Origin of the sequence: Enorma shizhengliae (assembly GCF_009676995.1) — a bacterium.
Classification (GTDB): Bacteria; Actinomycetota; Coriobacteriia; order Coriobacteriales; family Coriobacteriaceae; genus Enorma; species Enorma massiliensis.
Window position 1 is genome coordinate 1 of record NZ_VTFZ01000005.1, and the last position, 57,671, is coordinate 57,671.

At 61.7% G+C, this 57,671-nt stretch carries 45 protein-coding genes, 1 tRNA gene and 1 other RNA gene (1 of these 47 running past the window's edge); 15 read left to right on the forward strand and 32 right to left on the reverse strand.

The window, feature by feature from the left end; all coding sequences use genetic code 11:
• The first annotated feature begins 425 nt into the window (after positions 1 to 425).
• Positions 426 to 611: a DUF362 domain-containing protein gene (locus GJE22_RS04690; protein ID WP_019128795.1), complete on the forward strand. Its 186-nt coding sequence runs from the start codon at positions 426 to 428 to the stop codon at positions 609 to 611.
• Positions 612 to 1,029: 418 nt separating this feature from the next.
• Here the strand turns inward: GJE22_RS04690 and GJE22_RS04695 are convergent, their stop codons facing one another.
• Entirely contained in the window at positions 1,030 to 1,617 is a 588-nt protein-coding gene (locus GJE22_RS04695) for a hypothetical protein (RefSeq protein WP_144688268.1), read from the reverse strand.
• A gap of 360 nt (positions 1,618 to 1,977) precedes the next feature.
• Between GJE22_RS04695 and trxA the strand changes: the two genes are divergently transcribed.
• From trxA to hypE, 9 genes are all read left to right on the forward strand, one after another.
• Positions 1,978 to 2,298 (forward strand): thioredoxin, encoded by a 321-nt coding sequence (gene trxA, locus GJE22_RS04700; protein WP_019128793.1) that lies wholly within the window; start codon positions 1,978 to 1,980, stop codon positions 2,296 to 2,298.
• Between the two features lie 178 nt (positions 2,299 to 2,476).
• Positions 2,477 to 2,725 carry a hypothetical protein gene (locus tag GJE22_RS04705; protein ID WP_144688267.1) on the forward strand — a complete coding sequence of 83 codons (249 nt, stop codon included), beginning with the start codon at positions 2,477 to 2,479 and terminating at the stop codon, positions 2,723 to 2,725.
• Between the two features lie 2 nt (positions 2,726 to 2,727).
• Positions 2,728 to 3,294, forward strand: a complete 567-nt coding sequence (gene nikR, locus GJE22_RS04710; protein WP_144688266.1) for a nickel-responsive transcriptional regulator NikR — start codon at positions 2,728 to 2,730, stop codon at positions 3,292 to 3,294.
• A gap of 12 nt (positions 3,295 to 3,306) precedes the next feature.
• Entirely contained in the window at positions 3,307 to 6,018 is a 2,712-nt protein-coding gene (locus GJE22_RS04715; RefSeq protein WP_144688265.1) for a carbamoyltransferase HypF, read from the forward strand.
• A 358-nt stretch (positions 6,019 to 6,376) separates the two neighbouring features.
• The gene (locus tag GJE22_RS04720; protein ID WP_144688264.1) at positions 6,377 to 6,871 is read left to right on the forward strand and encodes a helix-turn-helix domain-containing protein; all 495 of its coding nucleotides are present in this window, start codon (positions 6,377 to 6,379) and stop codon (positions 6,869 to 6,871) included.
• A 26-nt stretch (positions 6,872 to 6,897) separates the two neighbouring features.
• Positions 6,898 to 8,169: a HipA domain-containing protein gene (locus GJE22_RS04725; protein WP_144688263.1), complete on the forward strand. Its 1,272-nt coding sequence runs from the start codon at positions 6,898 to 6,900 to the stop codon at positions 8,167 to 8,169.
• A gap of 219 nt (positions 8,170 to 8,388) precedes the next feature.
• Positions 8,389 to 8,640 carry a HypC/HybG/HupF family hydrogenase formation chaperone gene (locus GJE22_RS04730; RefSeq protein WP_144688262.1) on the forward strand — a complete coding sequence of 84 codons (252 nt, stop codon included), beginning with the start codon at positions 8,389 to 8,391 and terminating at the stop codon, positions 8,638 to 8,640.
• Positions 8,637 to 9,833 carry a hydrogenase formation protein HypD gene (gene hypD, locus GJE22_RS04735; RefSeq protein ID WP_235895820.1) on the forward strand — a complete coding sequence of 399 codons (1,197 nt, stop codon included), beginning with the start codon at positions 8,637 to 8,639 and terminating at the stop codon, positions 9,831 to 9,833. Before GJE22_RS04730 ends, hypD begins: the two co-directional genes overlap by 4 nt.
• 159 nt (positions 9,834 to 9,992) lie before the next feature.
• A complete protein-coding gene (hypE, locus tag GJE22_RS04740) occupies positions 9,993 to 11,015 on the forward strand; it encodes a hydrogenase expression/formation protein HypE (protein WP_144688261.1) in 1,023 nt (340 codons plus the stop codon).
• A gap of 632 nt (positions 11,016 to 11,647) precedes the next feature.
• On the opposite strand, the gene GJE22_RS04745 is transcribed toward hypE, so the two are convergent.
• The 5 genes from GJE22_RS04745 to GJE22_RS04765 form a co-directional block, all read right to left on the reverse strand.
• On the reverse strand, positions 11,648 to 11,920 hold the full coding sequence (locus GJE22_RS04745) for an HPr family phosphocarrier protein (RefSeq protein ID WP_087186365.1): 273 nt from the start codon (positions 11,918 to 11,920) through the stop codon (positions 11,648 to 11,650).
• A gap of 9 nt (positions 11,921 to 11,929) precedes the next feature.
• Positions 11,930 to 13,459 carry a glycoside hydrolase family 1 protein gene (locus GJE22_RS04750; protein WP_144688260.1) on the reverse strand — a complete coding sequence of 510 codons (1,530 nt, stop codon included), beginning with the start codon at positions 13,457 to 13,459 and terminating at the stop codon, positions 11,930 to 11,932.
• Between the two features lie 13 nt (positions 13,460 to 13,472).
• The gene (locus GJE22_RS04755) at positions 13,473 to 13,793 is read right to left on the reverse strand and encodes a PTS lactose/cellobiose transporter subunit IIA (RefSeq protein WP_087186363.1); all 321 of its coding nucleotides are present in this window, start codon (positions 13,791 to 13,793) and stop codon (positions 13,473 to 13,475) included.
• 94 nt (positions 13,794 to 13,887) lie between these two features.
• The gene (locus GJE22_RS04760; protein ID WP_087186362.1) at positions 13,888 to 15,168 is read right to left on the reverse strand and encodes a PTS sugar transporter subunit IIC; all 1,281 of its coding nucleotides are present in this window, start codon (positions 15,166 to 15,168) and stop codon (positions 13,888 to 13,890) included.
• 21 nt (positions 15,169 to 15,189) lie between these two features.
• Positions 15,190 to 15,519 carry a PTS sugar transporter subunit IIB gene (locus tag GJE22_RS04765; protein WP_087186361.1) on the reverse strand — a complete coding sequence of 110 codons (330 nt, stop codon included), beginning with the start codon at positions 15,517 to 15,519 and terminating at the stop codon, positions 15,190 to 15,192.
• Positions 15,520 to 15,853: 334 nt separating this feature from the next.
• On the opposite strand from GJE22_RS04765, the gene GJE22_RS04770 reads away from it, so the two are divergent.
• Together GJE22_RS04770 and GJE22_RS04775 are read left to right on the forward strand one after the other, a co-directional pair.
• Positions 15,854 to 17,896, forward strand: a complete 2,043-nt coding sequence (locus tag GJE22_RS04770) for a BglG family transcription antiterminator (protein ID WP_144688259.1) — start codon at positions 15,854 to 15,856, stop codon at positions 17,894 to 17,896.
• Positions 17,897 to 18,258: 362 nt separating this feature from the next.
• Entirely contained in the window at positions 18,259 to 18,927 is a 669-nt protein-coding gene (locus tag GJE22_RS04775) for an HAD family hydrolase (RefSeq protein WP_144688258.1), read from the forward strand.
• 616 nt (positions 18,928 to 19,543) lie between these two features.
• On the opposite strand, the gene GJE22_RS04780 is transcribed toward GJE22_RS04775, so the two are convergent.
• From GJE22_RS04780 to pyrE, 3 genes are all read right to left on the reverse strand, one after another.
• The gene (locus tag GJE22_RS04780; RefSeq protein WP_144688257.1) at positions 19,544 to 21,238 is read right to left on the reverse strand and encodes a zinc-ribbon domain-containing protein; all 1,695 of its coding nucleotides are present in this window, start codon (positions 21,236 to 21,238) and stop codon (positions 19,544 to 19,546) included.
• An 80-nt stretch (positions 21,239 to 21,318) separates the two neighbouring features.
• A complete protein-coding gene (locus tag GJE22_RS04785; protein ID WP_019128781.1) occupies positions 21,319 to 21,873 on the reverse strand; it encodes a DUF5105 domain-containing protein in 555 nt (184 codons plus the stop codon).
• A gap of 212 nt (positions 21,874 to 22,085) precedes the next feature.
• Positions 22,086 to 22,769 carry an orotate phosphoribosyltransferase gene (gene pyrE / locus GJE22_RS04790; RefSeq protein WP_022348589.1) on the reverse strand — a complete coding sequence of 228 codons (684 nt, stop codon included), beginning with the start codon at positions 22,767 to 22,769 and terminating at the stop codon, positions 22,086 to 22,088.
• A 227-nt stretch (positions 22,770 to 22,996) separates the two neighbouring features.
• Between pyrE and GJE22_RS04795 the strand changes: the two genes are divergently transcribed.
• On the forward strand, positions 22,997 to 25,294 hold the full coding sequence (locus GJE22_RS04795; RefSeq protein WP_144688256.1) for an acyltransferase family protein: 2,298 nt from the start codon (positions 22,997 to 22,999) through the stop codon (positions 25,292 to 25,294).
• Between the two features lie 168 nt (positions 25,295 to 25,462).
• On the opposite strand, the gene GJE22_RS04800 is transcribed toward GJE22_RS04795, so the two are convergent.
• From GJE22_RS04800 to tadA, 21 genes are all read right to left on the reverse strand, one after another.
• Entirely contained in the window at positions 25,463 to 26,359 is an 897-nt protein-coding gene (locus GJE22_RS04800; RefSeq protein ID WP_144688255.1) for a DeoR/GlpR family DNA-binding transcription regulator, read from the reverse strand.
• Positions 26,360 to 26,634: 275 nt separating this feature from the next.
• A complete protein-coding gene (locus GJE22_RS09920; protein ID WP_144688254.1) occupies positions 26,635 to 28,338 on the reverse strand; it encodes a nucleoside/nucleotide kinase family protein in 1,704 nt (567 codons plus the stop codon).
• Between the two features lie 556 nt (positions 28,339 to 28,894).
• Complete coding sequence (locus GJE22_RS04810; RefSeq protein WP_144688253.1) at positions 28,895 to 30,139, reverse strand: Nramp family divalent metal transporter; 1,245 nt, start codon at positions 30,137 to 30,139, stop codon at positions 28,895 to 28,897.
• A 7-nt stretch (positions 30,140 to 30,146) separates the two neighbouring features.
• Positions 30,147 to 32,060: a magnesium transporter gene (locus GJE22_RS04815; RefSeq protein ID WP_144688252.1), complete on the reverse strand. Its 1,914-nt coding sequence runs from the start codon at positions 32,058 to 32,060 to the stop codon at positions 30,147 to 30,149.
• 311 nt (positions 32,061 to 32,371) lie between these two features.
• Positions 32,372 to 33,787, reverse strand: coding sequence for a polysaccharide deacetylase family protein (locus GJE22_RS04820; protein ID WP_144688251.1), 1,416 nt, complete (start codon positions 33,785 to 33,787; stop codon positions 32,372 to 32,374).
• A gap of 371 nt (positions 33,788 to 34,158) precedes the next feature.
• Positions 34,159 to 35,598, reverse strand: coding sequence for a polysaccharide deacetylase family protein (locus GJE22_RS04825; protein WP_144688250.1), 1,440 nt, complete (start codon positions 35,596 to 35,598; stop codon positions 34,159 to 34,161).
• Between the two features lie 57 nt (positions 35,599 to 35,655).
• Entirely contained in the window at positions 35,656 to 36,429 is a 774-nt protein-coding gene (locus GJE22_RS04830; RefSeq protein ID WP_144688249.1) for a PRC-barrel domain containing protein, read from the reverse strand.
• The gene (locus GJE22_RS04835) at positions 36,429 to 36,812 is read right to left on the reverse strand and encodes a YtxH domain-containing protein (RefSeq protein ID WP_144688248.1); all 384 of its coding nucleotides are present in this window, start codon (positions 36,810 to 36,812) and stop codon (positions 36,429 to 36,431) included. The genes GJE22_RS04830 and GJE22_RS04835 overlap by 1 nt, the downstream gene beginning before the upstream one ends.
• 94 nt (positions 36,813 to 36,906) lie before the next feature.
• On the reverse strand, positions 36,907 to 37,563 hold the full coding sequence (locus tag GJE22_RS04840; RefSeq protein ID WP_144688247.1) for a cyanophycin synthetase family protein: 657 nt from the start codon (positions 37,561 to 37,563) through the stop codon (positions 36,907 to 36,909).
• Between the two features lie 120 nt (positions 37,564 to 37,683).
• A complete protein-coding gene (locus GJE22_RS04845) occupies positions 37,684 to 39,042 on the reverse strand; it encodes a hemolysin family protein (RefSeq protein ID WP_144688246.1) in 1,359 nt (452 codons plus the stop codon).
• Between the two features lie 141 nt (positions 39,043 to 39,183).
• Positions 39,184 to 40,041 (reverse strand): PAQR family membrane homeostasis protein TrhA, encoded by an 858-nt coding sequence (gene trhA, locus GJE22_RS04850; RefSeq protein WP_154324104.1) that lies wholly within the window; start codon positions 40,039 to 40,041, stop codon positions 39,184 to 39,186.
• Between the two features lie 228 nt (positions 40,042 to 40,269).
• On the reverse strand, positions 40,270 to 41,298 hold the full coding sequence (locus GJE22_RS04855) for a hypothetical protein (protein WP_144688245.1): 1,029 nt from the start codon (positions 41,296 to 41,298) through the stop codon (positions 40,270 to 40,272).
• A 344-nt stretch (positions 41,299 to 41,642) separates the two neighbouring features.
• Entirely contained in the window at positions 41,643 to 42,836 is a 1,194-nt protein-coding gene (locus GJE22_RS04860) for a DUF362 domain-containing protein (protein ID WP_144688244.1), read from the reverse strand.
• Between the two features lie 243 nt (positions 42,837 to 43,079).
• Entirely contained in the window at positions 43,080 to 43,604 is a 525-nt protein-coding gene (gene bilS, locus GJE22_RS04865) for a flavodoxin family protein BilS (protein WP_144688243.1), read from the reverse strand.
• A gap of 144 nt (positions 43,605 to 43,748) precedes the next feature.
• Positions 43,749 to 44,474: an ABC-2 transporter permease gene (locus GJE22_RS04870; RefSeq protein WP_144688242.1), complete on the reverse strand. Its 726-nt coding sequence runs from the start codon at positions 44,472 to 44,474 to the stop codon at positions 43,749 to 43,751.
• The gene (locus GJE22_RS04875) at positions 44,475 to 45,407 is read right to left on the reverse strand and encodes an ABC transporter ATP-binding protein (protein WP_144688241.1); all 933 of its coding nucleotides are present in this window, start codon (positions 45,405 to 45,407) and stop codon (positions 44,475 to 44,477) included.
• A 111-nt stretch (positions 45,408 to 45,518) separates the two neighbouring features.
• Positions 45,519 to 45,896 carry a GntR family transcriptional regulator gene (locus GJE22_RS04880; protein WP_144688240.1) on the reverse strand — a complete coding sequence of 126 codons (378 nt, stop codon included), beginning with the start codon at positions 45,894 to 45,896 and terminating at the stop codon, positions 45,519 to 45,521.
• Between the two features lie 339 nt (positions 45,897 to 46,235).
• The gene (locus GJE22_RS04885) at positions 46,236 to 48,110 is read right to left on the reverse strand and encodes an ABC transporter ATP-binding protein (RefSeq protein ID WP_144688239.1); all 1,875 of its coding nucleotides are present in this window, start codon (positions 48,108 to 48,110) and stop codon (positions 46,236 to 46,238) included.
• Positions 48,103 to 50,019, reverse strand: a complete 1,917-nt coding sequence (locus GJE22_RS04890; protein WP_144688238.1) for an ABC transporter ATP-binding protein — start codon at positions 50,017 to 50,019, stop codon at positions 48,103 to 48,105. Before GJE22_RS04890 ends, GJE22_RS04885 begins: the two co-directional genes overlap by 8 nt.
• Before the next feature lie 312 nt (positions 50,020 to 50,331).
• An RNA gene (gene ffs, locus GJE22_RS04895) (signal recognition particle sRNA small type) lies at positions 50,332 to 50,427 on the reverse strand.
• 667 nt (positions 50,428 to 51,094) lie between these two features.
• On the reverse strand, positions 51,095 to 53,122 hold the full coding sequence (tadA, locus tag GJE22_RS04900) for a tRNA adenosine(34) deaminase TadA (RefSeq protein WP_235895819.1): 2,028 nt from the start codon (positions 53,120 to 53,122) through the stop codon (positions 51,095 to 51,097).
• 54 nt (positions 53,123 to 53,176) lie between these two features.
• Between tadA and GJE22_RS04905 the strand changes: the two genes are divergently transcribed.
• Positions 53,177 to 53,266, forward strand: a tRNA-Ser gene (locus GJE22_RS04905).
• Between the two features lie 632 nt (positions 53,267 to 53,898).
• Here GJE22_RS04905 and GJE22_RS04910 read toward each other — a convergent pair.
• Complete coding sequence (locus GJE22_RS04910; RefSeq protein ID WP_144688237.1) at positions 53,899 to 54,945, reverse strand: branched-chain amino acid aminotransferase; 1,047 nt, start codon at positions 54,943 to 54,945, stop codon at positions 53,899 to 53,901.
• 501 nt (positions 54,946 to 55,446) lie between these two features.
• Here GJE22_RS04910 and cysE point away from each other — a divergent pair.
• On the forward strand, positions 55,447 to 56,181 hold the full coding sequence (gene cysE / locus GJE22_RS04915; RefSeq protein ID WP_144688236.1) for a serine O-acetyltransferase: 735 nt from the start codon (positions 55,447 to 55,449) through the stop codon (positions 56,179 to 56,181).
• A 292-nt stretch (positions 56,182 to 56,473) separates the two neighbouring features.
• Here the strand turns inward: cysE and GJE22_RS04920 are convergent, their stop codons facing one another.
• A protein-coding gene (locus GJE22_RS04920) for a coiled-coil domain-containing protein (RefSeq protein WP_186297415.1) crosses the window boundary here: on the reverse strand, positions 56,474 to 57,671 show its 3' portion. It continues 107 nt past the right edge of the window; only the last 1,198 of its 1,305 coding nucleotides appear in the window; the start codon falls outside the window, past its right edge — the gene reads right to left on this strand; it ends in the stop codon at positions 56,474 to 56,476.

Below are 57,671 nucleotides of genomic sequence, written 5' to 3' on the forward strand. Positions count from 1 at the left end.
TCCGCCGCCTCTGCCAGGCTGAACCCCAGGCGGACGGCCTCCACGGCCTCCGCCCTCACTTCATCTGGGTACACTCGGACTCCAATCCGGACACCTATGGGTGTCCAACTTTTTGTCCGAGCCCCCCCTGAGCGTCCGAATGTCGCCCGAGAAAGCCTGCAATGTCGAATGTCGCCCGATAACGATTCCAATGTCCAGATTCAGCCCGTCAGCGCGTGGCGTGTCCGGACTCCGCCCGGCATCGCCAGGCCTTCGCAGGGCACCAAACGCGCACGCAAAAAGTTCCCCTCGCCTTACTCGGTGAACGGCAGAAAAAGACGGTCGGCGAGGGTTGCAATGAGACGGGCGCGCGGTATATTAACCCACAAGAGTCTCGATGAACTATCGCCAAACCACATCGAGCATCTATAAGAGGAGGAATCACTATGGCCCATCCCGTTATTGAAGCCGATGAGTGCATCGCTTGCGGCGTTTGCGTTGACGACTGCCCCCAGGGTGTTCTGGAGCTCCAGGACGTTGCTACCGTGACTGACGAGGACTCCTGCATCGCCTGTGGCGTGTGCGTGGAGAGCTGCCCCGCCGGTGCCATCACCGAGATCGCCGAGGACTAGCTTTTACCGCCTCACCGGCATACTCGAGCTATTCGCTCATGAAGACGGGCCCTTCGGGGGCCCGTTTTTTGTTTGGCGGAGGAGCTCAGCGCCCAACTTTTCACGCTTGCGGCAATCGAGACACGATTGGTGGTACATGAGCTCGGTTGAAACCGACCTCGCAACGCATCACACCACCCAGAAGGCAGTATTTCCTGCGAATATTAGAGTCATCCCGCTGTTCAGGTGCCCGTTTCCACCGATGCAACGGCTCCGAAACGCTCAACGAGCACCCTCTAGTACCACCATTCGTATGCATTTTGACACGAGGCCAAAAGTTACAGAGAGGGAAGGTTGCCATCCAGCTGACAGCCCGAGCTTAGTGGCGCGCAAGCCGACATCACTTACTTAAATCTCTTGCTTAACTTCATCCGCATGATTAGTACGGCGCACCCAGGGGCGGGAGCTGCTTGAGATAGGCCCACATGCGCTGCTTTGCCCGTCCATCGGCAAGCGCGGCCTCGAATCCATCAAGGGCAAGCACGCGCCTTCCAAGAACATGAGCGACGAGCCCCGGAGCGAGCATCGCCATGTCGAACTGCTCGATGCGAGCAAGCTCCTCGGCATATGCCTCGCGCATGATCGACGCAGCGGTGTCATCAAGCAGAACGACAGCTTCGGGATCAAGCGCCTCAAGCGCCTCGCGGAACAGGGTCGGGGCCAACGGCCGCCCCGAAGCTGCCTCAGGCGCAGCGCCCTCCCCTTCCGGCCCTGCGATGACAGATAGCACACAGAACTCCTCCGGCGCGTATCCAAGGCGATCGAGCGCAGCTGCCAACGCCGCGCCATCGGCGCCGGCAAGCAGCTCCCCACCCGAAAGCTCGTCAGCGTTGAGTTCGCCCTTCACCAGGACTATGGCCGAAAACGCGTTCCCCCGCATGCGAACACCGCGCGCGGTAAGCGCATCGAGCTCCTGCTGCGCCGCCGCAAGCAGCGCGTTCCTTCGATCGGCATTCGAGACAGCCATGGTTCCCCCTCGTTGGATGGGCGATACCTAAAAACGCGCGAAACAACGGCGTATCGTTGCCGCGCGGGCCCGCAAGCACACGAGCCCGTAAGCACACGGGCGCCCACTTCTCCGCGAGCGCGTGAACACGCGTGCCACGAACCACATCGCTCGCGGGCGCGGGGCACATGGGGCAAGCGCTCAGCATCGCGCATCCTTATTGTAGCGGTGACAGCATCAACGCGAACGAGCGCGCACTGCGCCCAGCGCGTGGGGGAGCAATAAAAGGCTGCACCATCTGCAACGAGAACGCTGAGGTGGGTATAACCGCACTGTCTCGATTTATCCGCGCCTTGAGCGCGCCTCACATAAGGAGGAACCATGGCAGCAATTACCGAGGTCAATGTCTCCAATTTTGACGCTCTGCTTGCTAACGACCTACCCGTTCTCATCGATTTCTGGGCACCGTGGTGCGGCCCGTGCCGCATGGTTTCGCCCATCGTCGACCAGCTTGCCGATGAGCTCGATGGCCGTCTCGTCATAGGCAAATGCAACGTGGACGAAAACCAGGACATCGCCATGAAATATGGCGTCATGTCCATCCCCACGCTCGTGATCCTCAAGGGCGGCCAGGAGGTCAACCGCATCGTGGGAGCTATGCCCAAGCCCGCCCTCACCGCTGAGATTGAGAAGAGCCTGTAACGACGCGACTCCACGGGCGAGCGGTGCGGACGCAACGATCCGGCTCCCTACGCGAGCGACACGGACGCAACGACAACGTAGTACACTGAAGCCCCGGGTTGCCGGGGCTTTTTCATACCGGGATTCGCACCTGACGCCAACGGCGAACTACGGTCGAACACGGCCTCAAGGAGGACCTATGCACGATGTGGGCATGAATATGAGCCAGCTCGCCATGAGCGTAAAGCAGGTTGACAATACGATCGAGCTCGCTCGGTCTTGGAGCCACGATTTGTTCCATGCAACCGAGGCGTACGACATGGAGCGCATCGGCTCCAAGCTGGCCCAAGCGATGCGGTCGCTCGATGAGGCGCGCGCCGCGCTCGAAGGCTACGAAGAGGCCATCGAAGCCGACCATAATTCGGTGGGCACCGTCCGGCTGGTGTAGCGATGGACGCCGCGCACCCCGAGGGCCATACCGAGCGCATTAACAACGCCGAACCTGCCGACCATACCCGCGCAAGCGCGTGTGATGATTTTGCAGGGCAGGCATGCTCATCAGATCAGGCGGGAGCAGCCGTGCACGCCAGCTCGGCCGATCTCGTTCGGTTCTCGGTTGCCGTGCCAGAAGACCTGCTCGCCGCTTTTGACGAGCAGACCGCGCGCCGCGGTACCGGGGCCAACCGCTCCGAGGCAATCCGCGACCTCATGCGTGCCGCGCTCGTCAAAGACGAGTTGAGGACACCAACGGCGCAGGTCATAGGATCGCTGACGATGATCTACGACCATCACACCGGCGACCTCACCCGCCAGCTGGACGAGATTCAGCACGATTACACGGCCGAAATCGTCTCAACCATGCATGTGCACCTGGACCACCACAACTGCCTGGAAATCCTTGCGGTGCGCGGCCGCGGCGAACGCGTCTACGAGCTTGCCGATAAGCTTTTGGGCCTGCGTGGCGTACACCACGGTGAGCTCACCTGTGCCGCCACCGGCGCGAGCCTGGAGCGGTAACTGGATACGGGAATGGCACTGGTTCACATCCACATAACCGGAATCGTTCAAGGCGTGGGTATGCGTCCGTTCGTATACCGAACGGCAATGGCGCACGGGATAAGCGGCTGGGTGCTCAACGCGGGCGACGGCGTGCACATCGAGGCATCGGCCGAGAACGCCTCCACGCTCGACGCGTTCGTACGCGCGCTGCGCGATGAGGCTCCGGCGGCAGCGCGGATTGACGGCATCGAGGTTGTCGAGCACGCGGGCAGCGCGGATGGCGCGAGGGCCGATACACCGCAGGGAGCGACGCCGGAAGACCCCTCGCCGACCTTCCGCATCGTCGCATCGGATGACGAGACGGAGCGCACCACGCTCGTCTCGCCAGATATCGCCACCTGCCCCGATTGCCTGCGCGAACTCTTTGATCCCGCCGACCGGCGCTATCACTACCCATTCATCAATTGCACCAACTGCGGCCCGCGGTTCACCATCATTCGCTCGCTCCCCTACGACCGGCCCGCCACATCAATGGATGCATTCCCCATGTGCCCCGCATGTGCGACGGAATACGCCGACCCCGCCGACCGGCGTTTCCATGCGCAGCCCAATGCGTGCTTCTCCTGCGGCCCGCACATCACCTGGCGTGAAAAGGTCCAAACAGGCACCGATGCGTGGGAACGGCGCGGCGGAATCACCCCTGCTGTTGGCACCACACGCCAGAAGAGCGATGCCATCATCGAGCGCTGCGCCGAGATGCTGGCAGCCGGCGGAATCGTCGCCATCAAGGGGCTCGGCGGCTTCCATCTTGCCTGCGACGCATCGAATGAGCATGCCGTGCGCGACCTGCGCCGGCGCAAGCGCCGGTCCAACAAACCGCTCGCCGTCATGGTTGGCAACATGGAAGGCGCCCGGGCGCTTTGCACGATCGACGAAGCCGAGGCGGAGCTGCTCACCGGATCCATCCGTCCCATCGTCCTGCTGCGCCGCCGCAAGCAAGACGAACGCAACGACGAATGGGGCGCTGGACAGGGCAAAGGCGGCAGCGACCACAACCCTAAAGGCGACGGAAGCAACCATCCCAAAGACGACGGGAGCAGCCACCCCAATAGCAACGGAAGCAATTACCCCTCGCTTGCGCCATCCGTCGCCTTCGATCTGCCCGAGCTCGGCATCATGCTCCCGTACACTCCGCTCCAGCACCTGCTGCTCGCCGCCTGTGATGCGCGTGGCGTGCACACACTTGTCATGACCAGCGGAAACGTAAGCGAGGAACCCATCGAAACCGATGACGAGCTTGCTTGGGCCCACTTGGTCGAAGGCGGCCTCGCCGACGCGCTGCTCGGCAATAATCGCGCCATTCTCACCCGGTACGACGACTCGGTCGTACGCGTGATCAACGGCAACGTCATGCCCGTGCGCCGCGCGCGCGGATACGCTCCGCAGCCGCTCGACCTCTCTCGCTGCGCACCCAGTCCAGAAACGCAACAGGGCGCTGCCCCACACGGCGACATCCCGTGTATCCTCGCCTGCGGCCCCGAGCAAAAAGCGACCATCGCCCTCACGCGCGAACAGCCCGACGGCAGCGCGCTGTGCTTCGTGTCCCAGCACATCGGCGATGTTGAAAATGGCGAGACGTTCGACGCCTGGCACGAGGCGCGCCATCGCATGTCGAGCCTTTTCGAGCTTGAACCCCATGCGCTCGCCTGCGATCTTCACCCAACCTACCTCTCGAGCCAATGGGCGCGTGCCGAAGCATCTGCGGATGGGCGCCCGCTCATCGAAGTGCAGCACCACCATGCACACATCGCGTCGGTAATAGCCGAAATGACTGCGCGCGGCATCATCGGCCCCGCGGAGCAAGTGCTTGGCATTGCGCTCGACGGCACGGGAGCGGGAACCGACGGCACCGTATGGGGCGGCGAGGTCATGGTTGCGAGCCTGAGCGGTTTCACGCTAATGGCGCACCTAAAACCCTGGCGGCTCCCGGCCGGGATGGCTTCCGTGCGCGACGCGCGGCGCAATGCGTTCTCGCTGCTGCAGTCCTGCGAGCTGCTCGACCATCCGGGAGCGCGCATGCTTGTCGAGGGCCTCAGTGAAGCCGAACGCGCGGTTACCGCCACCATGATCGAGCGAGGGCTCAACAGCCCGCTGACCTCCAGCATGGGCCGCCTGCTCGATGCCATGGCGGCCATGCTCGGCATCTGCCCGAACGCTACGTACGAGGGCGAGCCTGCCATCATGCTCGAAGCCGCGGCATGGCGAGCACTTGGTACAGATGGCGCGCGGCGCGCCTACGATAGGGCGGATAGCTCCAGCTATCGCTTTGACCTGCAAGAACAGCCGGTTCCCGCGCCGGACGAGCAGACTCGGCAACGCAGGAGTCGCGTTGGCGAACATGCCATCGACCAGGTTATTGAGCTTGACCCGACACCGATGGTGCGCGCCGCACTCGATGACCTCTCGGCAGGGCGTCCCGTCGAAGCCATCGCTGCTGACGTGCACTTCGCCGCTGCGCAAGCCGTTTGCGATGCCTCCATCCAGATTGCACGCCACACCGGCATTCGCAACATTGCGCTTTCGGGCGGTGCTTTCATGAACCGCCTGCTCTTGGGCGAGGTCCTGCAGCGGTTGCGGGCAGAAGGCCTGCGCCCGCTTGTCCCCAGCGCGGTGCCGGTAAACGATGGCTGCATCGCCTACGGACAGGCGGCCGTCGCCCGTGCGCGGCTCTGCGAACGGTAGCGTCGCGTTCGCGCTGCCCAGAAAGCCACAAAGCAGCACACGCGAACACTTTTGAAGGCGGCAACCCGGCCTTTCAGGCTCGCATCTCAGCATCTGGAAAAGTTCGAGGCTCGAGTCGGAAGGTTTTTCGGGACCCGCCATCTATACCGGTTCGCGCGGCCAGCAAAAGCCCAGTTGGCGCGTTCCGAAAAGGCCGGTCTGCTCGGCACTCCCGCAAAAACCTTCCGACTCGAGCCTCGAGCTAGCTGAAAGCCTACGAAGCTAAGATAATATGCAGACTTTTGCAGTTTCTACTATATGCAAACTTTTGCAGATATACTGAATGCACAACGTTTTACGTCTCTGGAGGCGAACGAGCATGGCGAACCACACTACAGAGCACAGGACCGAGGACGGCCGCATCATCAAACCGGTCAGCATCCCCCGGCAGGTGGGGCTGTACGCACGTCGCGAACGCGAGGCGCAGGGCCTCACGCGCAAACAGCTCGCAAAGGCCGCCGGCGTCTCCGAGCGCCTGCTCGCATCTCTCGAGCTCGGCGACGCCCCCGGCATCCGCCTCGACAAGCTGCTCGCCGTCTACGACGCGCTCGGGCTTGAGCTCTTCACCATCGGCGAGCACATCAGGGAAGAGCGCCCGTGGGAGCGCAACGAGAGCCCGGCTGTCTCCGATAGCACCGACACCGCACCAGCGACCCGCACCACCGCGCAACGCCACCGGCGCGGCACGCGTGTAACGGCTCGCACCAAACGGACCGAAAGCTCCCCAGAGCTCAGGCTATCTGATTTTCAGAGTGCATATGACAAGCTAATCGCCGACATCTTCCACGGCAACAGCGAAGTCACAGCAAGGTAATTCCGCCGTACCACGTAGGAGGTATCATGGCAGAACTCTCTCTGCGCACCATCATCTGCGGGACCCCCGCTGGGACGCTCTGGCAGGATGCACAGGGCCTCATCCATTTCAACTATGACGAGGGTTACCACGGCGCACCGCTCTCGCTTGCGTTGCCCATCTGCAACCGCACATACCACCAGCAAGCATTGCTGCCATTCCTGTTTGGCCTTCTCCCCGATAGCGAGCAGCAGCGCAAGGCCATTGCCCGCGACTTTGGCATCAGCCCCAACAATCCCGTCACCATGCTTGACTGCATCGGCCTTGATTGCCAAGGCGGCGTGCAATTCTGCCGGGAGGAGCGCGTTGATGACGTACTCGCCCGCTCAGGCGAATACCGCCCGCTGACCGACCATGAAATTGCGCTGCGCCTCAAAGCGATACGCTCGGATGACGAGGCGACATGGGTCGGCGAGGGGGAGAGCTGGTCACTCGGAGGGAACCAAGGTAAATTCGCCTTGGGGCTTCGTGATGGGGCATGGTGCTCTTGCATCGGATCGGCCCCCACAACGCATATTTTCAAAAACGGTGTCGTGGGCTTTAAGCTACAAGCGCTGAACGAATTCGTCTGTATGAAGACCGCCGAACGAGCGGGTGTGCCCACGGCACATGTCGACTACCGGCTCTTCGAAGACGAACCGGCGCTCATCGTCGAACGCTACGACCGCACCATCGGAGAAGACGGGACGATTCTGCGCGCACATCAAGAAGATCTTTGCCAGGCACTTGGGGTCATGCCGTTCCAGAAATACACCGCAGACGGCGGGCCCGCTGCTCGCGACGTTCTCACCCTTTTGGGAACTACCCCGGCCGCGCGTCTTAACATGCTGTTGTTCACGTTGATGTTGTTCTTTAATTATCTTATCGGGGGCACCGACGCTCACGCGAAGAACTATTCGCTACTACTTGGGACAGAGCATAACGTCGCGCTTGCCCGCATGTACGACGTGGCCTCGGGCTTCGCCTATGACCGGCTGCGGCGGCACAGGCGGCTCGCCATGGCGATTGGCGGGGAGAATCGCTTCGGGCGCGTGGGCTCCGGCGCGCTAGAGCGCTATGCGCAGTCAGGACCGTTCGAGCAGTTCGGCCTCGGAGCTGCCAGTTGCCGGGCCCTCATGATGGACCTCACCCAGGAGATACCTATCAGCCTCGCCGAGATCTTTGACGAGTATGCGGCCATTCCCGGCATGGACGAACTGCGCAAGCGCCTTGAGCCGCCCATCATCGAGAACTGCGAGCGCACGCTTGCCCTTCTGTAACGATGTGCGGCGAATGAAGCGCAGACACCCGGTGTCTACGTTTCACTCAAAGGCTCGAACACTAAGCACGGTCCATCGCGGGCCCCGTGTTGGGCCTCACGTAAGAAACTCCCACAGGCTCGCCGCACAAACCGGCCCCGCATTTGCCCGCGGGCGAGCGCGGCGGTACCATCTACCCGAACGAGCTCCCACCCACTATCTCGACCAAAGGGGCAGTCTATGTGCCTTGCCATTCCAGGATCCATCGTAGCCATCGAGGGAATCAACGCCACCATTGACATGCTCGGCGTGCAGCGCCGCATCTCCATCTCGCTCACGCCGCAGGCCCAGGTGGGCGACTATGTACTCGTGCACGCCGGCTTCGCTATCGAGGTTATCGACGCCGAAGAGGCTCGCCGCACCATCGAGCTCGTGCGCGAGCTTGACGAGCTCACCGAAGAGGATCTCGCCGGCGCCGAGGCATCCGCATGATGGGGCATGACCGCACGAACGTGCAGAGCGCCGGCGCTCCCATCGGCACCACGGCGCACCAGCACTCCGCCGCTGCTGCAGCCACCGCCGCCGCGAACAGCGCTCAGCACGACATGGACCTCTCATCCTTCCGCGATCCCAAGCTCGCACGTGAACTCATCGACCGCATACACCGGCTTGTGGGCAACCGCCGCATCAACCTCATGGAAGTATGCGGCACGCATACCGTGAGCATCGGGCGCTACGGATTTCGCTCGATTATGCCCGAGGGCCTGCGGTTGCTTTCTGGCCCCGGCTGCCCCGTCTGCGTGACCGCGAACCGCGATATCGACCATGCCATCGCGCTCGCCCGCACCGAGGGAATCACGGTAGCCACCTTCGGCGACATGATGCGCGTGCCCGGCAGCACCTCGTCGCTCGCCGCAGAGAAATCCGCCGGGCGCGACGTTCGCATTGTCTACTCCCCTCTCGACGCGCTCGAACTCGCAACCGAGCTGCCCGATCGCAACGTCGTCTTCATGGGCGTGGGCTTCGAAACCACGACTCCCGCCATCGCCGCTTGCATCCTCGAGGCAGCGTCCCGCGGGATTGAGAACTTTTCCGTGTCCTGCGTGCACAAAACCACGCCGCCCGCGCTTCGCGCCATCGCAAACGACCCCGAAACCACCATCGACGGCTTCATATTGCCGGGCCATGTCTGCACCATCACGGGGCTTGCGCCGTTCCAGTTCATAGCACGCGAGTTCAACATTCCCGGCGTAGTGACGGGGTTCGAGCCGGTCGATATCCTCACCGGCATCGACCGCCTCGTAGAGATGATCATTTCCGGCACGCCCGCCGTGGAAAACGCCTACCCCCGGAGCGTGCGCGACGCAGGAAACCCCGTAGCGCGAAGCATCGCGGAGAAGGTTTTCGAACCTTGCAGCGCAACATGGCGAGGTCTGGGAGAAATTGCACATTCAGGCCTGCGCATTCGCGAGGATTATGCGCGCTACGATGCGCGGCGCAGGTTCGCCGTCGAGGTCGAACCCACCCGGGAACCGCATGGGTGCCGCTGCGGCGACGTGCTTCGTGGCGTCATCGCGCCCACCCAGTGCCCGCTCTTCGGGCGCGCCTGCACGCCGGAACATCCCGTTGGGCCCTGCATGGTTTCGAGCGAAGGCAGCTGCGCGGCGTACTTCCGGTATCGCTAGCGCGGCGCGGTGCATAGCGCCCAAGCGGTTCGCCGGCACCGGACTTCTGCAAACCGTTTGAATCGTCAACACCGGGTGTTGGCAAACCACTGGCAAGCCGCGTTCGACTACACTCATCTCGAGAACGACCAAGCACCCTAGCCATCGAAAGAAGGCATCATGATTTCGGACTCCACCGTACAGCTCGGACACGGATCCGGCGGACAGATGATGAAGCGCCTCATCGATGAGGTCTTCCTCGACGCATTCGAGGCGCCCGAGCTTCACGCGGGCAACGACGCCGGCGTGGCCGCGCTGCCCGGCACGGGGCGCATCGCGCTCTCGACCGACACCTTCGTGGTGACACCGCATTTCTTCCCCGGCGGCGATATCGGCCGGCTCGCGGTGTGCGGCACGGTAAACGATGTGGCCACCTCGGGCGCGCGGGTGCGCTATCTCTCCTGCGGATTCATCCTGGAAGAGGGATTTCCTCTCGACGACTTGCGCCGCATTTGCCAGAGCATGGCCGAGACCGCGCGCGAGGCGGACGTGGCAATCATTACCGGCGACACCAAAGTCGTGAACCATGGAAGCGCAGACGGCGTCTACATCAACACGGCGGGCGTGGGCGAGGTTCCCGAGGGCAGTTCGCTTTCTGGCGCTGCGTGCCAGCCGGGCGATGTCGTTCTTGTCTCTGGCACGCTTGGCGACCACGGCATCGCCGTGATGAGCCAGCGCGAGGGCCTCGCCTTCTCTACCACCATGGAAAGCGACGCAGCGCCGCTTAATCACCTCATTGCCGCAGTGCTCGATGCCTCGCCCCATGTGCGCTGCTTCCGCGACCCCACGCGAGGGGGTCTTGCGAGCACGCTTAACGAGTTCGCCGCCGCAAGCAATGTCGAGATCGAGGTGGACGAAGAGGCTGTTCCGGTTAAGCCCGAAGTCCAGGCAGCGTGTGAGATGCTTGGATACGACCCGCTGCAGGTGGCAAACGAAGGTAAGATCGTTGCCGTCGTACCCGCTGACGAGGCTGCCGCGGCGCTCGAAGCCATGCGGGCGAATCGCTATGGCGCCGATGCCGCCATCATCGGCCGCGTGCGCGATGCCGGAGAGAGCGGCCCGTGCGTGCGCGTTCGTACCCCCTGGGGATCAACGCGGATTCTCGACATGCTCGTAGGAGAACAACTGCCGCGCATCTGCTAACGGCTGGAGCCTGGGCCGCCGTGGCCGCAGCGGGCGAGAATCTGACGCCGGCCCCTGCGCCACATTGGCGGGTGGCTTTTGGACACTTGTCTGGCATGCCATCCGCGTTTTCGGGCGATTTTTGGACATGCGCGGGGTGCCGCCGGCGTTGCCGGGCGAGATTCGTACGCTCGCGGTGTTCCGCCTGTGCTGCCGGACAACTTTCGGACACTCGTGGCATTGTCGGGCGGCTTTCGTACGCTCGCGGCGTTGTCGGGCTGCTTTCGGACGCTCAGGGGCCCTCCGATGGCGAAATGTCGCCCGAAAAGCCCGGCGGTGTCCAAATGTTGCCCGAGAATCAACGGCGTGTCCGGATTTCGCCCGGCAGCGCGTCGTTCCGCGCCATCGGCGCTTGAGAACATGGACACGCGAGTATGTCACGAACGTAGTCTCGCAAAAAACTCGATGGTCTAGCCTACTCCACGGATGCGCCTAGCTCAGCGCTGCGCATCATCTACCTCAAACGCCGTAAGGGTCGAGAAATGAGCGGGCTTGGCGAGCTCGCAATCAAGATGAAGCGGCACTGCGGGGCAAAAGCGTCGATTATCTTGCCCCACAGCGCCGCGATTAAGCGAGGTTATGTAATCTAGCTGCTACTCGCCGCAGCCGCTCTCCACCAGCTGAACAAGCGCAGAAACAGCTTCCTGCTCGTCAGTGCCGTCGGCGCAAATCTCAATCTCGTGGCCTTTCTTCATACCAAGGCCCATAACCGCAAGGATAGACTTGGCATCCTTCGCCTCGCTGTCGGTAGAGACATTGCGCGCGGTAACCTTGCTCTCAAAACTCATGGCGCACTTCACGAATACCGAAGCAGGACGCGCATGCAAGCCGCTTGGATTCACGACCCTTGTCGTTTGGCTGATCACGAAAGCCTCCTACTCAATCACAATGTTGTCGGTCGAAAGATCGGCGCCGTTCGAAGCAATAAGCTTCTTGTAGTAGTAGAAGCTCTTCTTACGCCCCAACTTATGCGTGCCATTACCAAAATCATCAAGATCAACCGACACGAATCCATATCGCTTCGACACCTCTGACGTCCCCGAGCTAACCAGATCGATGGGACCCCACCAAGCATATCCAAATACATCGACGCCGTCTTTGATGGCCTCTCCGAGTTGCTCCACATGGCGTTTCAGGTAGTCGATGCGATAATCATCCTCGACATACCCATTCTCATCGAGCTGGTCTACAGCGCCCAAACCGTTCTCGGATATAAAGATAGGCAGATGATATCGGTCGTAGATGTGGTTCAGCGTGATGCGGAACCCAAGCGGGTCGATAGGCCATCCCCACTCAGATGCTTCGAGATACGGGTTCTTTATTGCGCTAACCAAGGATCCAGATGGCTTTGGCACCGGCTCCCCCTTGTAACGCATAATGTAAGTCATGTAGTAACTAATCGTTACGAAATCAACTGTACCGGCCTTGAGCGTCTCCTCGTCGCCAGGCTCCATTTCGATATGAATATCATTCTCGTCAAAGAAGCGCTTCATGTAATAGGGATATTCGCCCTTTGCCTGGACATCGCTGTAAAACCAGTTGAAGTGATCCTCAAAGAGCACCTGAAGCTGGTCTTCTGGCTTAGGAGACTCGGCATAGTTCTCGAGGCGGCATACCATATTGCCAATCTTCGCCTCTGGATCAATTTCATGGCACTTAATTACCGCTTTAGCGCTTGCCACGAACTGATTGTGACTTACCTGATACTTCATCGCCCAATCGCCCTTATACGGATTGTGCGTGCCGTCATTAGGGTCGGGCAAAACCACACCGCTGCAGGTAAAGGGATTTGTGAGAACATTGTTAATCTCATTGAATGTAAGCCAGTATTTCACCTTGCCCTTATAGCGAGAAAAGACTGTCTCTGCATATCGCTCAAAGGCGTCTACGGTATGACGGCTCTTGAACCCGCCGTACTTGAGAGCCAAGTTCAGCGGAGTGTCAAAGTGGCAAAGGGTCACAAGAGGCTCCATGCCCAATCGATGGCACTCGTCAAATACCGCATCGTAGAAGTCCAAGCCTTCCTCGTTAGGCTCCGCATCATCGCCATTGGGGAAAATACGGGACCAAGAAATCGACATGCGAAATACCTTGAAGCCCATCGCCGCAAGCTCGGCAAGCTGCTCGCGATATCGATGATAGAAGTCGATTCCACGCCGCTTCGGGAGATTCCACTTCTCCGGATGTTCGAGCGCATCGTCTAGCATTTCGCGCGTCATGGCATTATGCGGCAGGGGATCGCCCTCATATCCGCGATTAGCCTCACGTGAAATGAACGGAGCAAAATCGGATGTAGCGAGGCCACGCCCCCCTTCATCATATGCACCCTCGATCTGATTTGCGGCGGTGGCACCACCCCAGAGAAAGCCATCGGGAAATACAGAGCCAGTAGAAGAGTTAACCATTCGAGGCTTCCTTTCACTTAGTTGCAAGTGCGCGCACAAGCGGCATCATCTTCTTTGCCATGTGCAACTCAGCACTGATAGTCATGAGCGTATCTTGCGCATGGGTAAAGAGCAGCGAGTAGGAAATCTCCTCGCCTGCAGCCTGACGCTGAATCGTATCGGTCTGCGCGCGGTGGGCGAGCAATAGCTTCGCCTCGGCATCGTTCAAGCACGCTTCCGCACCGTCAAAATCAAAGGAGGCGAGGTGCTCGAGCGCCTGATCGATGCACTGTCTGCCGTCCCCCGCGTTAAGGATGACCTCCATTGCAACGCGGCTCAGCTCATCGTCTTCCATATTCAACCTTCATTTCATTGAAACTATTCGGTAGCAAGCGGAGTATCCGGCCCGATCGGCCTCAAGCCGGATACCCGTCATAAAGCTTGTGCAACTAGGCTGCAACAACTTCAGATTTGCCTCCCGCGGCATCAAGTTCGACCTTCGCTTGATGGCGGTCATATGCCTTCCAGAACGGGTACCAGATGATGGTAGCGAGAACCAGATTGACCACAACAAGAAGCGCGTTTCGCCAATCGCCGTTGGAAAGGAAGAACGCGGAGACCGCATTGGGCAGGTTGTTCATGGCAAACATCACCGTATGCGGACTCGCCCAGCCAAGCGCAATCCACAGGAACGCATTAGCCGGCAAGATGATGGCCTGCAGGACCATGGGAACGAACATATATGGGTTGTTTACAACCGTCGAGAAGATAAGCGGCTCGTTGATGTTGAAGAGCGAAGGAACAATCGTGGCGCGGCCGAGCGTCTTGTTCTTACGTGATTTGGAGAAGAGCATCATGATAGCCAACGGGAGCGTGTTTCCCTCGCCACCGATCATGTAATAGCGCGAGAGGCCGTAGGCATTGATGTTGGGGATGGCGAGACCAGCGGCGGCTGCAGCCATATTCTCAGCCATAGCGCCCTGCGTAATGGGCAGGGTAACAGTGGTAAAGACCCAACCGGACACGCCAAAGAAGTAGAACACGTCCATGACCAGAGCAATGATCACGACGCCTGGGAGCGACTGGGCAAATCCGGTAACCGGGGAAAGAATGAAGCCGACGAGGGTGAAGATATCAACCTGCGCGATGAAGGAGACGAGCCATGCGACAACCAGGCACACCAATATGGCAATGATGTTATCGAACCAGCTCTTCACGAAATCAGGTACTAGCGAGTCCTCGGAGAAGAATGACTTCTTGGAAAACGCCTTGAATACCGCAGCGCAGATAAGGCCTACGACCATTGCCGTAAACATGCCGCCTGCACCGAACATGTTCATATTGAACAAGGTGCCTTCATCGGTCGTAACGGGCCTCATGCACATCATGTAGGCTCCTATTGAGGTGAAGCCCGCCATAAGACCCCGGTCGCGATGGTCCTCCTTGACCATACAGTTATAGGGGATTGCAAACACTACGAACAAGCCCACGAGGCCGAACGAGAATGTCGTGATTGGCGTGATATCGGGGAGAAACGTCAGGAAGTTCCGCGCAAAGCTCCATAAACTAGGAATAGCTGAAACCATCGAGAACGGTACGATGTAAAGAATCGCATCGGCCGCGAGGCTAAACCAATAATTCGAGGCAATCTTATTAAGAGGAGGAACGATACGGGTTTCGATGACGTTTTGGATCTTACCCGTGATGCCTCCCTTTACCGCTTCCGCCATTGTGCACACTCCTTAGTGCTGCTAGTCAGCGTTGTACAGGGCGATTGCGTCATCGAGAATGTTCTCGCCATCAAGCGCCGCATAGTAATCCGGATTAACAGAAGAAACCTTGACGTGATATCCGGCGAGCTTCTCTTGATATTCAGGAACTTCTCCTGCAAAGTGAGGCCCAAGGAACAAGACGTCAATTTTGTCAGCATGCTCCATAACCTCAGACTTGCTCACCGCTTTCACGGTAACGTTTAGCCCCTTTTTCTTGGCAGCCTTGCGCATGTTCGCAGCCATGAAACCCGTAGAGGCTCCGATGCCGCAGGCAAGCAAGATACGGATGACGCCGTTTTCATCTGCCATTGGTTCTCTCCTTCCAAATTGGGAACATTACCCTCAGCGCGCCCGCGCCCTTCGTAACATCCGACAGCGGCAGCCGCTAGTGCCAGTACGTGTGTCGACCCGCGCACATGACGTTAGCTTGACTATAGGGACGGAAACAAAACCCCGCGAACCGACTTCTTGCCGGATAGCGGCAAACCAACTAAGCTTCCGCCAACCGGAAAAACAGCAGCTTTTCCGGTTGGGCGGCAAATCCTAGGTAACCGTTCTTGGGGAACGCTACGGTACAATCGGTGGGCATTGTGTACGTGCCGGAGCATACATCCAAAACGGCTTCAAACAATGAGGAGGGCACATGGCGGCCAAGGACGAACGCGTTCGTCGTCTGATTTATATCCTGGAACACACCTCCTCATGGGTCTCCTCGACTGCCCTTGCCCGCGCACTTGGCACGAGTGAACGCACGGTGCGTAACTACATCGCGGAAATCAATCGCTCCGGCAGGCACCACGTCGAATCGTCCAAGGAGGGATATCGGCTCAAATCGACATCGAGCGCTACGCAGGACAGACCTGCCACGTTCGAGGCATTCCAAGATACGCCTTCAGCCGTATGCGAGCACAACGCAACATGCTCTACAGCGTTGCTGCCCAATCGGATTGAAGCGCACGCTGCACCAGCAGCCAAGAACACCTCCGACGCACGCCGCGATTATGTCATCTCGAAACTTATCAACGAACACGCACCCGTCTCGATCTTTGATGTGGCGAGCGCACTGCATGTGAGCGAAAGCACGCTATCAAACAGTGTCCTTCCTCAAGTCCGCAAGCTTATCGCACCATTCAACCTTGCCCTCGAATGCCATGATTTTCAGCTGCAGCTCACCGGTCGCGAGCACGACAAGCGCCGCCTACTTGGAAACCTCGCCATCAGAAACGCAAGCGGATACTTCACCTCGACCGACACGCTCAAAAGCCTCTTTCCCGCATTCGATGTTGAGGGGATACTGAATAAGCTTGTCGAGATCTGCCAGCGTTCAGAGCTTATCATCAACAACTACGCCCTCAATAACCTGCTCATTCACATCCTGGTCATCATCATCCGGCTGCAATCGAATAACGAGCTGTCCGAACGAGAAGACTCCACCGATGTCGATGCGCTCGTGGCAAGTTTTAGCCAAGGCGAAGCGATATTAAAATGCGCAAATGATGTTGCCCATTACTTTGAAACTGAATTTGGGTGTCCCATTCCCGCAAATGACTTTCAGCAAATCGTGCTGCTCATCGCGCTTTCGGTCGAACGCTATTCTTACGACGAGCTCACCTTCGACAAGCTCGCCAACCTTACCGGCTATCCCTTTATGGACCATATCATCAACATTGCGCATGAAACAGCTGACCGCTACGGCATCGCTCGGTTTGACGACGCGTTCATGCTGCAGCTCGTCCTACACATGTACAACGTCTACCAGCGTGCCATCTACCGCGTAAGCTACCCAAACCCGCTCGCCCTGCAAATCAAGACCGATTACGCGCCCGTATATGATATGGCAGTTTACTTCGCGCACCGCTTTTCCGGTGCGTTCGATGCGTCAATCAGTGAAGACGAAATCGCGTTCATAGCATTTCACATCGGCGCATACCTCGAACGTACGGCAACGCCAGATGGCAAAGCAACTGCCGTAGTCATTGTGGAACAGTATCACGACTTTGCTCAACAGCTTGTCACCGATCTTGAGGAGGCACTTTCCGATGAACTGAGCGTTATCGCGGTTATGAGCTGCGATGCGTTTCTTTCGAGCCCGCCTGGTGCCGATCTTGTAATCACCACCATAGATGTGCCCGTGCGATGCGGCATCAAGGTACTTATCGGCCCCATCCTCAACAAACAGAACCTGAGGAAGATTCGCGACAAATTGGCTCTCGTGTTAGAGTCGAAACGCCGTGGGCGCGCCCATCGGTTCCTGAAACAGGTGCTCAGGCGCGAACTATATGTGCGCAACATGCAACTTTCCGGCGGACCCGATGCCTACATCGATTACCTAGGATCGCTCTGCAAGGCCCGCGGGTTCGTTGACGACGCTTTCGTTCGAGATGTGCACCTTCGCGAACGGGTATCTTCGACAGCGTTCACCGACTGTCTTGCAATCCCTCACTCTATCGACTCGTTTGCCGGCAATTCGTTTATCGCTGTGCTCCATAACGACGCCGCCATCCCATGGGGCCGTCATAACGTGAACTTCGTGCTGCTCATAGGCATCGCAGAAGGCGACATGGGCTATTTTCGCGACACGCTGGACATCATCATCGAACTCTTCTCGTCTGTTGATGCAACCATCCGTTTGCTTCAAACGGATTCCTTCGACGAATTCCTTGAAGCATTCACCGGAGATTTATAGACGCTGAGGGAACGTTGGGCGCAGCGGGCATGCAGCGTTGTCGGGCGTCTTTTGGACATGCGCGGGGGCGCCGCCGGGCGACTTTCGGACGCTCGCGGCGTTCCACCTGTGCTGCCGGGCAACTTTCGGACACTCGTGGCATTGTCGGGCGGCTTTCGTACGCTCAGGGGCCCTCCGATGGCGATATGTCGCCCGAAAAGCCCAGTGGCGTCCAGATATCGCCCGGAGAACGAGCGGCGTGTCCGGATCTTGCCCGGCAGCGCGCAAAGTGTCCGGATCTTGCCCGTGAATGAAACTGCGCAACGCGCCCATTGCCCCGTGGTAGGATGGTCGCGGCTTATTCGCGCAACCTGGGGAGCACCATGGCCTTTTCCCATGTCATCTTCGACCTAGACGGAACGATCCTCAACACCATCGAAGACCTCGCCCGCGCATGCAATCACGTATGCGAGCAGCATGGATGGCCCACGTTCTCCATCGACTCCTACCGCTATAAGGTTGGCAACGGCATGCTCAAGCTGGTCGAACGCTTCATGCCGGCAGAATATGCAGGAGATGAGCGCATGTTCAGCCAGGCGTTCGCCGAATTCCGCTCGTACTATGACAAGCACAAGGAAGACCACACCGCTCCCTACCCCGGCATCTCCACCATGCTCGATGCCTTGCGTGAGGAAGGCATCGCGCTCGCCGTGCTCACCAATAAAGACCATGCCGCCGCGGCGCCGCTCGTGCAGCGATACTTCGGAGACCGGTTCTCCCTCGTTCAAGGTTGCACCGCAGTGTTTCCTCCCAAACCCGCGGCACCCGTCACCTTGCATGTTCTGGCTCAGCTTGGCGTAAAGCCCTCCAACGTGCTCTATGTGGGTGACAGCAACGTCGATGTTCAGACCGGGCACAATGCGGGGCTCGCCGTGGCGGGGGTAACCTGGGGCTTTCGCGGACGTGCCGAACTTGAAGCCGAGGGAGCCGATTTCATTGCCGAACAGCCCGAAGACATCGTGAACATCGTTCGCAGTGCCTGCGTTCACTAGCGAAAAGCTGATTATTAGGCATCAGAGCCAACCGTCCGATCGAGGTTTCAACTTTTGGGCACTTCATCGTGCGGCGGTCCTGTAAAGACAAGAGAGGGGAAGGGAAAGGCGCAGCTCAGGCGGCCGGCGGCCTCCCGACCACGACGCGACTACTCGGGCCCTCCGTCCCCAAGTGCCCAAAAGTTGAAATCCCGATGGGCGAGATGTCTCCGGTGCCCAATAATCGGCGCTTCCCGAGAGAAACACCCGCCGCCATCTCCACGCGAAGGCAAACCCGGCTTTTCGGCTTTGACTCGATGCCGCGCAATCACGCCGAGCAAACGGAAACCGGCCGGGCTTCCACTTGCGACTTCGCTCGCGCCCCTACCTGAGAGGGCGGCCCGAAACCGAGCCAAAGCGGCATGCTTCGGTCGCAATACGGCAAGGGGCCGGGAATAGCCTCGGCCCCTATCGTGTTTTATGTCGGCATACTATCGGGCGCCAGCGCGTTTCCATGCATCGACACGTTATAGATCATCATCGCGTTGCCATGCATAGGCACGATATCGCGCGCCGTCGCGTTGCCGTGTACAAGCGCTTCGTCGCACATCGGCACCTCGCCAGCACCGCCTTCAGGCTACACGCCCATGGTGCCCATCAAATCGTCCTCGGACGCCGTGTCCATCCACCAAACACCAGAGCTATCCTGCGTAAACGTGAGCTCGACCTGGTGGTCTGCAGCCTCAGCCTCACGCGTCACCTCAAGGAAGATCTGGCCGCCCTGCTTGTAGAGGTCGTCCTCGCTGGTGATGGTCGACGGGTCAACCGTGCTCGCCCACTCGGTAAACCTATTCTGGAACTCGGTGCTAATCTCGTCCATCGACTTCGACGTGATGGTCACATCCACCGTGGCAACGTCGCCGTCCACCGTAACGTCACCGACCTCGTAGCTGAAGCCATCAAGGAACGCCTCTGCGAACTCCTCGGCCGTGATGCCCAGCTGGTCGAGGTCGCTGCCCGCGCCCGCCTCGAGGCCCAAGATGAACTCGTCGTTGATGGAGTCAACGTCACCGAAGTACCAGTACACATCCGAGAGGATGAGCTCCTCGTCGGTGGGGAGGTACGCGTCGAAGACGGCCTGCTGGAGATCGATGCTATCGACCGACCACTCCGAGCCGCTGCGCTGATAGGTCACCGAGAGCTCAGATTCCTGCTCTTCGCCGGCGTCGTCGGTCTCACCCATGTACTCCTCGACATACGAGATGAGCGGCATGTGGGTGATGGTCGCGGTTGCCGTCGCGGTCTCGCCATCTTCGGCGATGGTAACGTCGCCGACCTCGAAGGACGTTTCGTCGAGCCACGAGGTATATGCCTCGTCATCCGGATAGCAGTAAGCGCCCAAACCGGAAAGGACGCTATCGGCCTCGGAGAGCAGGCGATCGCCCTCGCCTGCCTCGGGATCCTCATAGAAGCTCAGATGCTCCTCAAGATCCGCGGCGATGATTTCTTCCGGGCTCGTCGAGAAGAACGTCGTGTAGACGAAGTACCCCGCCACGCAGAGCACCGCGACAACAGCGAGCACGGCAACCGCGATCCCCACCGTCTTGCCCGTAGAGCGCTTCTTCTTCGGCTGCTCGTTGAACAGATCGGGCGCGGGGGCAGCTTCTGCCGCAGGAGCGCCGGCCTGAGCATCTGCTGGCCCCGGCACAGGACCGGGCATGGCGCCCGAAGCAGGAGCCGGCCCCGGTGCAGCCTGCGTCCCACCGGCGGAAACTCCCGGCATCGTTGCATCCGGCTGCTGCGCCGACCACGGAACGGGCTGTGGCTGAACATCCGAGGCCCCCTGCTGCCACGCTGGAACCTGCTGGGTCGCAGCCGTATCCGGCGAAAAGGCCGGTTCCACCTGCGGTGAATTGTCAACGGGAGGCGCTGCCGGGGGCTCGGCCTGGAATGGCGCCGGCTCAGAGGGAGCGGGCTCAGGCATGGGCGAAGGAGCAGCGGGCTCAGCGGCGGGAGTCTCGCCAGCGCCATCATCGGCCGCCAAGCAAGTCGTCGGCGCATCGTCTACCGCCGGGCCATCCTGCGGGGCAACTACCGCAGGCTCGGAGGGCTCTGGGGCGGGCATCTCAGCTTGAGGCGCGGGTGGCTCATCAGGCGAAACGGGCGGGATGGACGACTCAGCCGGAGGCACCACCGGCTCGGGCTGCTTGGAAACCGAAGGCTCAGCAGGAGCCGGGGCTGGCGCCGGGGATCCCTGAGCGACCGGCTTTCCGCAATTCGTGCAGAAGGCCGAGCCTTCCGCGATTTCGTGGCCGCAGTTCGTGCAAAACATAGGCTCTCGTCTCCCTACCTTCTCTTTTCAAGTACGCCCCGCATACACGGGGCGTACAGACATCCATATGTGCGAAGCGGCTACGAGATAACGGCGTTCGTGAGCTCGCTCTCGGACGCCGCGTCCATCTCCCAATCGCCATCGGAATTGCGCGTATACGTGACCTCGTAGGTGTTCTCCTTGGCCTCGGCGTTGCGCGTGGCGTCGAGCAGCATCTGGCCACCCTGCTTGTAGAGGTCGTCCTCGCTGGTGATGGTCGAAGGATCGAGGCTATATGCCCAATCGGTGAAGTCGCTCTGGAACGTGGTCATGATGTCGCCGAACGACTTGATGGTCAGCGTGACCTCTGCCGTCGCGGTGTCGCCATCAACGGTAATCTCGCCGATCTCGTACGCAAACCCCTCGAGATACGCCTCGGTAAACTCGTCCTCGGTGATGCCGAGCATGTCGAGCTCATCGCCGGCAGATTCCTCAAGACCCGATGCGAATTCCTCCGCAGCGTTCTCCGGATCGCCGAAGTAGCTCTCCAGGTCCGCACGGATAAGATCCTCAGCGGAGGCGCCGCCGCAGGCACTGAGCGCGAGCGCGAACACGAACGCAACAAGCATCGGGATGAAAGCGAATCTCTTTTTCATGTGAGCCCCCTAGCAGTTCGGAATCCCGTGCGGCCCTCCGGCGGGATTCGGTCGTCAGTAGTCGCAACATACCACGAAACAACGCTGCTACGGGTAATACAATGGCGAACAATCGGTAAGCGTTCCGAAGATTGACGCTTATGGCGTGCCTTCGAATGCAAATTGTTGCACGCCCGCCACAAGCGTGCTCGCATTATTCCCAAAGCCTCCTGTTACGCCTTCACGCCATACTGCTCGTAATACGCGTCGAGCGCGGCCTTGATCTTGTCGTCGATCACCACGCGCCCCTCGACCTCGTGGTTATAGAGCACCTCGCTGACCTCGGCCATATTCACGATGCTCGCCACCGGGAAGCCGTACTTCTCCTGAATCTCCTGCTGAGCGGTCACGACTCCGCCCTTGCCGACCTCCATGCGGTTGAGGCTCACGATGAGTCCCTTGACCTCAACATCGGCTGCTGCCATGAGCTTGGGGTAGGTCTCGTCGATCGATTTGCCCGAAGTGGTAACGTCCTCGACCATGACCACGCGGTCTCCGTCTTTGAGCTCGTAGCCGAGCATGCCGCCCTTGTCCGCGCCGTGGTCCTTGACCTCCTTGCGGTCGGAGCAGTACTTGACCTCCTTGCCATAGAGGTCGTTGAGCGCGATGGCCGTCACCACCGAAAGCGGAATGCCCTTATAGGCAGGGCCGAAGACCACGTCGAAGTCCAGGCCGAAGTTATCGTGAATCGCACGCGCGTAGTACTCGCCCAAACGTTTGAGCTGCTCGCCCGTCACATAGGCGCCTGCATTCATGAAGAAAGGCGACTTGCGGCCGCTCTTGAGCGTGAACTCGCCGAATTTGAGCACGTTGGACTCGACCATGAATTTGATGAACTCTTGCTTGTAGGCCTCCATAGGGCGTTCCTTTCTCACGTTGCCCGCCTCGTACCCGAGCTCCGGGGCAAACGGCCCGCGGGACCCAACAGCAGGTGCTATGCGCATAAGCTTAGCAGAGCGCCATCCTCAACGTTCGTTCTATGGGCTCGAAGACCATTGCCCCATGGGTGTGCAACAGGCTATACAATATGAGCCTCTTCGAACGCACGCCATCATCGGCTTTGAATATATGACGAGGTTACCTTATGAGTAAGCAGCAGCAGACGAGCCTCCCCGTGCGCGGCACCGAGCAGCGGACCGCAGGCCGCCCCACGCCGAACACTGAGCAGCGGACCGCGGGCCGCCCCGCGCCGAGCGCCGAGCAAGCGCCCGCGGGCCGCCTTGTGCCCGGCACGGAACGCCGCTCGCGCTATATCCCCGCCCTCGACGGCATCCGCACACTCGCCGTCATCGCCGTCGTGCTCTACCACCTTAACCTCACCTGGGCGCAGGGTGGCTTCCTGGGCGTCACGATCTTCTTCGTGCTTTCGGGATACCTCATCACCCGCCTGCTTCTTGCGGAATTCGAACAGACCGACCGAATCGACCTCAAGCGGTTCTGGGTGCGGCGCGTTCGGCGCCTTGTGCCCGCAACGATCACGCTTGTTATCGTCGTTGCCGTTCTGTGCACGATCTTCAACCACGTGATGCTCACCAAGATGCGGCCCGATATCTTGCCGTCGCTTCTCTTCTTCAATAACTGGTGGCAGATCGCGCAGAACGTCTCGTATTTCGACGCACTCGGCGATCCCTCGCCGCTCACGCACTTCTGGTCGCTCGCTATCGAGGAGCAATTCTACGTCGTGTGGCCGGTGCTCCTGCTCATCATGCTGAAGCTACGCGTCAAGCGCCCGTGGATGCGCCGAATTGTGGTGGCGCTCGCCGCGGTATCGGCCGTCGCCATGGCAGTGCTCTACGACCCCGCCGCCGACCCGAGCCGCGTCTATTACGGCACCGATACCCGCGCGTTCTCCATGCTGCTGGGCGCATGGTTGGCGTTCATCCCCGAGGGCTCCATGAGCCCGGCCAAGCTCTTGCAAACCATCGGCCTTGGCAAGCTGCTTCCCCAAAGGCCCGCGTCGAAAACGCAGGGGCAAGGTGCTGAGGATTCCGCTTCAGGCGCTGATGGAATAGCTAGCGGGGCGGGGCGCTCCGGCAATGAAAAGGCCGGCATACCTGCGGGCTCTACTGGCAAGCAAATCGGCGGGCAGGAGCGCCTCGCGAGCAACCAAGCCGATGTGCCGGCCCACCACGCGGTGCGCGCGATCGATGCGATCGGCATCCTCGCCTTGGCGGGCCTCGTGATCATGTCCGTTGCTTGCAACGGCTACACGCCCTTCATGTACCGGGGCGGCACCGTCCTGTGCTCCATCCTGGGCCTCGCGGTCATCGCGGCAAGCGTCCAGCCCAGCGGCATCCTTGCGCGCGCCCTCTCCGCCGGGCCGCTTGTCTGGCTGGGCAAGCGCTCGTATAGCATCTACCTGTGGCATTACCCGCTGCTTGCGCTCATGAACCCCGTTTCCAACATAGCCGCAGTGCCTTGGTGGATGCATCTTGTCCAGCTTGCCATCGTGCTCCTAGCAGCCGAGCTATCCTACCGATTCATCGAGACGCCCTTCCGCCATGGCGTGCTCGGGGCAACCGTACGCAAGATTCGCGACGGCAAGGCTACGATACCCGCCATCGCGAAGCGCCATCTTGTCCCCACCGCCATAGCAGGCGTGATCGTACTCGTAGCGGTGGGCGGCATCGCCTTCGTCCCGAACACGTCCGCGCTGAGCAAGGAGGGCGCAGAGCTCATCCAGCAGACCGGCGAAGACGGCACGGAAGAAGGAGCTGCGCAGCAGGGCGCGGGCAGCGATGCTCAACAAGCAGGAGACGCGACCGATGCCGACGAAGACGGCTTCCCCGACAACGCCTACGACATCCTTATGATCGGCGACTCAGTTTCGCTTCGCACCGTCGACACCTTCAACAACACCTTTACCCATGGGCACATCGACGCGGCGAAGAACCGCCAATTCGCCGCAGGCAAGGGCATCTTCTCGGACTATGCGCAGCAGAATCTTGCCGGTAGGATCGTCGTCTTCGCTCTGGGCACAAACGGCCCGGTGACCGACGACGCCATCGACAGCCTTATGGAGGTTGTCGGCCCCGACCGCATCTGCGTGTTCATCACCACGCGCAGCCCGCGCCAATGGGTGCAGTCGACCAACGACGCCCTCAAGCGCGCCGCCGAGCGCTACGAAAACGTTCGGGTGATCGACTGGTACGCCTATAGCGAGGGAAGAAACGATCTTTTCGACGGCGACGGCACGCATCTCTCGAGCACCGGGGCCCAGGAGTACATCGCGCTCGTGAACAACGAGGTCAAGAACGACCTTCCCTTCCATTTTGAGGGTGCGACGCGCGACACGACGGTACAAGCGGTGATTGCCCAAGCACAGAAGACGTGCGAGCAAGCCGGAGCCGTGGTGTTCGGCTCGCACAGCGACGCCTCGTAGCCGGGCGCCGCGCGGCTTAATCTCGCGTGCCTGCGCCGGGCGCCGCGCAGCTTAAACCCGCTTGCCCGCGCCGGACGCCATGCGCGTTCGATGTTCGACGTTGTTCGCGCTTGCCACCGGCAGCCGCGCGCGGCCCTATGTCGTGCGCCAGCATGCCGGCTGCGTCCACTACGCGAAGTGAGTCCCCGCCGGGCTCGCACCCCATGGCCCCGCCGACCTGCCAACGAGCTCGTTCTTCCCGTGGCCAACTTGGCGTGAAGACCGGCTCAAAATCAACCGCGTGGAGGCATGGGCTGCCTCGATGGCTGCGCCAACCGTGCCGCCCGGATCTTCGTCCATCACGATTGCGTCGAAATCGTCTAGCGATGCGAAGCTCATAAAGCTCGGCTGCCGCACCTTGCTGGCATCCATCAACATGATGTGCGTCTTTGAATGGCGCAGCATACCGCGCTTTATCTCTGCATTCCCCATAAACTCTGTCGAGAACCCCTGCCGCGCGTCGAACGACTCGGTACCCATGATGGCCTTGTCCAGCGAAAGGCTATCGAGAATTCCGCTTGCGATGGGCCCGGTGATGTACCGATGGCTTTTGCGAAGTGCCCCGCCCAGCACCATGATATCGGCATGCGGCAGGTTGGCATCGGCGAAGGACGCGATCGAGAGGTCGTTCGTCACAATGGTGATATGGGACGTGCCTTGCAGCGCGCGAACAAACTCCAGCGTCGTCGTCCCCGAATCGATGAACAGCGAATCCCCTTCGTCGATAAACCGTTGAGCCGCCGCAGCGATGGCGCGCTTCGCCTCCACGTTGAGGTTCATTCGCTGGTCGGGGTAGGAAACGGAAATGGATCGCGTGATGGAGACGGCGCCGCCATGTGTGCGGCGCAGCTTGCCCGCGCGCTCGAGCTGCGCCAGGTCCGCCCGAGCCGTAACCGCCGAGATGCCAAAGCGGTCGCAGATATCGGAAACCTGCAGCGAGCTTCGGTCGTTCACCTCTTCGACAATCATCGCGCGGCGCTCATCCGCCGAAATTCTCAACGCTTCCTTCGTGCTCGTCTTCCACATGGCCAACCTCCCATGCCGCGATGCAGCCGCCGCGCGACCCGCCGGCAGCGGTCGATGCGCTTGCCGCCGGCAGCGGCCGATGCACGATCCACTGACAGCGCCCATCGCCTCGTGCTCCGCTGGCAGCATCTTTGCCTCATTATGGCACGCGAAAGGCACGGTCCCGGCTTCGCCTAAGCACGAGCCGGGTGAACGGACCCTTTGCGGGTGGCTTTTGGACACGCCATGCATTGTTGGGCGAGATCCGGACGCCGCGGGGGCCTGCACTCCCGACCCTACACGAGGCCAAAGGCCTCCAACGCGGTGGCAACGCCGTCGTCCCACACGGGATCGGTCACGTAGTCCGCGCTCGCGCGGACGGCAGGCAGCGCGTTACCCATGGCCACGGCTACATCAACAGCGGAAAGCATGCTCCAATCGTTCTCCGAGTCGCCGAAGCCGTACACCGTGCCTATTCGCACGCCACGCTCGCGCAGCGTAGACCACACGGCGCGCATGCCGTCGAACTTGGTAATCCCCGGCACGGTCACCTCATACAGACCATCGCCGATGTTGCACACCGAACAACGCTCGCTGATAGCGGGCGCCATTGTGGTCAGAAGCTCAATATGCTCGCTGTCAAACACCACTTTGCCCACATCGATTCCGGCTAGCACACCCCGCAGTTCCTCGATGCCTACACGCTCAGAAAACTCCCCGAATGTATCGAACAGGGAGAACACGCCCGGCCAGGAAAGCACCACACCCCGGTTCGAGCTCTCAAAATACGCCGGAACGCGCGCTTGTTCGCAACACGAAACCAGCAGCTCAACGACATCGGAAGGCATTCCAACATCGCGAACGACCTCGCCGTCGAGCTCCACGTGCCCGCCCGCCAACGTGACCATGCCGGCAAACGGCAACGTCTTGAGTGCCGACGGCACGTTGCACAACGGCCGGCCCGTGCAGAGCACGGCGAGGTTGCCGCGCGCCACAAAGTTCTCGAGCGCGAGTCGTACAGCATCGGTGGGAGCAGCGTCGATATCCGCCTCGCCTTCCCTTGCCCACGTCAGCGTGCCGTCGATATCGAAGAAAGCAAGGGCTGGGGTCGCCTCGAGCCGCCGCATGCGCCCGGACGAATCGAGCGTTATCGTTATATCGGCTGGACAGCGGTGCGCAAGGACGCGCCGCACGTTCTTTCCGTCGCTTTGCTCGAAAAACCGCTCCGCCTCTGTGCGCGAGAGACCGCCGCGCACCTTGCGCGCAACAAGCCGCTCGCGAAGCATCGCCTCGTCCGCCTCGACGAATATCGAGAGATCGCACAGCTCGGCGAGATCTCGCCACGGGCCCTCATCGAGCAACAAATAGTTACCCTCAATAATCACAATCGGCGCGCTAACGATGGGGCCATCCGCCACCACGTCATGCGCCACGCGGCTATACGCCGGCCACTGCACCGGATCGCTCGAGACGCGCGTCTCATGCAACGCACGCGCAAGCCCCTCGACATCAAACGTCTCCGGAGCGCCCTTGATGCTCAGGAGAGACACCGGCTTACCGTCTGGGCAATCAAGCGTATGTCGATCGAGATACGCATTCGTGTGATGAAAGCCATCCATGCCGACCGCCTGCACGCGCGGCATGCCGGACTGGCTCTGCGCGAGCCGCTCAAGCACCGCCGCCAACGTCGACTTCCCCGCACCGGGAGGAGCGGCAAGGAAAACGATGGTCCGCGCAGCGGTTGGGGCAGGCCCCTTCGCGTTGGCAGAGAAACGCTGTTGCTGAAGGCCGGTAGCAGAGCGCGACGAGCCCTCTGCCTCGGACGCCGAGGTCGCTGGATGCGAAGCAACCATGCGCGCCGACCGCTCGCGCTCGAGGCGAGCCGCTTCATCAAGCAAGGAAAGGAGCACACGCTCGACATCTGCCGTGCGATAGCTCGCTGCCACCAGCTGGTCGTTAACCTCGACGTCAAATGTCTCTTGACTGACCTCTATCTGCACCCTCGCCTCCGACTTCTCGCAGCACGCCTTATATTGCGCTGCACGCAATAACGCTAACAATGCTACTGTACCGCCTCATGGTTATCGCGATACACCGACCCATCTCAGCAGATATCGTATGTCTGCGCGGTAGACATTGGGGGCTCGGCAGCGTTCTCAGGATAGATGCGGGTGCCGGTTTTATTCTTGGGAGAGATGCGACGATGTAGCGTTAACGGGCGGGTTTCGGACGGCTTCGGGGTTGCCGGGCGAGATTCGGACACCATGGTATTAACGGGCGGGTTTCGGACACGCCGCGTGTTGTCGGGCTGGATCCGGACACCGGCAGCGCTTCCGGGCGTAAATCGGACGCGCAGTGCATTATCGGGCGACATCTGGACGCTCAGGAGCCTCCGAGCGTCCAGATGTCGCCCGAAAACGTGTTGACTGTCTGAATGTCGCCCGACAACGTTAGCTGCCAAAGCCAATGTCCGAATCTCGCCCGAGAATCTCAGCGCCCGAAAGTCGCCGAGCAACATCCGCTAGAGCTCCGGCGCCCACCGGATGAATACGGCTGCTAAAACCCCAACGCCTGCAACACGAACATCACCACCGTGAGCACCGTAATGAGCGCGATGGTGGCCACAGTGAGGATGTTCCATATGCGCCCGTTCCGGTAATCGCCCATGATATGGGCGTCGCGCGCAATGAGCACCAAGAACACGAGAAGCACCGGCAGCAGCACGCCATTGATAACCTGGGCGCTCATCATGATGTCGAAGAGATCGACCCCGGGAAGGATTACCAGCAGCGCCGAAAGCATGATGATGCCCGTGATGATCCCTCGGTACGTCGGAGCCTCTTCCCACGTGCGATCGGCACCGCGCTCCCATCCAAATGCCTCGCAAATCGCGCTTGACGTCACGCCCGGCAGAACGCAAGCAGCCAGGAAACTCGCGGCCACAAGACCGGCGCCAAAGAGAATCGTCGACCACTGGCCGGCGATGGGCTCGAGCGCAAGCGCTGCATCGGCCGCATCGCCCACCTCGATGCCCGCGGGATGGAGCACCGTCGCGGTCGTCACGATGATGAACCACGCGATGGCGCACGCGATGACCGAGCCCGACACCGTATCGACGCGCTGCAGCACGATTCCATCTTCGCGCACGTTCTTATCGACCACGTTGTTCTGCGCAAGGAAAATCATCCACGGCGCAATGGTGGTACCAATGGTCGCCACGAGGAGCGACACATAATCTGGGTCCCCCATGACCTGCGGCGTCACCGTCGCACGCGCCACGGACGCCCAATCCGGCCCCACCATGAACGCCGCCACCACATACGTTAGGAACACGCAGCTCACCAAGAGCAAGATCTTCTCGATGCGATCGAAGCTCCCGCTCATGGTGATGAGCCAAATCACAAGCGCCGTGAGCGGCACCGAGATTGTCGTCGGAACGCCGAAGAGCGCAAGACCGCTCGCGATGCCCGCAAATTCAGATATCGTCACCGCGGTATTGGCAATCAGAAGCGCTCCCATCGCAAGGGCGGAAAGGCGCACGCCGAACTTTTCGCGGATGAGCGAGGCGAAGCCCTTGCCCGTCACGCATCCGCAGCGCGCCGCCGTCTCTTGCACCACGATGAGCAAGAGCGCCATAACCGGCAGTATCCAGAGCGTTCCGTACCCAAAGGATGCGCCCGCACTTGAATAGGTGGCGATACCTCCCGCATCGTTGCCCGCAAGCGCGGCGAGCAGCCCCGGCCCCATGGCCGCGAGCACCGCGGTGAGCGTGAGCTTGCTACCCGGTTCCCTCCCCTGCATGGCGCGCCTACCAGCACACCGCGAGCAGCATGAGAAGCGTCACCGCCACCGAATACGCCACGCAGGACGCAAGCACCGCAGAGACGCCGAGCGCGGTGCCCGAGGTGTTGAGGTCGCGCTCATCGCGCCAGAACAGCAGCTTGAGGTAGCCAACTGCGGCCAGGCAGCAGCAGAACACCACGGCTGCCGCGCAGGCGAAGCATATCGAGACCGCCTGCACCTGCAGCACCTCGGCAGGAACCTGGCCTGCGCTTCCCACTGCGGGAGCGAAGCTCGGGTCGCTCGCCATCGCGATGACCTCGTCCGGATACGCCGCACCGAGCACGAGCTGGCCGCAAAGGTAGATGAGTGCCGCCAGGACCACGCCGAGCCCCGCCGTCTGCAAGAAAAAGCCCAGATACGGCTTGCCGCCATCCTCCGGCTCGTCATACTCCAGGAAGTAGTTGCGCACGAACGACACCACACGGTCCGCCGCGAGCAGCACCACCGGCATCGCGCACATGGGGTAGATCACGTATGCGCTCGCACCGCCTGCCGCGTCGAGCACCGCAGCGATAACGCCCGAGGCAATCGCCCATACGAGCACCCAATATTGGCGCCGCGCGAACCACGTAAGCATGTGCGGCGCCTCGCCCGAGCCGCTTTCGCTCGCTCCCACGCCGGCAATCTGCAGGTCCTCTTCATGCTCCTCGGCGATGACGTCGAGCGCGTCATCGACGGTCACGATACCGAGCACATGGCGGTTCTCATCGCATACCGGAACGGCGACGAGGTCGTATTTGGCCATCTCGTCTGCAACGTCTTCCTGGTCGACATCGGGCGCGACCCACACCACGTCACGGTACGCGAGGTCCGAAAGCCGTGCGTCGCGATCGGCGACGATCAGAGTGCGCAGGGACAATACGCCGGTGAGCGCGCCCGCCGGGTCGAGCGTATACACGTAGTAGATGCTTTCGAAATCGTCATCGAGCTCGCGAATGGCGTCGATGGCGCACGCCGCGGTCTCGGTCGCCGGCAGCGCGACGAATTCACTCGTCATGATACGGCCCGCGGTGTGCTCTTCGTAACCCAGAAGATTGCGGATGGCGCGCTCTTCCTTCACGCCCATGAGCCGCAGGAGCTTCTCGGCCTTCTCGTAATCGAGCTCCTCGATGAGGTCGGCGGCGTCGTCGGGGTCCATGAGGGCGAGCATGGACGATGCGTCGCGGTCGCTCATGCCCTCGAGCACCTCGGCCACGAGCTCGTCATCGTCGAATTCGCTGATCGCCTCGGCCGCCTGCGCGGTATCGAGCTGCGCGAACACCTGGCCGCGCAAACGGGGATCGAGCTGCTCGATGATATCGGCGATATCGGCCGGATGCAGCTCGTCGAGCGTCTTATGGGACACGGAGAGCTTGATGGTCTGGGTGCTGCGTTCGAGCAGGTCCATGTACGACCACGCGATGATGTGCTCCTCGAGCGGCTTGCCGACCGCACGGGCGATGCGCGCCGCCACGTGCTCGAGGGCGGGGTGAACCGCGCGCAGCAGGCCCCGCATGCCCACCTCGGCACCGAGCAGACGCAGCTGATTCTCGCCCGAACTCGAAAGCTTCAGGTCGTTTACGCGCACGACCTTAAGGCCCTGCGTATCGACGATCTGTTTGTTGAGGATATCGCGCGCCAGCAGCAGCTCATCGGGCTGCAGGAAGGAGAAGCGAACGTCGGTATCGCACGCCTTGAGATGCACACCGGATTCGTCCACATGGTCCACGTACTTACGCCAGCTAATCATGAACGGCGTCTTGCCCGGCCCCTGGAACGCGAGCGACGTGACATGGGGGAAGACCTCGCCCGTAGCGATGCCGAGGTCGTTCACAACACCAAGCTTATTGCCGTTCACATCCAGAACGGGCAGCTTGAGCATCTCGGAGAGATAGTTCATGGTGCTCCTTCATCCCGACGGCCAGAGAGTTCCGGCCGCAGAGGCTATGCGTGCGCGGCTCGCCGCCATAGGCAGCACGCCGGGTTCTCACCCCTTGCGCGCGCTTAGAGCACCCGCAGGGGTCAGCAACTGTGAGGTCGAGGTTTCGATTTCACCTGACGCCTTTCTCGTAACCTATAATGCAGCCGCATCGCGCTCCCAGCCCATGCGGCAACGCCGAGCCGGCAACAAGATGCAGCTCACCTACTATAGCAGATGGATTCGCCATGCGACGATTAATCGCAGACACCCGGTGCCTACGATTCACGTCGTTATACCTCGGGCAGAGCGGCGTCCTCCGGCATGCTCACGGTACCGTTCACCACATCTTCGGGAATGCTGCCATCGAGCTTCATGAGCTCGCTCACCGTTACCAGCTCATAGCCCTGCGCCCGAAGGCTGTCGATGATGCCAGGCAAAGCCTCCACCGTCTGCTCGCGGTTACCGCCGCCATCGTGCATGAGGATGATCGAACCACTGCGCACGCCCTTCAATGCTGCAGCTTTGATGGCGCTCGCACCAGGACGCTCCCAGTCGAGCGTATCGATGTTCCAGAGCACGTTGCACGAGATAAGGTCGCCCGAGCGAGCCCACTCAACATCCGTGAAGGCGCCGTACGGAGCACGGATCATCTGCACGTCTTTGCCCGACGCATCCTTGAGCGCAGAAGCGGCGTTCGAGATTTCGGAACGCAGCGTCTCGCGGTCTGCCTTGGGCAGGTTCTGGTGCGCCATGGTATGGCTCGCTAGCTCTTGGCCTGCATCGACGATAGCCTTGGAGCCAGCCGGGTTGCCCTGCGCCTGCGCTCCCAAGTTGAAAAACGTTGCCTTCGCGTCCTTCTCCTCCAAGATTTCGAGAATCTGAGGCGTGTACTTGCTCGGACCGTCATCGAAGGTCAGCGCAACGTACTTGCCGCCCTCGGGGCTCAGGTTTACCGAAGACACCACCATGTCCTGGGGCTGCTCGAGCACCTCGACATCGACTGTCTCGCCCGAGGCCTCGCCCGTCTTGACGCGCTTTTCGCCAGCCTTCCCCCATTGAGTGACGTACTGCACCGCGCCGCCGGATTCCTTCTGGATGCCCGGGGCCATGGTGACCGTCTCCTCCTTCGACGGCTCCTCGGCGTCGGTGCCGTTGGAGACGGTGAATTCGTCACCTTCCTGCACGCGCGTTTGCTCGACCTCATCGGGCGTGAGTGTCTCGCCAGCCCGGCTTACCGTGCTCGGGTTGCCACCATCCTGGGAGAGCACGTTGCCGCCCACGGAAAGCAGCCGCCCCGGCACCGCGCCGAACTGGTCGTTATCTTCGAGCACGGTGCTGAGCGGCGTTCCCACCCGCACCGAAACCTCTGTCCCGTTGACCGTCACGGTCACGCTGCGCAGGCAGAAATACCACCCGCCCACCGCAGCAATCACAACCACACAAGCAAGCACCACGGCCAGCGCCTTCATATTCGGTGGGCGACGGGGGCGGTTCATACGCGCCTTGAGAGCCTCGGCACGGACAGCGCGCTCCGTTGCCGAGAACCGGCGGCTCGCGTTGTTCGCATAAACGATATGCCTCGCGCCCGAGGCCTGCCCGCTGCGATGCCCCGCGCCCGCATGCGAAGCATGCACATGATGCCCCTTGCCCGAGCCGTAATGTAGGTTGGTCGCTTTTCCCACCTGTACGTGATCGTGCTTGCTCATGGCCCCAAACTCCCACCGCCCGGAACCCCCGCACCGAACGGCATCAAACCTCGCTGCGCGGAAGGACCGTCTGCGCGATCGCGTATCCTGCCACGCATTGCATTACCTGCTTCAATCACACCAAGTCTAACGTGGAGCGCTCGCGGCGGCAGGCACATCGCGCGAACATTAACCATTGCTTAAGGGAACCATTAAAGAACGCTTATACAGTTCTATTAAGTATCTACAAGCTGTCTACGGCGCACCGCCCGCAAGCCCGCGGCGCAGGCAGCGCAACGCCTGCACGCGGAGTCATCACGGCGCGCCGCCTGCGCACTCACGGCGCAGCCACACGCCAGGCCCTCACGGCGCACCTCCCACGCACCCGTACGCTACGCGCTAGACCCTTCATCGTCGGCTGGCACCGTGGGCAGCACGGCATCTTCGGGCATCGAGACCTTGGAGATGTCGAGCTCCTCGGCGAGGTCCTCGTCCGTCGCCACGAGCTCGCTCAGCGTCACGATGGTGAAGCCATCCGCCTGCAAGCGATCGATAAGCGTGCCGAGCGCCTCGGCCGTCTGGGCCCCCGTGGCCTCGCTGTCGGTAAGAAGAACGATGTTGCCGTTGCGAACCGATCCGGTAACGTTGCTCACAACGGTGTCCGCACCGGGCAGCAGCCAGTCGCCGGAGTCGATGTTCCACGACACCACCGCACTCACAAGGTCCATGCTCTCGGCCCAGTTTTCAGTCGAAAATGCCGCATAGGGAGCGCGCAGCAGGCTCGTCGTTGTGCCCGTCGCGTCCTTGATGGCGGCGAAGCCGTTCGTAAGCTGCGACCTCAGGTCTTCGCCCGAAAGCGCGCTGAGGCGCGTGTCGGTGTAGGCATTCGAACCGAGCTCGTGGCCCGCCTCGGCTATGGCGCGTGCTGCCGACGGATTTTGCGCGACCGTCTCCCCTTGCAGGAAGAAGGTTGCATGCACGCCCTTCTCCTCAAGCACGTCGAGAATCTCCTGAGTATGCGAGCTTGGCCCCTCGTCAAAGGTGAGCGCAACGTATTTTCCATCGCCATCGGGCGACACGGAGCGGTACACGACCTCGCAGTTCTGAACCTCTTGCACCACGCCACGGTCCTGGACGATTCCCGACTGCTTGCCCGTCCAGACCTCAGAGCGCCCGGGGATGCCCCACGTGCGCACGAAGCCGATGGCACCCGTCCCCTCGACGGTGATCGTGGGGGCGATTTCGGTCGCCTCTACATCATGTTCCTCGTAGACGTCAGCGCCGTCGGCGACCTCGACCGTCTCTCCGCCGGCCAGGTGCACGGAATCGAGCTCATCCATCGCAACGTCCTCGCCGTCAAGCGTGACGGCGTAGCGGTCGCCGCCGCCTCGCTCGAGTACGCTATCGTCTACGGCAAGCAGGTCGCCCGCGTCGCACGACTCGTCGAGCCCCTCGTTTTCGATGAGCTGGGTTAGGGTAGCGTTGATGTGGATGCTGGTATCGGAGCCGTTGAGCGTTACCGTAACGCTGCGGTTGAGGTACCAGATAACACTCGCAACGAAGAAGAGCAGGGCACAGCCAACAATCATGAAGGCATAGGTGCGCCGCGTGCTGTTGCGCCTGTTGTTCTGGGAGCGGCGAGGACCGCGCGCAGAATTGCCACCGCGGCGCTTATGGCCGGCGTTACCGAAGCCTTGAGAATGGTTGAGGTACGTTGCCCCCGGCCTGCGCGCAGAACGCGCCCTGCCACGGGGCAGCTGATATCCCGTCGTTTTCTGATTGCGCCGCGGATGCGGTCGCTTGGGCGGGTAGGAAGTAGTGTGATTAAGCAATGGTTTCCTCCCCATGAGCACAGACGCGCGAGTTCTCGAGCGTCCACCGATTTGGTGTTACGAGGAGCGCTTTCCCTTGGCCGACGACGAGCTCGCAGAACCCGATGCCTTTTTGAACTCGTCCTTGAACGCCGAGAACATGCCGCGCGTCTTGCCGAGCTGCTTGCCCAGCGCGCGCGACCCCTTCTCGACTGCAACGGAGCCCTTCTCGTCAAAAACCTTGGCCCCCTGCTTGACCTTCACGCCGATCTTCGCGCTCGCCTCGCCTGCCTTCGCCGCAGCGCCACCCGAAAGCTCGAGAGTTGCCGCCTCGTCATCCACGATCATCGCGCCATCGCGATAGCCCTTGAGATAGCGCACAGGCATCTCGATCGTGCCGAGCAGCGCGGCGGCTGCCGCACCGCCCGTGAGCGTGAAACTCGTGACCGCGCCCGTCTTAGGGTTGAACGCGGCGTCCGAGCAATAGCCGAGCTTGGTTCCCTGAACGGTCACCACGTCCATGCCGGTCCAGATGATGCAGGTGTCGAGGTCGATGCCTAGACGCTTGGCAGCGGCGGCATCATAGGAACCCTTCGCGTCGTCCACCGCGATAACGCCTTCATATACGCGAACGGCATCGCGCGCAACGAACCGGTCGGGCTGTTTGATCATCCCCGCCACGTCGGGCGGAGAGACCATAAAGCCAACCACGCTCCTGCCATCGGCAGCGAACACGGGGAAGTGCACCTTTCCCAAGCGCTTAGGGTCACGCGGAGTACCGTCCTTGCGCGTACGCTTGGCCTCAGGCGGGATGCGGTAGATTTTTACGCCTTGGAAATCCTTGGTGCGCATTACGCCTCGGCGGAAGCCTCGTCAGCGTCGACGCCGGGAGCGACCTCAACCTCGACTTCGACCGTAGGCATCGAAGCGGCACCCGCGATGGCGTCGTTCAGGGTCTCGCGAAGCTGATCCATGCGCTCGCGGGCCAGATCGACCTTGGCACGCAGCTCGTCGGTCTTCGCGTCGACCATGGGACCGAAGTCGCTCACGGCCGCACGAGCCTGCTCGCTGCCCTGCTCGTACATATCACGAGCGCTATCCCAAGCGTCGTTGGCCATATCGGCGGCCATGGCACGGGTCTCGGCGCCAGAACGCGGGGCAACGAGAATGCCGATGATGGTACCGGCAGCGGCGCCAATCGTGGCGCCGACGATGAAGCTGAAGGCCTTACCCATACGTGTCTTCCCTTCTTATTGACTCCGTCACGTGGACTTCGTGTTCGCCTATTATACCCACCGAACGCGCGGCCCGGCAGAGCATCCGTAAACGTTACGCTTCGCTATCCTGCGCGGCATCGCTGGGCGCTGCGGCGGAGGGCGCATCCTCTTCTGCGTCTGCGGCATCGGCACTTGCCTCGACCTGCTGACCTTCGCTCGCATCGAGCTCGGCGTCGGATTCCGCCTCGGCCTCGATGCCTTCTGCGTCCGCACCGTCATCCGGCTCGCTCTCGCCGCGCAGGCTCAGCACGAGCTGGCGCAACGCCTCAACCGTACCGGCAAAATCCGGCGCCGTCACATCTGGATGCAAAAACGCCCATTCCATCATGAACGACGCCGAAGACAGCGCGCCAATGGTCAGCGCGTCATCGGGGCAGGAAAGCTCGATCTCAAAGAGCCGCGGATCCTCTGCGACCGAACGCGTGCGGCCGCTGGAAATATCGCCGGCAAGGCCCGTCTCGTTCATAATCTCGACGGTAAGGTGCTCGAGCAGATGCGCGAGCTCCGTGTCGCCCATGCAGTCTTGGAACTTCTCTCCCGCGTCGCCGAAGCACGCGTGCTGCGCAATCGCCGGGGCAAGGTAGTACACACGCGCCGTTGCCTCGATATCTTCCGAGGTCATGAGCGGCATACCGGGGTTCACGAGCACCCTGGCGCGGGCCTTCGTGTCATCGACCGTGATCTTCATGATGTTGAACAGGCTCGCCATAGCTCTCCGATCCTCTGCCGCAGGTGTCTTCCGCGGCGGGTTGTTCTTCCTGTCATCGTACCGCATCAGGTGCATCGGGTGAGAGAACGCACCGTGATAAAACGAACCCGGTTCGTTTTATCACGCTTCGCTTTCGGCATCCTCCGGGGCGTCGCTGCCCTCGGTAGCCTCTTCCGCTGCCGCGGGCTCGGGCTCCTCTGGCGCAATCACGCGAATGAGCGAGATACGGCGGCCGCGCATAGACTGGACCTTGAAACGGTACCCATCGACCTCGAATACCTCGCCGATATCCGGCACTCCGTCGCAGACATCCATAATCCAGCCAGCGATGGTCTCGTACTCATCGCTCTCCTCGATGGGCCAACCGAGCTCTTCTGCATCGTCGCAGCTAAAGCGACCATCTACGAGCCATTCGCGACGAGAAAGGCGCGTGAGGTACTTGTTGTCGGGGTCGAACTCGTCCTCAATCTCGCCGACGATCTCCTCCACGATGTCCTCGATGGTGATGATGCCGGCCGTTCCGCCATACTCGTCCACCACGACCACGATCTGGTCGTGCGCGGTCTGCATCTCGGAAAGGAGCGGGAGGATGTCCTTGGTGTCCGGAACGAAGGTCACGTCGCGCAGATGCGCGCCCACCGGCTCGCTGCCGCTGCCGCCGAGCGCGATGCCCACAAGATCCTTGATGTGCGCGATGCCCACCACATTGTCGGTGTCTTCGCGATACACCGGCACGCGCGAGAAGCCCGTGCGACGCATGAGCTCCATGACCTCGTTCACCGTGTCGGTGTCCTCGGCCATCTGCACGTCAACGCGAGGCACCATGACCTCGCGCGCGACCGCGTCGCCCAGGTCGAAAATCTCGTGAATCATGCGCTTTTCCTCGTCGAGCAGGGTGTCCTGCTCCGAGACCATGTATTTGATCTCTTCCTCCGAGACGTTCTGGCGGTCGTCGGCGCTCTTGATGCCCAGAAGCGCGCTGATGCCGTTCGCACTTGCCTGCGTGAGCCAAACGAGGGGCTTCGCAAGCTTGCGGAACGTACCGATGGGCCCCGCGACCGCCTTGGCCATGCCCTCAGCGTCCGAAAGACCGATGCGCTTGGGCACGAGCTCGCCAATCACGATGGAAAGATACGACACGATAAGCGTGATGACGATCGGCGAGGCCACCGGCGCCACTGCGGTAAGGGGTGCGATACCGAACGATTCCACCCACGCGGTAAGCGGCTCGGAAAGCGTGTTGGACGAGACGGTTGCGGAGAAGAAGCCAACGAGCGTGATGGCGACCTGGATGGTGGCCAAGAAGTCCGTGGAGTCGGTTGCGAGGTCGAGTGCGCGCGCGGCGCGCTTGTCGCCCTCCTCGGCGTCATGCTCGAGCGTAGCGCGCTTAGCGGTGGTGAGCGCCATCTCGGACATCGAAAAGTAACCGTTGAGCAGCGTGAGCAAGAGGGTAGCAACGATGGAAATGAATATGCCCATAGGGACGAGTTCGAACCTCCTCGGTTGGGTACGGAATGCGGTGATGCCGGTGCGGAGCCATATGCCATGCGCTCACATTAAGCGCGGCTGGCGCGCGCTGCGCGACGCGGCGTGCGGCGGGGCGAGGTGCCGCCGGAAAGGTCAGATCACGAAGAGGATCACCGCCATAAAGATGAAAATGCTTCCCGCGAGCACCCACAGGTGCCACACGCTGTGCATATAGGGAATCTTCTTCATAAGGTAGAAGGCCGTTCCAATGGTGTAGCACAGGCCGCCCACCACCAGCAGCGCGAGCGCCACCGGATCGAGCGCCTGCAAGAGCTGCGGCAAACGGAACACCACGAGCCAGCCCATGATGAGATAGATGAGAATGGTCACCCAACGAGGTTGACGCTGGCGGCCGATGATCTCGAACGACACGCCGGCGAACGCGAGCGCCCACACCACGACGAACAGCACGATGCCGCCATACGGCGCGAGCGTGATAAGGCAAAACGGCGTATAGCTACCAGCGATGAGCAGGTAGATGCTGCTGTGGTCGATAATGCGGAAAATGCGCTTGGCCGCGGGCACCTGGATGGCGTGGTAGAGCGTGGAAGCCAAGTACTCTAGGATGAGCGTCACGCCGAAAACGATTGCCGAGATGATGTGCGTTGAATCGGCTCCGCCGAGGGCCGCCTTCACGATGAGCAACACGAGCCCGGCGATGGCAAGCAGCACGCCAATGCCGTGCGTGATGGAATTGGCGATCTCTTCGCCGAGCGTGTAGAGAGGCTGCCCGGCCGAGGAACCGTCCTTGTTGTCCTGCGCATACTTGGGGCATGACCGACGACGCTTGCGACACGTGGCGCAAGAATCCGGGGGCGCCGTTGGAGGCACTGCGGAACCACACGCCGCGCCGCCACTCACCGATGCCGAAGAGCTCGGATCAGCTACATCAACGATTTCCGCCGCAGCCGTTGTCGACTGCGGCCGGGGACTGTCACTCGAATCTGCCATACGGGCGATACATCCTCCATAGATAGGGTCTGCATAACTATAGCAGAATGCGGGGGGGCACATATCCCTCGGGAAGACTCTCGACACCTTCCTCCGGCAGACCGCGCCCTGCAAGCATTACCGACAAAGCGTCGCATAACTCGACGGTAAGGCCGAAAATCGGGCTTCACCCCAGAGTTATGCGACGCTTTCGACGTATCCTTGCGCACCGTCAACTCCGCTGCACTGTCAACCTCCGTTGCGCCATCTGCGCGTGACAAAGCGGCGAAGTTGCTCCTGCGCCTGCTGAAACTTCGCAGAAGAAGGCACTTTGATGCCAATCGATGCTGCAATCCCGTTCATCGCCCGATGCATATCCAGCTGCCGAGAAAACTGCACACTCGTGAGTACCTTGATGTCGTATCCCATAAGGGAAAGCACGTTCATGCGCTCGGCATCGTGTCCCCGACGAGCCTTTTTGCTATGTTCATCCCCGTCGTATTCCACGCCCACACCACGCACCGGTGCGAACAGGTCGATTTCGTAATATGGGGCCGACGTGTACCGGGAATAATCCGTCGGCACACCAACGCGATGATTCAGCACAATATGGCGATACCCGAGACCGCCCATCGATTTCGGACAGGAAACCATCATTGCCTGCGCCGTCTCCATGGGCGAGCGCGCGCCGTCGTGCACCGAGTTGAGAGCCCGCAGCGCATGTGCGGCGCCTCGCACGCCCCGATAGCGCTCGAGCTGACAACGTAGCTCGTCCCGCGTCAAGCACACAGATCGCTCCGCGTAGTCTCCATCGAGGGGAAGGAAATAGGCTCCGCAAAGTTCATACGCCCACTCGATGAGCTCCATGCTGCCCATCCAAGCCCCCGCTTGCGCGAAGCACAGTGCATCCGACACCGTCACGAGGCCTCTCGCCACCGGGAACACGTCGTTCTCTCCAATCGCACGGCCGAGTGTATGGCAGGCCATGCCGCGCGTCCGCACACGATCTTCCGCAAAGGAGACCATCACGTCGAGCCGAACGAGGTCCCGGTCGGTGATTCCCCAAGTCGATAACGCGCTCCGGATGCGCTGCACGATGGCTGATGCCTTGAGGCCGGATGCCGAGAGGCCGATATCGGGCAGATCGCTCTCCTCGACATACGGGGCCACGCCATAACGCTCGCCGTTTGCCCGCGCTGCTGCACGCAGATGTTCAAAATGCTCCGTTCTCCGGATAAGCGCCGCCGTTCGATGGGAGAGAACTACCGGGATGTCCATGGTCGCCTCCTTGCCCCATGCGCGCCGCGCCTCGCATTGACGACACGCCCAACCGCGGGCCTACCAAAGGCTGCGGACGCACTCCAAACGTTGCCGTGCAGTTCTGTACAGCATAGTCAAAAAAGCGTCACATAACTCGACGACGAAGCCCGAATTTCGACCCCATCATTGAGTTATGCGACGCTTTGAGGAACAGGTGGATGACAAGGTAGGCGCGAAGGCGAGCCGGATGAACGGGCGGCCCCACTTCGACGCGCAGCCCCGCCCGGCACGCGCATGGAGAACGGCCCCAGTTCGGCCAAGATGTCCGAACGGTCTGGCCCTCGTCTACTCCCCTTCTTCGCCTACTTCACCTCTATGAGCTCATAGCGGCTCGTGCCCAAGCCGATCTTCTCGGCGTGCTCGATCATGCTCCGCCAATTGGTGTCGGGGTGCGTCATGTTGAAGTGATCGTGCTCGCAGCGTTCGGGCACGCCGCCGCCCGCCTCGAGCTTGGCGCGCATGTCCGTGAGCTCGGTATTGGGGAGCGCGGGCGCCGCAAGCGCCATATCGATTGCAGCCTGGTCGATTGCCACGGGGTCAAAGCTCGCGAACATGCCCAGGTCAGGCACGATGGGGGTATCGTTTTCAGGATGGCAATCGCAGTTGGGGCTGATGTCCATGGCGATGGAGATGTGGAAGTTCGGACGATCCTGCACCACGGCCTGCGTGTACTCGGCGATCTTGCAGTTGAGCACATCGACGGCAGCGTCGTACCCGGGGGCGATGGCATCTTGGTTGCACGCGCCGATGCAGCGCCCGCAGCCCACGCAGCGGTCGTGATCGATCTTCGCCACATGCACCGTGCGCGTCTGGCCGTTCGGCAGCTCACGCTCACGCGTATCCTTGAAGCTTACGGCGCCGTGCGCACAGATACGCTCGCAGGCATGGCACCCGATGCACTTCTCCGCCGCGACATCGGGCTTGCCCGCCGCGTGCTGCTCCATCTTGCCCGCGCGGCTGCCGCCACCCATGCCGAGGTTCTTCATGCAGCCGCCGAAGCCTGCCTGCTCGTGCCCCTTGAAATGCGTAAGCGAGATGACGATGTCCGCGTCCATGAGCGCCTGGCCGATCTTCGCCTCTTTCACGTACTCGCCGTTCTTCACCGGCACGAGCGCCTCGTCCGTGCCCTTGAGGCCGTCGGCGATGATCACGTGGCAGCCCGTGGCGTAGGGCGTGAAGCCGTTCTGGTACGCGCAGTCGATATGCTCGAGCGCATTTTTGCGGCTGCCTACGTAGAGCGTGTTGCAATCCGTAAGGAATGGCTTGCCGCCGAGCTCCTTCACCACGTCAGCGACGGCGCGCGCGTAGTTGGGGCGCAGGAAGCTCAAGTTGCCGAGCTCGCCGAAGTGAATCTTGATGGCGACGAACTTGTTCTCGAAGTCAATCTGGTCGATGCCCGCACGGCGGATGAGCCGCTTCAATTTGTCGAGCTGGCTCTCGCGTCCATACGAGCGCAAGTTGGTGAAGTAAACCTTGGCCGGCGTGGTTTCTGCCATGCGATTCGTCCCCTCTGTCGGCGTTGCAGTGCTCTTATTATCGCCGAAACGCCCGTGCCGGAGCGAGGCGCGCGCCATAAAACCAGCCCATGCAATCAACGAAGTCTAGGACTAGAACCATGCGAAAGACGGGGCGTCGGCAGATTACGCCTCGGGGCGCCGCAAGCGTGGCAGCATCCCCCGGCACCGGTGTCACAAATGAGACAGTTTCACCCGGCACAAGTGTCTCACCTGACACAAGCGTCACGCGCCGAGTGCGCGCTGAGCAGCAGCCGTGATCCGCGCGACATCCTCCTCGGTCGGATGTGCGAGCGCCGCATCGAAGTTGTCGATCATCGCCTGGATGCGGGCGTCGCCGGGATTCTCGGCAAGCATCGCCTCGTAGCGCTTGCGCACGCCAGCGCCCATCTTCCCCTGGCACATGGCGCCGCCCAGGTATTCAACCGAGTCAGAAAGGTGCTTGCGAACGTTGCCCAGGATGCGCTCGAAGTATTCAGGGCTGCCCCCGAACCCCGCCGTGCCGAACAGGAACACGCGCTTTCCTTCAAGCGTCTCAAGAAGAGAGGCCATCTCGGGGGCGCAATCGCCCTTATCGGTCCAAAAGCCCGCAAGCACAGCCTCGGCCGCATCGACCGAAGCGCGGTCCACGGCGGCCGGATCATCCACGAGCACGGCCTCGGAACCAGCCTTTTCCAACGAATCTACCAGTGCGTTTGCCACCATGCGGGTGTTTCCACCCTTGCTGTTCACCACAACGAGACACTTCATGCCCGCTCCTTAACGCCGCCTCTGAGTCGGTATCACCCTACCCCATCCGGCCAGCGCGGAACCGCTCAAAAAGCTCGAGGCTCGAATCGGAAGGTTTTCCACACATCGCCAAGCAGGCCGCACCGCAAGAGCGACAATCCCGCGCTACAGCTCGCGTCCCTCGTAGAGCTTGAGCGAGACGGCAGCAGAAACACCAAGCACCACAACCGTGAACGCTAGGAATATCGCGAAGCACGTCGCCACGCCAACGGGTGTCTCGATGAACCCCAGAAGCGAGGCGATGTTCCCAAAGCTCATGGACCCGTTGTCCAGAATACCCGTTCCGTTGATGATGAGCATGGGCCCCACGAAAAGCAGCACCGTGATCATGGGCAGCCACTGCGTGGTCTTGTTCTGGCCGAACTTGAAGTAGATGGGCGTCTCAATCGACGCGATCAGCGAGCCAAGCGCCATACAGAACGCGGTAGAGAAAACCGCCCCCAAGAACATGCCCTCGTCAAACGCGATGGCATCCGAGAGGCCGAACGGAAGCTCAACGACACTCCCCAAAGCCAGAATGAGCAGGCAGGCCGCCCAGCCCGCCGCCATGCCCAGGAACCCGAGCGTCACGATGACGCCGTAGCGGCCGAGCACCACATCGCGGCGGCTCACCGGCATGGTCAGCCGGAAGGCGCCCCAGTTGCTTTGCTCGTCGTAAGCGCTCGCCGACATGCAGCCCATCATGAAGAACATCATGGTGAGAATCGCCGGCGCGGCCACTATCGAACCCATACCCGCCGAAACGAATATCGAGACGAAAAAGCCAACGCCTATGAGCTGCTTGATGTAATCACGGAAAATCGTCATTTCCATAAGGTACGCGCGCTTCATTTACCGCACACCACCTTTCAGGGTAAGGGAGAGATAGTCGTCGATGGACATCCGGTCGCACGGAACGTTGGGGAAGTTCTCGGCGAAGACAAAGCGGTCAGGAACGAGCAGGTCGATGCCATAGTCGTTCTTGCGATAACGCAGCTGGCCCTCGGGGATGATGCCGCTTGCGCAGATGCGCTCGAACTCCGCCACGCGGCAGCGGGCGATGCCCATCTCGTCGGTGATTTCGTCTTTAGCCAAGTCGAAGACGATCCTTCCCTCATCGATGCAAAGCACCCGGTCCGCGATGCGCTCGAGGTCGGAGGTAATGTGGCTCGACATGAGGATGGCACGCCCAGGCTTGGCAACGAAATCGAGCAATCGGTCGAGGAGCTCGTCACGAGCCATGGGGTCGAGGCCCGCGGTCGCCTCGTCTAGGATGAGTACGCGCGCATCGTGGCTGAGCGCACAGGCGAGGCTGAGCTTCATGCCCATGCCGCGCGAGAGCTCCTTCACCTGCTTGGTAGCTGCAAGATCGAAATCGTGCGTGAGCTGCTCAAACATGCGAGGATTCCATGAGGCGTACGCATGGGAGAATACGCGCCCCACATCGGCGACGCGGAGGTGCCCGGGCATGGAAATCGTGTCGAAAACCACACCGATGCGCTCCTTCGTCACGGCGTGCACGGGGCGGGAGAGCTCGCTCGACGGGACACCGAGGATCGACCCCTCGCCGCCATCGAGCTTGACGAGGCCCAGCAGTGCCTTGATGGTAGTCGACTTGCCGGCGCCGTTCTTGCCAACGAAACCGACGACCTCGCCCTCGCTCACAGAGAGGCTCACGTTATCGAGCGAAAAACCGTCATAGTGCTTGATGATTCCGCGCGCCTCGATGAGCGGGACGTCCTGCGCGGCACCCGGGACCTGCCCCCGGCTTTCGACAATCGTCATCGTACTGTCCTTTCGGTTGACCCTGGGACCGAGGTGTCAAATCGGTCAAATTGGGGTCAAATTGGGACTGTCCCGTTTTGACTCACTGCATTTGACATTTCGGCCCCGTCATCAGTCCCCGTCTTCGAGCTGCAAGGTGAACATCTCGGTAAGCTCGGTCTTCGAGAGGCCCATGGCGCGGCCGGCATCGACCGCCTGCCCCATGAGGTCCTCCACCTGGCGCAGCTGCTCCTCGCGGATGAGCTCCGCATTGCCTCCGGCGACGAAGCTTCCTTTGCCTTGAACCGTCTCAATGAAGCCATCAGCCTCAAGGTCGGCGTAGGCGCGCTTCGTGGTGATGGCGCTCACCCGCAGGCTGTTCGCCAGCGCGCGAATGCTTGGGAGCTGCTCGCCCTCGGCAAGCTCGCCGGAGAGGATCATGGCCTTGATTTGGCCCGTGATCTGCTCGTAGATGGGCTTGCTACTCGCGTTGGAGATGATGAGTTCCACGAATCCGAATCCTTTCCGTTACCTGGATGAGCGAGCGCGAAACCTCGACGCCGCGCATCCGCAGCGCCCAACGGGGCGTCCCCCGCCAGGCAACAGGCTTGCCGGACGTCTCGATAAGCCTGTTTGGGCATAGTGTGTATACCCGTTAAGTACAGTATATACACACCTATACACAATGCAAGAAGTTTTTGAATGAACCGGCAACTGGTTGCTAGCGCGAGCGCGGAGGCGCTGAAACGCAGGCACCGGGTGTCTGCGTTTCATCACACGCGAAGGTGAGGCGCGCATGAGACAGATGTACCCGGCACGATTGTCTCACGCCGAGCGGTCCCGCTTCGCTTAGGCGTAGGTAAACTGCGAGGTATATAGCTCGGCGTAGGCACCGCCCGCGGCAAGCAGCTCATCGTGCGTCCCGCGCTCGATAATCTCCCCGTCACGCATTACCAGAATGCAATCGGCATTGCGAATGGTGCTCAACCGATGCGCGACGATAAAGCTCGTCCTTCCTTCCATGAGCTCGTCGAACGCACGCTGAACCTGCAGCTCGGTGCGCGTGTCGATGCTCGAGGTGGCCTCGTCGAGCAGAAGGATGGCCGGATCGGTGAGCATCACGCGCGCGATGCACAGCAGCTGACGCTGGCCTTGGCTAAAGGTGCCGCCGTCTTCGGGGATCACCGTGTCGTAGCCCTGCGGTAGAGCGCGGATGAACGAATCGGCTCGCGCTCGCTCCGCCGCCGCAACGACCTCCTCGCGCGTCGCATCGGGCTTGCCGTACGCGATGTTGTCGTGCACCGTGCCCTCGAAGAGCCACGACTCCTGCAGCACCATGCCGAAGGCACGCCGGAGGCTATCGCGCGCGATGCACGAGGTGTCTGCGCCATCCACGCGTATTTCGCCAGCATCCACATCGTAGAAGCGAAGCAGCAGGTTGATGAGGGTCGTCTTGCCGCAGCCCGTTGGTCCCACCAAGGCGTAGCGCTGCCCCGGCTGGGCGTGCACGCAGATATCCCTCAGCAACGGGCGGGTGGGAACGTAGGAGAAGTCCACGTGCGCGAGCTCGACCTCGCCCCGAGCATCCACCAACTCTATAGCACCGGGGGCATCGGGTTCTTCTTCAGGCGCATCCATGAGCGCAAAGAGGCGTCGCGCCGAGGCGAAGGCGGCCTGGATCTGCGTGATTACGCCGGTGATCTCGTTAAACGGCTTCGTGTACTGGTTGGCATACGAGAGGAAAGTCTGAACGCCGCCCACCGTGAGCGGGGCGGGCCAACCAGTGATAACGCACACGCACCCCATGACCGCTACGATGGCGTAAATCACGTTGTTCACGGCGCGCGTTCCCGGATTGGACAGCGAGCTCAGGAACTGAGCGCGCTCGCCGGCAACATAGAGCTCTTGGTTGAGGGCGTCGAACCCCTTGAGCACCTCGTCGCCATGGGCGAACACGTCTACGAGCTTCTGGCATCCCACGAGTTCCTCGACGTACCCGCCGAGCTGCCCTTGGATGCGCTGCTGGTCGATGAAGCTCGAATGGGAGAGCCGTGCGATCGCGGAGGCCACAAGCACCGAGAGCGGCGTCACGAGCACCACGACCACGGCCATGGGAACCGAGATGGAGAGCATGAACGCAAGCGTCCCTGCAATCGTCACCGCTCCGGTAAAGAACTGAGTGAGCCCCTGGAGCAAGCCGTCGCCAACTTGATTGGCGTCGTTGACCACGCGACTCATGAGGTCGCCGTGCGCGTGGCTGTCGATGAACGAGATGGGCATGCGGCTGAGCTTGTCGTTCGCTTGGGTGCGCAAATCGCGCACGGTCTCGTAGGCGAGGCGATTCACACAGTACCCCTGCACCCACTGGAAGGCGGCCGCACCCACAATGACCACGATGAGCTGCAAGAGGAGGGGCACGAGCGCGTTGAAGTCCACCCGGCCCGCCGCGATGATGCAGTCGATCCCGCGCCCCACAAGAATGGGCACATAGAGCTGGAGCACGACCGAGATGGCCGAGGCGGCAAACGATAGCAAGAACGAGCCCAGGTGTGGACGAATGCATCCGATGAGCCGGCCGAGCACCTGGCCTGTAGTGAGCGTGCTCTTGAGCGAATCGTCCCGGCCGCTCGGCGCGTCGGGGCCGCCCGAGGCGCCACCGGCACCGCCCGAGATACTCGAGGCAACCGTCGCCACCGAGCCCACCGCACCGTACGGATTAGCCATGGCGCACCTCCTCATGACGTGAGACAGTTGTGCCGGGTGAAACTGTCTCATCCTCGACGCCTTGGGAGGCGCAGATCTCTTGGTAGATGGCACAGGTACGAACGAGCTCGTCGTGCGTGCCGAGCCCTACCACGTTGCCGCGGCGCATGACACAGATGAGGTCCGCGGCACGCACGCTGGCAACGCGTTGCGAGACCACCACGACGGCCGGGGGCAGCTCCCCAGACGCAGCAGCATCGCGCCCGTACGACGCAAGCGCCACGCGCAGGGCGGCGTCGGTCTTATAGTCGAGCGCGGAGGCCGAGTCGTCCAGAATCAGCAGCTTAGGTGCCCCCACGAGCGCTCGCGCAATGGTAAGGCGCTGGCGCTGGCCGCCGGAGAAATTCTTGCCGCCTGCCTCAACCGGGGCATCGAGACCGTCGGCCAGCGCGCGAACGAACTCCGCCGCTTGCGCAAGCTCGAGTGCACGCCAAAGATCATCGTCCGTGGCCCCCTCATCGCGCCAGATGAGGTTGGAGCGGATGGTTCCCGAAACGAGCATAGCCTGTTGGGGTACCATGCCCACGACCTGCCTGAGCTGCTTGAGCTGCCACGCGCGCACATCGCGGCCAAGCACCTCGACCGCCCCTTCCGTCGCGTCGTAGAGCCGCGGGATGAGCGAGACGAGTGTCGACTTGCCCGAACCCGTTCCGCCGATCACGCCGAGCGTCTGTCCCGGCATGAGCGTGAGCGTCGCATCGTGCACGGCGTCCGCAGCCGCACCGGGGTAAGCAAAAGAGACGTTACGCAGGGCGAGCGTGGGGATCCGCTCCGCTCCGTTCGGCAGCCCCGCGTCCGCCCGCTCCGCCGGGCGCACCTGTTCCGCCGTGTCCGGCAGCCCCGCGCCATCCGCTCGCTCCGCCACACCCGGCAGCCCCGCCGAGCTCAACAGCTCCACGGGCTCGGCGCCCTCGTCCGTCACGCTCGGCTGGCACGCGAGCACCTCGTTCACGCGTGCGGCCGAGGCGCTCGCCTTGGTAAACACCACCACGAGATTCGCCACGTATACGATAGAAAGCAGCGCTTGGGTCATGTAACTCACAAAGGCCACGACCTGACCCTGCGTGAGCTCGCCGATGTTCACCTGGATACCACCCGCCCAAAGGATGGCGCAAACAGCGAGGTACATCACCAAAAACGTCACAGGGTTGAGCACCGAGGAGAGCCGGCCGACCGCAATGGCGGTAGCGGCTTGATCTTGGGCTGCATCGGCGAGGCGCCGCCGTTCGTGCCCCTCTCTAACAAAGGCGCGCACCACGCGAACGCCCGACAACCCCTCGCGCACGATGAGCGCGATGCGGTCGAGCTTCGCCTGCATACTGCGGTAATACGGAATGCATGCCTTCATGACGAACCAGAAGAGGCCACCCACAGCGGCCATCGACACCACAAAAATGAGTCCGAGCCGCACGTCGATAGCGAGCGCAGCGACAAGCGAGCCCACGGCCAGAAACGGCCAGCGCATGAGCTGCCGTATGCCGAGCGCGATGGCAAGCTGAACCTGGTTGACGTCGTTGGTGATGCGCGTGGTGAGCGAAGGCGTACCAAAGCGGTCGAGGTCAGCATGCGAAAGCGCGTTGATGTGCTCGTACAGGCTGTGGCGGATGCTTGTGCCCATGCCCTGCGATGCGCGCGAGGCCATCTTCTGGCAGGCGAGGGCGAAGAGGATGGCCACAGCGGCCATCGCGAGAAGGATTCCGCCGCCCGCGAGCACGGGCTGAACGCTGCGCGTGCCCACGCCCGCGTCGATCATATAGGCCACAATGATGGGCGTGAACAGGTCGAACACGACTTCGATAAGCTTGCAGAGCGGACCGAGAACAAGGTTCGCGCGGTACGAGCCGCCGAAGCTTTTGAGGAGCTTGAACATAGACCGCCTTCGGTCGGGCAATGGATTGCTCAAGCCATGATAGGGCAAGCTGGTTGAGCTCGCAAAACGAAACGGCATGAACTAGTGGGTGCAACAAGGAATTAAGAGGCACACGCCGGAGCGGGACCGAGTGCGGAGGGTCTAGCGAGTGTGCTCTCTATCTAGCAGCGCGCTCCTCGCCCGGCGGGCGTGCTCCCTGCCTGGCAAGTGCCCTCTCTCGGTAGGTGTGCTCCCTGCTTGGCAAGGTGCTTCTCGCCCGGCAGGCGTGCCCCCCTGTCTGGCAGCGCGCTCCATATACAAAAAGCGCCCGTGCGCTCGATGGATCCGGGTGCCCGGCAGAGGCTCCTTATGGCTGCTTCCTCCCGGACCTGACCAGGTTCGGAACATATCGTCACCCGAACCCATCGAACGCGCTAGGCGCTTGGTCTATGGTACCCGCTTCCACCGCCGCCGTCTAGGAAAACATCGATTAATCCCAACAGACGAGAAATCGCGGCACGCCCGCCTCTGCATATTTGGAATTAACGGCGCTCATTGCGGCAAATCGGAAGCTGCTCCCTGTTCACCGAGCCGGCTCCGGAACCATCCTCCCGCTCGGTGGGGCAAATATGGAGTTACCCCTCCTCTGGCTCTGCAAATCCCGAGTTATCGACAGCGCTCCGGCCCCCGGCGTTGCAGATATGGAGTTATGCTCGGCGAGTGCGGCAGATTCGGAGTTATCGGCAGCGTCCCCCCTCGCCCAACGTAGCAATTCTGGAGTTAAGGACTCCCAGTGCTGCAGATCCGGAGTTACGGGCGCCTGTGGAGGCCGATAACTCCGGATCTGCAGCACTCGGCGCGGGTAACTCCGAATCCGCAGCGCTGGGCACCGAATAACCCCAAATCCGCAGCGCTGGAGAATCGAGCTCAATGGGCAAGACTGCTCCAGCAGGCAATCCGCCAAATTCGGCAACCCGTCGTTGCCGGCAGCCACCCACGATGAGCATGGGATGGCCCGAATCCGCCGCCTCGAATTCACCCGCATGCGGCACTGAACATGCCCAGATAAAGAATCGGGGGCCCAGAGCTGCCAACCTTATAGCAAATACGCGCGGATGGCGGCCTCGCCGGCGGCACGGAGGTTGGCGCGTGTCTGGCTGGGGTCGAGAGCATGGAAGAGACCCATCGGCCTACGCACGATGGGCAGAACGAGGTCGACTCCTTGCTCGTACACGGCGTCAAGATCATCGGCTCGACCACCCACCACAGCAACCACGGGCACACCGGCGGCCCGGGCGCGGCGCGCCACGCCGAGCGGCGCCTTGCCGCCCGCCGTCTGGCCGTCCATCAATCCCTCGCCGGTTACCACTACATCGCAGCCGCGCAGCGCCTCATCGAACCCGGCGCGATCAAGCACCGCATCAATCCCGGGCGTGAGCGCGCCCCCAAGCGCGAGCACCGCCGCGCCCAAACCGCCCGCTGCACCCGCTCCGGGCACACCGGCCAGCGAGCGGAAGCGCGGGGTAGCCACCGCGCGACACGCCGCATCGAGCAGCGCCCCGTAGCGGACCATCCAGCGGTCGTAAGCATCGAGCGCGTCGGGGTCTTGGGCCAGCCCCTTCTGCGGACCAAAAACACGCAGGGCGCCTCGCAGCCCCACCAGCGGGTTCGTCACATCCGAAAGCGCGATAAGGCGCGCAGGCCCGAGCGCCTGCACCGCCGGCCCCAAATCGATAGAAGCGACCTTCTCAAGTCCCACGAGACCCGTTGGGATGTCCCGACCGTCCGCATCGAGCAGCCGAGCGCCGAGCGCCTGCAGAAATCCCGCACCGCCGTCGTTGGTCGCGCTCCCTCCAAGGCCGAGATAGATGGTTTGCGCGCCGGACGCAATCGCGTCGAGCACCAGCTCACCCACGCCGTAAGTCGTGGCAGCGAGCGCAGCTTGGGGAGTTCGGTCAGAGCTACCGAGGCCCGCAACGACCGCCATCTCGATGAACGCTTCATGGGAAGTGCCGACGGAGTGCTCGGGGCCGCGCCCGCTCTCAGCGTGCACCGTGGAGAATGCGTCGTTCTCTTCTACCGAACGCACGGCTTCCGAATTTGCAGTGGAACCATCATCCGCTGTTGAAGACTCATTACTTGCAGCATCGAACAGCAAATATTCGGCGGAAACAACGCGTCCGAACGCGTCGTGCGCCTGCGCCGCGCGCCTCGTCGTTCCGCCCGATGCCGCGAGCGCCTCCCCCGTCCCTTCTCCTCCGTCTCCGACAGGCATAGCCGTCACCCGCGCATTCGGACACGCATGGAGAATGCCCTCGGTCACCCATGCTTCTGCCTGAGCGCTCGTGGCGGAACCTTTGAAGGAGTCGATTGCCAGGAGCACACGGGGAGAGGGGCCCAACAAAGCGGCAGCGCGCGCACCGTCCGTGGCACGGGAAGCGGAGCCTGGATGGGCAGCGGCACGCGCATTGTCCGCGGCAAGGCCAGTCGCACCGTCCGCAGCCGCAGCATGAGCACCTTCGGCACGCGGCGCCGTCGCATCCGCTGCATCTCGCCCACGGCACTGAGTCAACATAGGGCCGTTTCGAGAACGCAGGGCCTCGTCTCGTTTCGAGACGTGCGCGTCGTTCGCACGCCCCTCACCCCGAAGCTCGGCAAAAAAAGCCTTGAGCACACCTGCGCACTCGTTGGAAAGCACACCCGCAGTCACCTCAAACGCATGGTTAAGCCGTCGGTCGGCATTCAGCTGGTAAAGTGACCCAAGCGCGCCGGCCTTGGGGTCGGCCGCGCCGTAAACGCAGCGGGTCACGCGCGCGTTCACCATAAGACCCGCACACATTACGCAGGGCTCGAGGGTCACATACACCGTGCAGCCCGTGAGCCGCCAGCGTCCGAGCGCGTGAGCCGCCGCGACCATCGCCGAGAACTCCGCATGCGCAGAGGGGTCTTCGTCCAGCTCACGACGGTTGTGCGCCCGGGCGATGATCTCGCCTTCGTAGACCACAACAGCCCCGATGGGCACCTCGCCTTCCGCCGCTGCCGCATGCGCCTCGGCCAGCGCCTCGCGCATGAAGCGCTCGTCGAGCCCGCCCAGAGACATGTCGATATTCCGCTCGTCGCCCACGGCCGTCCCTCTTTCTCACGCCGGTCGGTATTCGATGCTATCATTACCTACCACGGAGAGATGGCAGAGCGGTTGAATGCGGCGGTCTTGAAAACCGTTGGGCGCGTGAGCGCCTCGAGGGTTCGAATCCCTCTCTCTCCGCCATGGTGAATGCCAAGCCTGCGTTCCTTTGGGATGCGGGCTTTTTTCTGCAGCGGATGAGGAATTCGAACCCTGTGAAGGTGCGGAACTGAGGAAACGCGGAGCGTTTTCCAGCGAAGCACGCATGACCGCGCGAACGGCCGCAGCGGACGGCGGCGTGAAGCGGCGCCCCGAACCCCCCTCTCAGCCATAGACGCTCGTAGCCCGTGCCGGTCACCCGGCTCGGGCTTTTTTCTGCAACGAGCGAGAGATTCGAACCCACACAGCGCCTCACCCAAAACGTGTACACGAGCGTCAAAATCTGGCCGAAAAACGGCGATTCGTGACGCTCGTGTACACGTTTTACGCAGCAGGGGGGGTGCACTGATATGGGCTCGAGGCATATAAGCCCGAAGCGCGGGCGAAGCGGTGCGCCGCACGCGCCCCATGTACGCGAGCGAGCGCAGCGGCGCACACGCCACGCAAATGCACGCGAGCGAGCGCAGCGATGCTCGCCCAAAGCTGCTACGACCCTCCCCGCCCCAGCAAGGCCGTAAACGCAGGAGGCCCCGCTTCCCCTTGTTCCGTAATCCGCAGCGCGCAGCGCGAGGACATCGGAACAAGGGGGAGCGGGGCCTCCGCCGGGAATGAACGACCTATGCGACCTTAACGATCCAGCCCTCAGGACCCTCAATCTCGCCAGCCTGAATACCGGTGAGCGTCTCACGCAGCTTCTGCATGACCGGGCCCACGTGCTCCATGCCGCCCTCGCCAAAGACGATCTCTTCGTCGCCATTCACGACCTTGCCCACCGGGCTGATGACGGCAGCCGTGCCGCACATGCCGCATTCGACGAACGCGCCCGCTTGGACCTCGGCAAACTCGACCGGGCGCTCCACCACGGTCATACCGAGCATATCGCGCGCGACCGTAACGAGGCTGCGACGCGTGATGGACGGCAGAATGGAGTCGGTGTGGCTCTGCGGCACCACGAGCGTGCCGTCCTGGTCAACGAAAAGGAAGTTGGCACCGCCGGACTCCTCAACATAGGTGTGAGTCATGGGGTCGAGGAACATGTTGTCGGCGAAGCCCTCGGCATGCGCCTGGACGCTGGGATACAAGCTCATGGCGTAGTTGAGGCCGGCCTTGATGGCGCCGGTGCCATGGGGCGCTGCGCGATCGTATTCGGGAACCTTCACGGCCACGGGCTTAACGCCACCGGAATAATACGGGCCCACGGGCGTCACGAGGATGCGGAACTGGTACTCATCTGCCGGCGCAACGCCGATGACCTCGCCCGTTGCCACCATGAACGGACGAACGTAGAGCGTAGCGCCCGAGCCGAACGGCGGCACCCACGCCTCGTTGGCCTTGACGACCATCTTAACGGCCTCGATGAACTTGTCCTCCGGGAAGGGCGGCATCACGATGCGGCGAGCGGAGTCTGCCATACGGGAGGCGTTGAGGTCCGGGCGGAAGCAGACGATGTCGCCGTCTTTGGTGGTATAGGCCTTGAGACCCTCGAAGACCTCCTGGCAGTAATGGAAGATGCCCGCGCACTCGGAGAGTGTGAGCGTGTGATCGGTGGTGAGGCCGCCCTCCTCCCAAGCGCCGTCCTTGTAGTTACAGACGTAGCTGTAGTCCGTGGGCTGATAGGCGAAGCCGAGGCTACCCCAGTCGATATCCTTCTTCTCTGCTGCCATGGGTGCTCCCCTCGTATCGAAACGTTGAACCGTGCGCAAACGCAGAGCGCAATCGCGTGCCCTTTATGGTACTCCGTTCACACGCGTCACCGAGAGGTTTCTTGCTTATGAGCGATTTGTTAACGGATGGCGCGGCAAGGGGCGCAGACCTGGGGAGGTGATTTGTTAACGGATAACGCAACGAGGGGAGTGGATCTGGGGGCCATTTGTTAACGGATGGCGCGGACCTGGGGGCTATCTGTTAACGGACGCCGCGGCAAGAGAGCATGTGCCCTAGGAAAACACTCAGCTTTTGGAGAAGCACCCCCTCGCATGAGGTCACCTCGTGAAGGGCGCTGGCCCCGTTTCCTAATCCTAGTAATTCGCTATACTTAACCGAAAACGCTCGGGCGCTCAGGCTTCACGCCGCCCGCCCCGAGCCGCCGGTCGAGCATGGGACAGGCTCCGTCGCAATCGCCCCATCTCGCCCGCACGCCCGCCATCATGCCAAAAGGGGCAGCCATGAGCTTTATCGACACCATTCGCGAAGATATCGGCACCGTCAAGACGCACGACCCCGCCGCCCAAAGCGACTTCGTGATCTTCCTCTCCTACCCCGGCCTTCATGCCAAGTGGATGCACACGCCCGAGCACTGGCTGTGGAACCACGGGGCACGCGGCCCCGCGCGCGTGCTGAGCCAGGTCACGCGCTTTTTCACCGGCGTCGAGATTCACCCCGCAGCGCAGTTAGGGCGTCGTTTCTTCATCGACCACGCCATGGGCGTCGTCATCGGCGAGACCACCGTGGTGGGCGATGACTGCGTGCTCTACCAGGGCGTCACGCTCGGCGGAACGGGCAAGGAGTGCGGCAAGCGCCACCCGACGCTTGGCAACAACGTCACGGTGGGCGCCGGCGCCAAGGTGCTCGGCAACATCCAGATCGGCGACAACGTCAAGGTGGGCGGTAATTCCGTCGTGGTAAAAGACGTGCCCGAGAACTGCACCGTCGTAGGCATTCCCGGGCGCGTGGTGCGGCGCAACGGCTGCCGCATCGTCGAGGAGACCTATAACCGCGACAAGCACCGCGAGAACATGCCCGACCCGGTCGAGGAGCAGTCGCGCCTGAACCGCGAGGGCATTCGCAAGAACCATCAACGCATCGGCGACCTTGAAAAGCAGGTAGCCGACATGGAACGCCAGCTCGCCGAGCTTACCGAGCTTGTCAATCAGTTCGTTCAGCAACAGCAGAAGAGATAGAGACGGTCGGGCCGGTTCCCATCCGACATGAAAATGGCCCAGCTGGGACGCAGTAAAAAAGTTCGAGGCTCGAGTCGGAAGATTTTTCGCGACCCGCCGAGTAAGCGCCGCGCTCACATTGGTGCGACCTGCGGTTTTGGTAACGCGCAAGCGGGGTCTAATCGGCTTGTCCGCAAAAACCTTCCGACTCGAGCCTCGAACTTCTCCGCAGCGTTCAAAAACGCCCAAAACAGCAGGGGCCGGCCCCAAGGCCAGCCCCAAAATCCGCGAAAATCCCTACGAGGAGCTCTTGCTAGTTGCGCTCGGCGAGGTTGATGCCGTTCGCCCAGCCCCAGCGCGGGGTCACCGTCGTGCCGTAGAAGCTGATCCAGTAGTCGAGGTCCTGCGTCTCGATGTTGCCCACGTTATGCATGACCCTGTTATCGCCAATGTAGATGCCAATGTGCCCGTAGATGCGCCCGGCCGAGGTATGGCTGTGCGTTGACACGGCAATAAGCATGCCCACCTGCAAGTTCGCCTTGCTCGAGCTTGTGCACCAGGCGTTATACATGTCGTTCGCGTTGCCTCGTACGCGGCTAAAGCCCGCATTTTGCATCACCTGAGAGACCCACAGCGCGCAATAGCCGCTACCCGGAGACGGCGTGTAATAGCACGAGTTGACGACGCGCTTCTGCGCCCCGCTCGCCGCGCTGTAATCCTGACCGCTTCCGCGCTCGGGCAGAACCGGGGGATTGGGGTTCCGCGACGCCGCAGCCTCCTGGCGCCTGCGCTCCTCCTCGGCCTCGGCCTTCGCAGCGGCGAGAATCTCCGCATCGCGCTGAGCGATGAGATCTTTGACCTCGCTATCGAGGTTGTTCAGAAGCTCCTGCGTCTCCTGCTGCTTGGCCTGCATCTGCGACAGCTGCTCGGCCTGCTGGGTCTTGAGCTCCTCGAGCTGGGCCTTCTGCTCCTCGAGCTGGGCCTTCTGCTCCTCGAGCTGCGACTGAATCTGCTCAATCTGCGCGATGACGGCGCGGTCCTGCTCGTTCACCTTCTCGAGGTAGTACGCGTTCGAGATAAGGTCGTCGAGCGTCGTGGCCGAGAGCAGCACCGAGAGCGCCTCGTTGCCGCCCGTTTTGTAGTTCGTCGCAACACGGTCGGAAAGCAGCGCCTGGTTCTCTTCCAGTTCTGCCTGCTTTTCCTCAATTTGCTGCTCGGTATCTACGATCTGCTGCTCGACATCCTCGATCTGGCTGAGCGTCTCATCTTGCTTCTTGCTGAGCTCCTGATACTGGGTCGAGATTTCGTCGAGCTGCGCCTGGACCTCGTCGTACTTCGCCTGCGCATCGCTCAAGGCGTCGAGCGTCTCCTGCGTGGCCTGGGGCGTAGCGAACGCACGCACCGGATTGGCGAAGAGCGTCGCCGCGCCCGCCATGGCGAGCATGGCCTTGAGAGCGGAGCGCCGCGAGACGGCAGCCGCTTCGCCGCGTGCCGCACGGCCTCCATCGCCT

Excerpts from the sequence above, each read along its gene's own strand:
- GJE22_RS04690 (WP_019128795.1), top strand. The coding sequence starts at position 426 with ATGGCCCATCCCGTTATTGAAGCCGATGAGTGCATCGCTTGCGGCGTT.
- GJE22_RS04695 (WP_144688268.1), bottom strand. The coding sequence starts at position 1,617 with ATGGCTGTCTCGAATGCCGATCGAAGGAACGCGCTGCTTGCGGCGGCG.
- trxA (WP_019128793.1), top strand. The coding sequence starts at position 1,978 with ATGGCAGCAATTACCGAGGTCAATGTCTCCAATTTTGACGCTCTGCTT.
- GJE22_RS04705 (WP_144688267.1), top strand. The coding sequence starts at position 2,477 with ATGCACGATGTGGGCATGAATATGAGCCAGCTCGCCATGAGCGTAAAG.
- nikR (WP_144688266.1), top strand. The coding sequence starts at position 2,728 with ATGGACGCCGCGCACCCCGAGGGCCATACCGAGCGCATTAACAACGCC.
- GJE22_RS04715 (WP_144688265.1), top strand. The coding sequence starts at position 3,307 with ATGGCACTGGTTCACATCCACATAACCGGAATCGTTCAAGGCGTGGGT.
- GJE22_RS04720 (WP_144688264.1), top strand. The coding sequence starts at position 6,377 with ATGGCGAACCACACTACAGAGCACAGGACCGAGGACGGCCGCATCATC.
- GJE22_RS04725 (WP_144688263.1), top strand. The coding sequence starts at position 6,898 with ATGGCAGAACTCTCTCTGCGCACCATCATCTGCGGGACCCCCGCTGGG.
- GJE22_RS04730 (WP_144688262.1), top strand. The coding sequence starts at position 8,389 with ATGTGCCTTGCCATTCCAGGATCCATCGTAGCCATCGAGGGAATCAAC.
- hypD (WP_235895820.1), top strand. The coding sequence starts at position 8,637 with ATGATGGGGCATGACCGCACGAACGTGCAGAGCGCCGGCGCTCCCATC.
- hypE (WP_144688261.1), top strand. The coding sequence starts at position 9,993 with ATGATTTCGGACTCCACCGTACAGCTCGGACACGGATCCGGCGGACAG.
- GJE22_RS04750 (WP_144688260.1), bottom strand. The coding sequence starts at position 13,459 with ATGGTTAACTCTTCTACTGGCTCTGTATTTCCCGATGGCTTTCTCTGG.
- GJE22_RS04755 (WP_087186363.1), bottom strand. The coding sequence starts at position 13,793 with ATGGAAGACGATGAGCTGAGCCGCGTTGCAATGGAGGTCATCCTTAAC.
- GJE22_RS04760 (WP_087186362.1), bottom strand. The coding sequence starts at position 15,168 with ATGGCGGAAGCGGTAAAGGGAGGCATCACGGGTAAGATCCAAAACGTC.
- GJE22_RS04765 (WP_087186361.1), bottom strand. The coding sequence starts at position 15,519 with ATGGCAGATGAAAACGGCGTCATCCGTATCTTGCTTGCCTGCGGCATC.
- GJE22_RS04770 (WP_144688259.1), top strand. The coding sequence starts at position 15,854 with ATGGCGGCCAAGGACGAACGCGTTCGTCGTCTGATTTATATCCTGGAA.
- GJE22_RS04775 (WP_144688258.1), top strand. The coding sequence starts at position 18,259 with ATGGCCTTTTCCCATGTCATCTTCGACCTAGACGGAACGATCCTCAAC.
- GJE22_RS04780 (WP_144688257.1), bottom strand. The coding sequence starts at position 21,238 with ATGTTTTGCACGAACTGCGGCCACGAAATCGCGGAAGGCTCGGCCTTC.
- GJE22_RS04785 (WP_019128781.1), bottom strand. The coding sequence starts at position 21,873 with ATGAAAAAGAGATTCGCTTTCATCCCGATGCTTGTTGCGTTCGTGTTC.
- pyrE (WP_022348589.1), bottom strand. The coding sequence starts at position 22,769 with ATGGAGGCCTACAAGCAAGAGTTCATCAAATTCATGGTCGAGTCCAAC.
- GJE22_RS04795 (WP_144688256.1), top strand. The coding sequence starts at position 22,997 with ATGAGTAAGCAGCAGCAGACGAGCCTCCCCGTGCGCGGCACCGAGCAG.
- GJE22_RS04800 (WP_144688255.1), bottom strand. The coding sequence starts at position 26,359 with ATGTGGAAGACGAGCACGAAGGAAGCGTTGAGAATTTCGGCGGATGAG.
- GJE22_RS04810 (WP_144688253.1), bottom strand. The coding sequence starts at position 30,139 with ATGCAGGGGAGGGAACCGGGTAGCAAGCTCACGCTCACCGCGGTGCTC.
- GJE22_RS04815 (WP_144688252.1), bottom strand. The coding sequence starts at position 32,060 with ATGAACTATCTCTCCGAGATGCTCAAGCTGCCCGTTCTGGATGTGAAC.
- GJE22_RS04820 (WP_144688251.1), bottom strand. The coding sequence starts at position 33,787 with ATGAGCAAGCACGATCACGTACAGGTGGGAAAAGCGACCAACCTACAT.
- GJE22_RS04830 (WP_144688249.1), bottom strand. The coding sequence starts at position 36,429 with ATGCGCACCAAGGATTTCCAAGGCGTAAAAATCTACCGCATCCCGCCT.
- GJE22_RS04835 (WP_144688248.1), bottom strand. The coding sequence starts at position 36,812 with ATGGGTAAGGCCTTCAGCTTCATCGTCGGCGCCACGATTGGCGCCGCT.
- GJE22_RS04840 (WP_144688247.1), bottom strand. The coding sequence starts at position 37,563 with ATGGCGAGCCTGTTCAACATCATGAAGATCACGGTCGATGACACGAAG.
- GJE22_RS04845 (WP_144688246.1), bottom strand. The coding sequence starts at position 39,042 with ATGGGCATATTCATTTCCATCGTTGCTACCCTCTTGCTCACGCTGCTC.
- trhA (WP_154324104.1), bottom strand. The coding sequence starts at position 40,041 with ATGGCAGATTCGAGTGACAGTCCCCGGCCGCAGTCGACAACGGCTGCG.
- GJE22_RS04855 (WP_144688245.1), bottom strand. The coding sequence starts at position 41,298 with ATGGACATCCCGGTAGTTCTCTCCCATCGAACGGCGGCGCTTATCCGG.
- GJE22_RS04860 (WP_144688244.1), bottom strand. The coding sequence starts at position 42,836 with ATGGCAGAAACCACGCCGGCCAAGGTTTACTTCACCAACTTGCGCTCG.
- bilS (WP_144688243.1), bottom strand. The coding sequence starts at position 43,604 with ATGAAGTGTCTCGTTGTGGTGAACAGCAAGGGTGGAAACACCCGCATG.
- GJE22_RS04870 (WP_144688242.1), bottom strand. The coding sequence starts at position 44,474 with ATGAAGCGCGCGTACCTTATGGAAATGACGATTTTCCGTGATTACATC.
- GJE22_RS04875 (WP_144688241.1), bottom strand. The coding sequence starts at position 45,407 with ATGACGATTGTCGAAAGCCGGGGGCAGGTCCCGGGTGCCGCGCAGGAC.
- GJE22_RS04885 (WP_144688239.1), bottom strand. The coding sequence starts at position 48,110 with ATGGCTAATCCGTACGGTGCGGTGGGCTCGGTGGCGACGGTTGCCTCG.
- GJE22_RS04890 (WP_144688238.1), bottom strand. The coding sequence starts at position 50,019 with ATGTTCAAGCTCCTCAAAAGCTTCGGCGGCTCGTACCGCGCGAACCTT.
- GJE22_RS04910 (WP_144688237.1), bottom strand. The coding sequence starts at position 54,945 with ATGGCAGCAGAGAAGAAGGATATCGACTGGGGTAGCCTCGGCTTCGCC.
- cysE (WP_144688236.1), top strand. The coding sequence starts at position 55,447 with ATGAGCTTTATCGACACCATTCGCGAAGATATCGGCACCGTCAAGACG.